This is a genomic window from Cylindrospermum sp. FACHB-282 (assembly GCF_014697195.1).
In the GTDB taxonomy this organism is placed as follows: domain Bacteria; phylum Cyanobacteriota; class Cyanobacteriia; order Cyanobacteriales; family Nostocaceae; genus Cylindrospermum.
The window spans coordinates 1-57,671 of the sequence record NZ_JACJRJ010000040.1 but is presented as its reverse complement, the minus strand read 5'-3'; the positions used below and the strand labels follow the sequence as shown (position 1 = coordinate 57,671).

46 protein-coding genes and 2 pseudogenes are annotated in these 57,671 nt (G+C 42.6%); 23 read left to right on the top strand and 25 right to left on the bottom strand.

From position 1 onward, the window contains the following. Positions 1–350: 350 nt before the first annotated feature. A complete protein-coding gene (locus tag H6G32_RS19385) occupies positions 351–1,133 on the bottom strand; it encodes an ABC transporter permease (protein ID WP_190461177.1) in 783 nt (260 codons plus the stop codon). Between the two features lie 305 nt (positions 1,134–1,438). Here H6G32_RS19385 and H6G32_RS19380 point away from each other — a divergent pair, with 305 nt between their 5' ends. The 4 genes and pseudogenes from H6G32_RS19380 to H6G32_RS26845 form a co-directional block, all read left to right on the top strand. Then, positions 1,439–1,975: a hypothetical protein gene (locus tag H6G32_RS19380; protein ID WP_190461175.1), complete on the top strand. Its 537-nt coding sequence runs from the start codon at positions 1,439–1,441 to the stop codon at positions 1,973–1,975. A 67-nt stretch (positions 1,976–2,042) separates the two neighbouring features. After that, on the top strand, positions 2,043–3,767 hold the full coding sequence (locus tag H6G32_RS19375; protein WP_190461172.1) for an ABC transporter ATP-binding protein: 1,725 nt from the start codon (positions 2,043–2,045) through the stop codon (positions 3,765–3,767). A 256-nt stretch (positions 3,768–4,023) separates the two neighbouring features. Further along, a complete protein-coding gene (locus H6G32_RS19370) occupies positions 4,024–5,001 on the top strand; it encodes an alpha/beta fold hydrolase (RefSeq protein WP_190461169.1) in 978 nt (325 codons plus the stop codon). Between the two features lie 189 nt (positions 5,002–5,190). After that, positions 5,191–5,324, top strand: a pseudogene (locus tag H6G32_RS26845) (RNA-guided endonuclease TnpB family protein); the annotation flags it as partial. Here the strand turns inward: H6G32_RS26845 and H6G32_RS19365 are convergent. The 5 genes from H6G32_RS19365 to H6G32_RS19345 form a co-directional block, all read right to left on the bottom strand. Next, on the bottom strand, positions 5,296–6,363 hold the full coding sequence (locus tag H6G32_RS19365) for a D-alanine--D-alanine ligase family protein (protein WP_190461168.1): 1,068 nt from the start codon (positions 6,361–6,363) through the stop codon (positions 5,296–5,298). The pseudogene H6G32_RS26845 and the gene H6G32_RS19365 overlap by 29 nt on opposite strands. Positions 6,364–6,452: 89 nt before the next feature. Continuing rightward, positions 6,453–7,850 (bottom strand): ATP-grasp domain-containing protein, encoded by a 1,398-nt coding sequence (locus tag H6G32_RS19360; RefSeq protein ID WP_190461166.1) that lies wholly within the window; start codon positions 7,848–7,850, stop codon positions 6,453–6,455. Positions 7,851–7,989: 139 nt separating this feature from the next. Beyond that, entirely contained in the window at positions 7,990–8,823 is an 834-nt protein-coding gene (locus tag H6G32_RS19355) for an O-methyltransferase (RefSeq protein ID WP_190461163.1), read from the bottom strand. A gap of 4 nt (positions 8,824–8,827) precedes the next feature. Then, positions 8,828–10,057: a sedoheptulose 7-phosphate cyclase gene (locus tag H6G32_RS19350; protein ID WP_190461161.1), complete on the bottom strand. Its 1,230-nt coding sequence runs from the start codon at positions 10,055–10,057 to the stop codon at positions 8,828–8,830. Positions 10,058–11,554: 1,497 nt separating this feature from the next. After that, complete coding sequence (locus tag H6G32_RS19345; protein ID WP_190461159.1) at positions 11,555–11,929, bottom strand: c-type cytochrome; 375 nt, start codon at positions 11,927–11,929, stop codon at positions 11,555–11,557. Positions 11,930–12,139: 210 nt separating this feature from the next. Here H6G32_RS19345 and petG point away from each other — a divergent pair, with 210 nt between their 5' ends. Then, positions 12,140–12,253: a cytochrome b6-f complex subunit V gene (gene petG, locus H6G32_RS19340; protein ID WP_011320710.1), complete on the top strand. Its 114-nt coding sequence runs from the start codon at positions 12,140–12,142 to the stop codon at positions 12,251–12,253. A gap of 106 nt (positions 12,254–12,359) precedes the next feature. Here petG and rsmD read toward each other — a convergent pair whose 3' ends face one another. Together rsmD and hisH are read right to left on the bottom strand one after the other, a co-directional pair. Continuing rightward, entirely contained in the window at positions 12,360–12,920 is a 561-nt protein-coding gene (gene rsmD, locus H6G32_RS19335; RefSeq protein ID WP_190461157.1) for a 16S rRNA (guanine(966)-N(2))-methyltransferase RsmD, read from the bottom strand. A gap of 131 nt (positions 12,921–13,051) precedes the next feature. Then, the gene (gene hisH, locus H6G32_RS19330) at positions 13,052–13,687 is read right to left on the bottom strand and encodes an imidazole glycerol phosphate synthase subunit HisH (protein ID WP_190461156.1); all 636 of its coding nucleotides are present in this window, start codon (positions 13,685–13,687) and stop codon (positions 13,052–13,054) included. Between the two features lie 66 nt (positions 13,688–13,753). Here hisH and H6G32_RS19325 point away from each other — a divergent pair, with 66 nt between their 5' ends. Together H6G32_RS19325 and H6G32_RS19320 are read left to right on the top strand one after the other, a co-directional pair. Further along, entirely contained in the window at positions 13,754–14,314 is a 561-nt protein-coding gene (locus tag H6G32_RS19325; RefSeq protein WP_190461154.1) for a pyroglutamyl-peptidase I family protein, read from the top strand. 38 nt (positions 14,315–14,352) lie between these two features. Next, entirely contained in the window at positions 14,353–15,720 is a 1,368-nt protein-coding gene (locus tag H6G32_RS19320; protein WP_190461152.1) for a DUF3370 domain-containing protein, read from the top strand. 1,125 nt (positions 15,721–16,845) lie between these two features. Here H6G32_RS19320 and H6G32_RS19315 read toward each other — a convergent pair. Beyond that, positions 16,846–18,168: a hypothetical protein gene (locus tag H6G32_RS19315; protein ID WP_190461150.1), complete on the bottom strand. Its 1,323-nt coding sequence runs from the start codon at positions 18,166–18,168 to the stop codon at positions 16,846–16,848. Positions 18,169–18,544: 376 nt separating this feature from the next. On the opposite strand from H6G32_RS19315, the gene cruF reads away from it, so the two are divergent. Together cruF and cruG are read left to right on the top strand one after the other, a co-directional pair. After that, positions 18,545–19,450 (top strand): gamma-carotene 1'-hydroxylase CruF, encoded by a 906-nt coding sequence (gene cruF / locus H6G32_RS19310; protein ID WP_190461148.1) that lies wholly within the window; start codon positions 18,545–18,547, stop codon positions 19,448–19,450. Positions 19,451–19,534: 84 nt separating this feature from the next. After that, entirely contained in the window at positions 19,535–20,731 is a 1,197-nt protein-coding gene (gene cruG, locus H6G32_RS19305; RefSeq protein WP_242046655.1) for a 2'-O-glycosyltransferase CruG, read from the top strand. A 112-nt stretch (positions 20,732–20,843) separates the two neighbouring features. Here cruG and rnhA read toward each other — a convergent pair whose 3' ends face one another. Both rnhA and ilvA read right to left on the bottom strand, forming a co-directional pair. Further along, entirely contained in the window at positions 20,844–21,749 is a 906-nt protein-coding gene (rnhA, locus tag H6G32_RS19300) for a ribonuclease HI (protein ID WP_190461146.1), read from the bottom strand. A 215-nt stretch (positions 21,750–21,964) separates the two neighbouring features. Further along, positions 21,965–23,476, bottom strand: a complete 1,512-nt coding sequence (gene ilvA / locus H6G32_RS19295; RefSeq protein ID WP_190461144.1) for a threonine ammonia-lyase, biosynthetic — start codon at positions 23,474–23,476, stop codon at positions 21,965–21,967. Between the two features lie 24 nt (positions 23,477–23,500). Here ilvA and H6G32_RS27145 point away from each other — a divergent pair, with 24 nt between their 5' ends. From H6G32_RS27145 to H6G32_RS19285, 3 genes are read left to right on the top strand one after another with little or no spacing between them, the layout of a single operon-like run. After that, positions 23,501–23,623 (top strand): hypothetical protein, encoded by a 123-nt coding sequence (locus tag H6G32_RS27145; RefSeq protein ID WP_255502555.1) that lies wholly within the window; start codon positions 23,501–23,503, stop codon positions 23,621–23,623. 16 nt (positions 23,624–23,639) lie between these two features. Continuing rightward, on the top strand, positions 23,640–24,746 hold the full coding sequence (locus H6G32_RS19290; protein ID WP_190461142.1) for an AAA family ATPase: 1,107 nt from the start codon (positions 23,640–23,642) through the stop codon (positions 24,744–24,746). Continuing rightward, a complete protein-coding gene (locus H6G32_RS19285; protein ID WP_190461140.1) occupies positions 24,737–25,573 on the top strand; it encodes a DUF4435 domain-containing protein in 837 nt (278 codons plus the stop codon). Before H6G32_RS19290 ends, H6G32_RS19285 begins: the two co-directional genes overlap by 10 nt. A 58-nt stretch (positions 25,574–25,631) precedes the next feature. Here H6G32_RS19285 and speB read toward each other — a convergent pair whose 3' ends face one another. Continuing rightward, positions 25,632–26,672, bottom strand: a complete 1,041-nt coding sequence (speB, locus tag H6G32_RS19280) for an agmatinase SpeB (protein WP_190461138.1) — start codon at positions 26,670–26,672, stop codon at positions 25,632–25,634. Positions 26,673–26,761: 89 nt separating this feature from the next. After that, on the bottom strand, positions 26,762–27,952 hold the full coding sequence (locus H6G32_RS19275; RefSeq protein ID WP_190461183.1) for an RNA-guided endonuclease InsQ/TnpB family protein: 1,191 nt from the start codon (positions 27,950–27,952) through the stop codon (positions 26,762–26,764). 565 nt (positions 27,953–28,517) lie between these two features. Here H6G32_RS19275 and H6G32_RS19270 point away from each other — a divergent pair. Continuing rightward, positions 28,518–29,318, top strand: a pseudogene (locus H6G32_RS19270) (diguanylate cyclase domain-containing protein); the annotation flags it as partial. A gap of 92 nt (positions 29,319–29,410) precedes the next feature. Here the strand turns inward: H6G32_RS19270 and H6G32_RS19265 are convergent. Beyond that, positions 29,411–31,063 (bottom strand): RluA family pseudouridine synthase, encoded by a 1,653-nt coding sequence (locus H6G32_RS19265; RefSeq protein WP_190461136.1) that lies wholly within the window; start codon positions 31,061–31,063, stop codon positions 29,411–29,413. 141 nt (positions 31,064–31,204) lie between these two features. Between H6G32_RS19265 and H6G32_RS19260 the strand changes: the two genes are divergently transcribed. Then, positions 31,205–31,600 (top strand): DUF1499 domain-containing protein, encoded by a 396-nt coding sequence (locus H6G32_RS19260; protein ID WP_190461135.1) that lies wholly within the window; start codon positions 31,205–31,207, stop codon positions 31,598–31,600. A gap of 5 nt (positions 31,601–31,605) precedes the next feature. On the opposite strand, the gene H6G32_RS19255 is transcribed toward H6G32_RS19260, so the two are convergent. After that, entirely contained in the window at positions 31,606–32,691 is a 1,086-nt protein-coding gene (locus tag H6G32_RS19255) for a glycosyltransferase family 4 protein (protein WP_190461133.1), read from the bottom strand. Between the two features lie 559 nt (positions 32,692–33,250). Here H6G32_RS19255 and H6G32_RS19250 point away from each other — a divergent pair. Continuing rightward, positions 33,251–33,985 (top strand): ABC transporter permease, encoded by a 735-nt coding sequence (locus H6G32_RS19250; RefSeq protein WP_242046654.1) that lies wholly within the window; start codon positions 33,251–33,253, stop codon positions 33,983–33,985. A gap of 597 nt (positions 33,986–34,582) precedes the next feature. Next, entirely contained in the window at positions 34,583–36,442 is a 1,860-nt protein-coding gene (locus H6G32_RS19245) for a bifunctional serine/threonine-protein kinase/formylglycine-generating enzyme family protein (RefSeq protein WP_190461128.1), read from the top strand. Between the two features lie 221 nt (positions 36,443–36,663). On the opposite strand, the gene H6G32_RS19240 is transcribed toward H6G32_RS19245, so the two are convergent. Then, positions 36,664–37,638: a DUF1517 domain-containing protein gene (locus H6G32_RS19240; RefSeq protein WP_190461126.1), complete on the bottom strand. Its 975-nt coding sequence runs from the start codon at positions 37,636–37,638 to the stop codon at positions 36,664–36,666. Between the two features lie 2,086 nt (positions 37,639–39,724). Here H6G32_RS19240 and H6G32_RS19225 point away from each other — a divergent pair. Next, positions 39,725–40,960: a glycosyltransferase family 4 protein gene (locus tag H6G32_RS19225; protein ID WP_190461121.1), complete on the top strand. Its 1,236-nt coding sequence runs from the start codon at positions 39,725–39,727 to the stop codon at positions 40,958–40,960. On the opposite strand, the gene thiS is transcribed toward H6G32_RS19225, so the two are convergent. The 3 genes from thiS to H6G32_RS19210 all read right to left on the bottom strand — a co-directional run bounded on the left by thiS (position 40,957) and on the right by H6G32_RS19210 (position 42,536). Continuing rightward, positions 40,957–41,169, bottom strand: coding sequence for a sulfur carrier protein ThiS (gene thiS, locus H6G32_RS19220; protein WP_190461119.1), 213 nt, complete (start codon positions 41,167–41,169; stop codon positions 40,957–40,959). The two genes, H6G32_RS19225 and thiS, sit on opposite strands and share 4 nt — an antisense overlap. Positions 41,170–41,197: 28 nt before the next feature. Further along, the gene (locus tag H6G32_RS19215) at positions 41,198–42,268 is read right to left on the bottom strand and encodes a thiamine phosphate synthase (RefSeq protein WP_190461117.1); all 1,071 of its coding nucleotides are present in this window, start codon (positions 42,266–42,268) and stop codon (positions 41,198–41,200) included. A gap of 79 nt (positions 42,269–42,347) precedes the next feature. Next, positions 42,348–42,536 (bottom strand): hypothetical protein, encoded by a 189-nt coding sequence (locus H6G32_RS19210; protein WP_242046653.1) that lies wholly within the window; start codon positions 42,534–42,536, stop codon positions 42,348–42,350. 203 nt (positions 42,537–42,739) lie between these two features. Between H6G32_RS19210 and H6G32_RS19205 the strand changes: the two genes are divergently transcribed. Further along, positions 42,740–44,443, top strand: coding sequence for a DUF1565 domain-containing protein (locus H6G32_RS19205; protein WP_242046652.1), 1,704 nt, complete (start codon positions 42,740–42,742; stop codon positions 44,441–44,443). Positions 44,444–44,535: 92 nt separating this feature from the next. On the opposite strand, the gene H6G32_RS26840 is transcribed toward H6G32_RS19205, so the two are convergent. The 3 genes from H6G32_RS26840 to H6G32_RS19190 form a co-directional block, all read right to left on the bottom strand. After that, on the bottom strand, positions 44,536–45,573 hold the full coding sequence (locus H6G32_RS26840) for a hypothetical protein (protein WP_242046657.1): 1,038 nt from the start codon (positions 45,571–45,573) through the stop codon (positions 44,536–44,538). 126 nt (positions 45,574–45,699) lie between these two features. After that, complete coding sequence (locus H6G32_RS19195; protein ID WP_190461113.1) at positions 45,700–47,793, bottom strand: S-layer homology domain-containing protein; 2,094 nt, start codon at positions 47,791–47,793, stop codon at positions 45,700–45,702. A gap of 216 nt (positions 47,794–48,009) precedes the next feature. Then, positions 48,010–48,582, bottom strand: a complete 573-nt coding sequence (locus tag H6G32_RS19190; RefSeq protein ID WP_190461111.1) for a Uma2 family endonuclease — start codon at positions 48,580–48,582, stop codon at positions 48,010–48,012. A 431-nt stretch (positions 48,583–49,013) separates the two neighbouring features. Between H6G32_RS19190 and H6G32_RS19185 the strand changes: the two genes are divergently transcribed. The 5 genes from H6G32_RS19185 to purU all read left to right on the top strand — a co-directional run bounded on the left by H6G32_RS19185 (position 49,014) and on the right by purU (position 54,369). Further along, positions 49,014–50,021 (top strand): ABC transporter ATP-binding protein, encoded by a 1,008-nt coding sequence (locus H6G32_RS19185; protein WP_190461109.1) that lies wholly within the window; start codon positions 49,014–49,016, stop codon positions 50,019–50,021. After that, the gene (locus H6G32_RS19180; RefSeq protein WP_190461108.1) at positions 50,022–50,834 is read left to right on the top strand and encodes an ABC transporter permease; all 813 of its coding nucleotides are present in this window, start codon (positions 50,022–50,024) and stop codon (positions 50,832–50,834) included. A gap of 169 nt (positions 50,835–51,003) precedes the next feature. Then, positions 51,004–52,845: a GldG family protein gene (locus tag H6G32_RS19175; protein WP_190461105.1), complete on the top strand. Its 1,842-nt coding sequence runs from the start codon at positions 51,004–51,006 to the stop codon at positions 52,843–52,845. Positions 52,846–52,872: 27 nt separating this feature from the next. Further along, complete coding sequence (locus tag H6G32_RS19170; protein WP_190461103.1) at positions 52,873–53,487, top strand: DUF4340 domain-containing protein; 615 nt, start codon at positions 52,873–52,875, stop codon at positions 53,485–53,487. A 27-nt stretch (positions 53,488–53,514) separates the two neighbouring features. After that, complete coding sequence (gene purU / locus H6G32_RS19165; protein ID WP_190461101.1) at positions 53,515–54,369, top strand: formyltetrahydrofolate deformylase; 855 nt, start codon at positions 53,515–53,517, stop codon at positions 54,367–54,369. Between the two features lie 108 nt (positions 54,370–54,477). On the opposite strand, the gene H6G32_RS19160 is transcribed toward purU, so the two are convergent. The 3 genes from H6G32_RS19160 to H6G32_RS19150 form a co-directional block, all read right to left on the bottom strand. Next, positions 54,478–55,728, bottom strand: a complete 1,251-nt coding sequence (locus tag H6G32_RS19160) for a hypothetical protein (RefSeq protein ID WP_190461098.1) — start codon at positions 55,726–55,728, stop codon at positions 54,478–54,480. A gap of 3 nt (positions 55,729–55,731) precedes the next feature. After that, on the bottom strand, positions 55,732–56,427 hold the full coding sequence (locus H6G32_RS19155; RefSeq protein ID WP_190461097.1) for a hypothetical protein: 696 nt from the start codon (positions 56,425–56,427) through the stop codon (positions 55,732–55,734). 110 nt (positions 56,428–56,537) lie between these two features. Continuing rightward, on the bottom strand, positions 56,538–57,671 hold a 1,134-nt coding region (locus H6G32_RS19150), incomplete at its 5' end, for a tetratricopeptide repeat protein (protein WP_190461095.1).

Here is a 57,671-nt window from a genome sequence, read left to right as displayed (position 1 = left end):
TCTTTGTGTTCACAAATGATTTAGGACTGCTATATAGCGTTTCCTAGTCTGCTGAGGTACAAATCTCTGCGTACCTCTGCGCTTTACTTTGCGTCCCTTTGCGTTTCAAAATATTATCTGTACCTCACGTAACTCTTAATCGCTATAATGCATCTTGGGAATATTTTGTATTTCCCTCTTTTTGATCAAGGTCTGCTGCTTTCTTAAAATTCTTAATTGCTAACTGATTATCACTTGAAGAACGGATAAGACCCCGATTGTAATAAGCAGCATAGTTGGGATCAAAGAATGTAGAAACGTTCTGTGGAAAGTCTCTACAATGCTTTTTGATAAATGTTTTTACCGCACAACTAACTCGAAGCGCTAGTATAAAACCGCAGCGCAAACCGCCAAAACCAAGTGGAAACGAAAAACAGAATTACAGCTAACAATCCTGCACCTAGTAACCAGGTAATTTGAACTCTACCTAGCATCGCTTCTGCTGGAATAGTGGTTAAAAAAGCCACTGGCACGACAAAGGTGAAGAAAAAGCGGTAAGCGGCAGGATAAGCCACAATTGGATATCTTCCAGCTTCTAATAAACCCCGTAAAACTTCGGTAACGTTTTGGATTTTGACGAACCAAATGCTAGTTGACCCCAGCATAAACCACAGGCTGTAGAGAATGACTAAGCCACAAAATAATGGTATTATACCTAATAAGTAGTCACCGATTTTTAAGCCAAGGCTGTTACCGGCATAGCCAATGATGATGCTACCAAAGACTAAATCTGGCAGTCCCCAAGGTGAAAGGGTATGGGTGGAAAGCCAAAATTGACTGCGGATGGGTTTGAGGAGGACAAAATCTAAAGTGCCTTCCTGGACATGGCGGACGATGCGGTTTAGATTGGGAGCGAGGAAAGTGGCAGAAAAACCTTGCAGTAAGGTAAATATCCCCAAGACTACTAAAGCTGCTGGCCATGACCAGCCGGCAAAAGTGTAACCTGTGCGGTAAAACAGAAATAGTCCAAAGAGGCTGCCCGCTAGATTTCCCACGCTGCTGAGGGTAGCTAAGAGAAAGTTTAACCGATACTCTAACTCAGATGCGATCGCCGCACTCCAAAAGAGACCTAGTATTTTCCAATATTTTTGCATTTTGCGCCCTTAATCCAATACTCACCGCAGATAACGGAACTTTACCTAAAATTAATCTTATTTTTCATTCAGAAAAATTGCTGAACGTTAAGATGTTGGATGCTACTTCTTGACAATGAGAGATTTTATGCATTTTATAGGCTTAATTATAGTTGTTTCTTTACTGCCATCGATTATTCATCTAATTCAAGAAAATAGAGCAAAAAAATGATGCAATTCCCTACATACCTCCTAGGCAGGACTCTGGAACTAGGAGAAAGTGCCAAAATTAATCTTCCAAACCAAAGCGTCAAGGCACGGTGATCATGTCCCTTAACACCAACCTCTACTTGTTCCTAGAAAACTTTTTGTTTTTTGCCCTGGCTACATCTTTGATTGTAGTTTTGGGTTGGGCTTGGAGAGACGCTAAACCATTTAGCCTTCCTGAAGCGTTACCAGGGTGGTTTAAAATCTGGTTGGGTTCGGTGCAAGTCTTAGGACTCCTGCTACCACTGCTGGTAATGCTGTTGTGGGGCGTCTGGTGGGGCTACACTTCTGTGTTAACTGTCCTTGGCTGGTACTTTGTGATGTTAGGTTTGCAAATCTTATCAGAGATTGTGACCCTAAGGCAGTATCACACTGTAGTCTGGGTAATGGTGCCTTATTTATATCTGCCTTATCGCTTCTGGCAGTTGTATGAGGGTTGGACGTTGTTGGGTTCAGAAACTAATTTATTGTGGGTAAGAAATTTATTAATTTTGGAATTGGTAGTGTGGATTGTCAACTATGCCTTAGATGTGTCGCAATTGCCTAGGCTGTTGCGTTGGGAATTAAAATCAAACTCCGATATCAGCAGCACTTAACGTTTCAGAAACTCTGCAAAAGCTGATAACGTCAAACAAAGGAAAATATTTTTGTGGATGTTATAGATTGAAAACGCGTTCTAATTATTGGCAACTGTTACCTTATGTACGACCCCAATGGACAACTATCATCAAGGGATTAGTTGGCATTTTTGGGTACGTGCTGGCGACTTTAACATTAATCAATCTTGCGGGTAAATTGGCAATTCCCTTTGGACAAGGTAATGTAGTGGCGATCGCCCAATTGACGGGAGTTTGTGCTTTGGTCTTTCTGGTGCGCGGCTTTTTTCAGTCTGTGCAAGATTTATACATGGCGAGGGCTGCTTTAAGAATTGCCTTTAATCTCCGTCAGCAGGTCTACGCGCACCTGCAAAAGCTGAATCTTAGCTATTTTGAAACCGCTAAAGCAGGTGATCTATCTTACCGCCTCACGGAAGATGTTGACCGTGTGGGGGAAGTAGTAAATAAACTCTTTCACGATTTTACCCCCTGCGTTTTACAGTTGGTGGCAATTCCCATCTACATGGTTTACCTGAATTGGCAACTCACCTTAGCTACGGTGATTGTGGCGCCGCTGATGGGGATTTTAATTGGCTGGTTTGGTGAACGGTTACAAAAGTATTCCCGTCGCAGTCAAAATCGGGTGTCGGATTTATCGGCTATCCTCACGGAAGTTTTCAATGGTATCCGTTTGGTACAAGCTTTTGCTGCGGAAAATTACGAAATCGCCAGGTTTGGAAGAGAAGCAGAACGCAGTCTCAATGCGAAATACTCGGCGGAACGACTCAAGGCGATTCAAATTCCCATAGTGGGATTTTTGGAGGCTTTGAGTGCATTATCGTTGCTGATGGTGGGAACCTGGCAAATTTCTCAAGGTAATTTGACAGTGGCGCAGTTTTTCAGCTACCTGACGGCGGCGGCGTTGTTAATTGATCCGATTGGCCACACTACTAACAACTACAACGAGTTTAAGCAGGGTGAAGCATCGGTTGATCGTGTTTTTGAGTTGATGGCAATTCAACCGACAGTGGCAGAAAAACAAAATGCGATCGCACTTCCCCCAGTCAGCGGTAAGGTAGAATATCGCCAGGTCAGCTTTGCCTACAAACCCGGTGAGCCTGTAATTCAAGATATCAGCTTATTGGTCATGCCTGGGGAAGCGATCGCACTTGTGGGGGCTTCTGGTGCTGGTAAAACTACCTTTGTCAATCTTTTACCCCGTTTTTATGATCCTGAAGTTGGGGAAATCTTCATTGATGGCGTTAATATTCGGGATGTCACTTTGTATAGTTTGCGGCGTCAAATTGGCATAGTTCCCCAAGAAACTATTATGTTTTCGGGGACGATTGCCCAAAATATCGCTTTTGGACAAGATGATTTTGATCTATCAGCGGTTAAGGAAGCGGCAAAAATTGCTAATGCCCATCAATTTATTATGCAGCTACCAGAAGGTTATCATACCTGGGTGGGTGAGCGTGGGGTGAATTTATCTGGTGGACAACGCCAAAGAATTGCGATCGCTCGTGCTGTGTTACTCAACCCGCAGATATTGATTTTGGATGAAGCCACATCTGCGTTAGATTCTGAGTCGGAGGCTTTGGTGCAGGAAGCTTTGGAAAGATTGATGCAAAACCGCACTGTGTTAATTATAGCCCATCGGTTATCGACGGTGAGAAAGTGCGATCGGATTTTGGTTTTAGAACAAGGGCAAATTGTGGAATCAGGAACTCATGAGGAATTATTAGCCCTTGAGCGCCGCTATGCCAGATTTTACGCCCAGCAATTTAGTTAACAGGACTTCGGCCAAATCTTGAAGAAACAAACCGCAAATAACGCCCGCGCGCAGCGATGCCCAAAGGGCTGTAGAGCGCAAAGGAAGAAAAGTTTGAGAGAGTTTTTGCGTAAGTCCTAGTTAGAATTTATCAGGTCTAAGGATATTTAGAAACTTGTCCTCATCCTGTAAATTGTTGGCTTTGGTTATTTCTTGTTCTAGGGTTCAATCTAGAATTCTAAAGCTGCATCTACCCTAAAAAACGAATTGAGGAAATATGACTTCGGTAACTCACCGTTTTATCGAAACCAACAGCATCAAGATGCACATTGCCGAACAGGGGCAAGGTAAACTGGTCATCTTATGTCACGGCTTTCCAGAAAGTTGGTACTCTTGGCGACATCAGTTATCTGCATTAGCTGAGGCGGGATTTCATGCAGTGGCACCCGACCAACGCGGCTACGGACAGACCGACCGACCAGAAGCAATTGAGGCTTACCATGTTTTTCAGTTGGTGGGCGATATCGTTGGTCTGGTTAATGCTTTAGGCGAAGAACAAGCATTTATCGTCGGGCACGATTGGGGTGCACTCGTGGCATGGTATTGCGCCCTGCTCCGTCCAGATATGTTCCGTGCTCTTACCTTGCTCAGTGTGCCCTATCTACCCCGCACCTGGGATGACATACGACCGACAGAAGCGATGAAGCTGATGGCAGGCGAGCAGGAGTTCTATCAGCTGTACTTCCAAGAACCGGGCAAAGCGGAAGCAGAACTAGAGTCAGATGTCCGCACAAGTATACGTGCATTCCTTTACTCTGCTTCAGGAGATCCACCACCTTCAAAGCGTTGGCGCTTCCTGTTCAGCAAGTCGGAGAAGTTACTGGATACCTGTTCTGTACCAGATAAGCTTCCCACCTGGTTAACAGAGCAGGATATCGACTTTTTTACCTCTGAGTTTGAGCGGACTGGTTTCCGGGGAGGGTTGAACTGGTATCGAAATATGGACAGAATCTGGGAACTAAACCCGTTCCTCAGTGGGGCAAAGATTCGCCAGCCGACGCTGTTTGTGGCAGGAGAAGCGGATGCGGTAATCACGATGTACCGTGAAGCGTTCGACACTTTAGAGCAGAACGTCCCCAACTTGAGGCAGAAGGTATTGCTACCGGGGGCTGGTCACTGGGTTCAGCAAGAACGCCCAGTTGAAGTCAACAAACTGCTCATCGAGTTTCTGGCAGACCACCAAATTGACAAGTAGGTTACTTAGTACAGGATTACATCATTACTTTGGACTAAAGCTCTTGTGTGGTAAGGGTTACATCTTTTCATCTGGGGAAAGTGACAGAAGAGGGATACAGCAGATTGCATTTGAGATACACTGATATTCAGTACATTGCATCAATTCTGCAACGCCTTTTTATAAGGAAAATGCTGAAAACCCCTGAGAAACAGCTTGAAACTAGGACTGAGTACGGTAGGGATACGGTCATTTACGCTACAGGAGATTTGCCCTCTTGGGCGATTGGCGCAAGCCTGTTGTCTAACGGCGAGTCTATGAATGTAGAATCCCCGTCGCTTTAGCGCGGGGAGTGTCAATATTGCCTAATGTTTCATTGATAACCGTCATTAATAACTCATTTAGAGAAATTCCCGCTGCTTTCGCCATACAGGAAATCACACTTTTGGGGGCAAAAGAACAATACAACCCGGCTTCTAAAAACCAAGGTTGTCCCTTTGGATCGATGCGGAAGTCAAATAAACTGTAGTGGCGGCAACCCAAAGCCTGATGGCACTTATAAGCCACTTGCTGAACCTTTTCGGTGATCGGGTCGTTAGGATCTACCATCCAAGCTTTGATATTATCTTTAGCGGCACAATCCAAGTTGCCATCGTCCGTTTGTTTGAGTTTATCAGCATAGTTGCGGATGGGTTTCTCGTGGGGGTCTACCAGATATTCTTCAAGGGGTAAACCCACTAGTTGCCCATCTTTGACAATGATGCCGCATCTGACTTCTCGACCAAGTTCGATGAATTCTTCTACAATGACCTCCGAAGCATGTTCAAATGCTTGCTTCAGAGCCGCGTCATAATCACTAGCCTCTTTGACTAAGGACACCCCTAGAGAGTTGTCGGAACTTACAGGTTTGACGACTGCTGGAGGTGTAATTGTCGGAACCTCTCCTTGGCGGAGCAGTTCGCCACGAGGCACTTTCACCCCTGCTGCTTCGACAATTGCTTTGGCTCTGGCTTTGTGGGCCGTTATTGCCATGATATCCGGAGTATTGCCTATGTAAGGGATTTTGAGCAGGTCGAATAGGGCGCGGTAGTGAGTCATTCCCGGAATACAAAACATTTGTGGTAACACAAGGTCAATGTTTTGTGCTGTTATAAACTCTATGGCATCAAACAGAGGCATCGGTTTGGTCAGAGCAATATCTTCTCGACTGAGTCCGTGAGGAAATCTCCACTGGCGATCAGGTGTGATGTATGCAATCTGAAAGTCATAGCGCGATTGCTCTGCCGTTGCGGCTAGAGAGTCTTGGGCGTAAAGGCGTGACAAATCACAGTAAAAATCATTGTGTGCAGACCCAACTAAATGAAGGATACGAAGTACTGGCATGATTTTATTTCTTAAGTATGTATATTTTTTTATTTTTGCCTTTGTATTTAACCACTAAGGCACAAAGACAGAAAGATGAAAATAGTCTTTTAATCGCCACCTAATTCCACCAGTTTACCAATGTTGAAGTCTATTTTTACCCATCCTTTGAGTTGTTGCAGATTTTTTAGTAAAAGTAAGGGAATCTGCCAGTGATACAAAGTCAAAAATGGTACAGGATCATCAAAGCGGTAAATGGCATCGGTGCCTCGCACTATGGTCTTAACCGATGTTTGTAGTTGTTTCCAGGAACGAATACCAGTTAGCCGCCAGATTTCGTGATATATCCAGTAGGTGGGCTTGCTACTAGCTAGGGGTTCTAAAGGTTCGGCTAGGGGAGTTTTACCAAGATAGGCGTCTGCAACACCAGGATGATTGTAGAACATTGTGATTGCCGAATGGATACGGGGATTGCATTCAATGGCGTAAACTGTACCGTCTTCAGCTTGGATAAAGTCGAAAGAAACTTGCCCAGTCAGTGCCAAACTCTTGACAAAGTGTTGCACCCATGCACGGATTTGGGGATTTTCGACGTTTTCATAGTTGATTTGAAAGGCAGAAGAGTTGGAACAGCAATGCAATCTTAATTCCCCGTCCCGCACTGTACTATGTGTGCATAACTCTTTACCAGGAATAAACTCTTGCATAATCCAAGGTTTTTCTGGACTGATGGGTAAACTGTTGACAAAGGCTGCTGTCTCTTCTGGGGTGTCGCAGGGAAGTTTGGTTAAATTTAAGCGGCGAACGGAGTCGTAATCAATACTTTTAAGAATATATTTGCGGCTTTCTTGACTAAAATCGAAGTTGATAACTTGTTGAGGGTCTGTGATTTTAAAAGACTTGGGGACAGATAAACCAAGCGATCGCGCTTTATCAGTGAAGGCAAATTTATCATCTAGCATCTTGGTTATATCGGCATCGAAGTGAAAAACTTCGCAGTATTCTGATAATGCAGGCTTTGCTAAAGAGTCGTAGTAACTAGCTACAGGACTGCATACAGGTATATAAACGTCAACCTTTTCCTTTTTAACGATTTCTACTAGCGCCTGGATATAGGCTTCTGGCTCTTCTTGCGGTGCTGGAACTGTATAAAAACGACTGACAGCCTTTGAAAATCTATGCCCAGACAACCAGTATTTGTGCCCTTCAATCAGAATAACTCTGTGTCCTGCTCCATGGAAGCAACGAACAAGTTGCAATGCTTTGGTCATCTTGGCTCCACTCACCAAGATGGTCTGAGGATGAGCAGCTACGACAGCTTTTTTCGTAAAAGGCGATTGCACAATGCCCCACAGCAAAGATATCAATACTATCAAAGCATTGAACGGCAAGGCTATTAGTAATAATGTCAGAGTACCGAGAGTTTTGAATAGAGCCATTACCTTTACTCTGACACCCGTTGAGGGCGTTGTAGATTTCGGCAGAGATAAAGGGATTGATTGTGTCATAAGTCTTTGAAAGTAGGGGGAGCAGGGGAGGCAGGGGAGATGAGGGAGCAATTCTAGAGATGAGGAAGCAAGGGAAAAATTATTCCTTCTTATCTTCTTCATCCCTCAGATTTCTCTCCTCATCTCCTTTATTCCTTGATTACACCACGCGTCTAATCAGGGTAACACCATCTCGTATGGGTAGCAGAACTTGCTCTACACGAGGATCGGCGGCGACAACACGGTTGAACTGAGCGATCGCTTCACCATTGGCGGTGCGTTGTTCTGGTGGTAGGTAAACTTGTCCCTGCAACAAAGTGTTATCTACACAGATTAACCCGTCGGGAGTCAGTAAGTTACTATCCAAGATGATCTCGAAGTACTCTACATACTCTTTTTTATCTGCATCGATGAAGATCAGATCAAATACTTCTTTTCTCGCAGCCAGCTTGTGGAGTGTCTCTAGGGCAGGTGCTACTTCTACGACGATTTTCTGGCCGTGGGGAGACTCACTAAAGCAACGAAGAGCAAATTGGGCAACATAAGGATCTACTTCGCAACCTATGAGTTGCCCATCCCTTGGTAATGCTTCTGCCATTGCCAAGGCTGAATACCCTGTGAACATTCCTACTTCTAGAACGCGCTTGGCCTTGGTGATATGAACAAACATTTTCAATGTCTGTCCTTCAAGATGTCCTGAGAGCATCTCCTGCTCTAGTTGACGCACTGTTTCACCATCACTGAAGCGTTTGCTCCAGTCTTCAATGCTAGTTTTTTGCGCCAATGCTGTTAATGCGCTTGATTCCGGGGTGGTGTAATCATCCAAGTAAGGATCTAAACCCACCGCTAATTGAACTCCCTGCCGCAGAGAATCTAATATCTCTACGGGAATGTTGTTCTCTTGTGCTAATTTGAGGGTTTGCTGTAGCTGGGCTACTAAGATGCTGTGTGGTGTTATCGGTCTAGCTGTTTGGAGTTCTACAACACTCGTCATATCTTTATACTCCCAATAGCTGGGCTTCTTGAGTTTCAATGTATGCGTCAACGCCTTCTCCACCACGAGGGTATTTAGCACAAAGACGTTTGTGTTCAGCTAAGGCAGCATCAAGTTCTTCACGAGTCAGATCATTGACAAAGAAGCACTCACCAATAGGACAAGGCATGGCTGCCCGTTGTTTGCCATCTCGTGTCAGGCTAATAGACTGAGTAGCAACAGCCAGTAAATCTCCATCTAGTAGAGGATGATCGAGTGATAAACCTATACGACTCATCAAGTCTAGGATGCGATCGCGCTCTCCAGTTGGAATATAGCCCCGTTGTGCTGCAATGGTTGCAGACAAAGCCATATCTATATTGACCGCGTGACCATGATAAAGGGGTATGTGAGGTGCTAATTCTAGGGTAGGACTCCAAGTGTGACCATAGGCAATGACGCGATCAAGGTCTATTTCATGCAAGTTAGGAGTCTCTAACTCCAGCATGGTTTTGATTGCCTCATAGTTGACTTTATGGGCAATATCTTTAAGTTCCGGTGTACCATTCACGTTCCCAAAGTGAGTTGCAAGCAGTTCTTCGCCATATTCGTATAGCAGTTTAAACACTTCAGAGTTAGCAACCACAGCAATTTTCACTAACTCTGCCATACCATTACGAACTTGAGCTGTTGGCAAGGTTTTCAAAAATGAAAAATCTAGGATCACTTTCAAAGGTGCATGATATGCTCCCAAACGATTTTTCAACTTGCGATGATTAACTGCTACCTTAATCGCTACACCTGCATCGATTAAACCAATCAACGTGGTAGGAATGCGAATGTAGTTACTCTTGCGACGGTAAGCAGCGCAAGCAAACCCAGCCACATCAGTAATTAGACCACCACCGACGACTAAGACTGGTTCCTTACGAACTAAGCCAAAGTCTGAAAAAGCATCAACAATTTTTTCAAAACTTGCAAGGCTTTTATCTGGCTCAGTAATGATAATGGGAAATACTGTGAGTTCAATGTCATAGTGCCTAAAATATGACTTTATCTGCTCCCGATAAAGTTCATAGACATTAGCATCAATTACTGTCAGACAGCGACCAAATTTCGCATAACTATCTGCGATTTCTCGGTTTTTAATATCAAATACACCGTTCACATAGACAAGACTAAAATCGATTTTTTCGTAACCTTGCACGTGAAATGCAGTTTCTGTAGCTTCAAAGGATGCTTGAACTTTATTCATGTCTGTTGACCTTATTGCCATTAAAAAAATTGTGAGATTTCGGTAATAACTGCGATTGATCCTAATATATGCCACCAAGAAGTAATGCTCTTTATCGTTTGAGATTAAAAGCACTATAAAAAGAGCTTTCAATAAAAAAGCTTACTTTTCTGACTGACTGGCAATATTATTAAACAACATCATTCATTTGAACACATTATGTAGGTGGGTTAACCTCCCATTCATGATAAACTCTAAACTAGTCAAATAGTCCCACTAGTAATATCTTGCCATAACACTTACACTCCTTCTTTCGGGATTTTTGACTTAAATGAGGGAAAATTTATCTTGATTCAGCTTTATTCCACTATGTTTAACCTTAGTGGCTTTCCGATTGTTCGATTTCTTAAAACTTCTGTCCTGGATAAATGTTCATATCGTTTATCTCCAAGCTTTAATTTGAGATTAGAACCCTGATTAACCCTTATGTCGCTGTTTTTTAGCATTACTATCAAACCTTATATCGTTAAACTCGCTACATTCTATTTGGCTCAAAATGACCGTGAACTTTTAGTTTGTTTACCTAAATTTTGATTAACTCTCCTATGTTTGTCTCTAGCAAGTTTCCGATTTGCAAAACTCTTATCTTAGTAAACTACTCATATTTTCTATCTCCAGGCTGACATTTGAGATTACAGCCATGATTAATGCTCAGAGCGCTGTTTTTTAGCATTAGTTTCAAACCATAAAATGAAATGGCTAAAAAAGAACATGAATCACTACACTCTACTCTATTCAGTCACAATATCAGTACAAGGTCTTTAATTTAGTTAAATTTATGCCCAGCAAAAAGCATACCTCAGTAATTTCTGAAAACTCAGATATGTTTAAATCCTGAGTTACTCGTTACAAAAGTTTAACTTTATTAAGGAACAGTTGTGTGTTAAAAAATTTTCAAATTTGCTTTAATTGGCTTTTTAGTTCCAAATTAGGCTATTTTAGCTTAAACCAGCAAATTATTTATTGGTTAGTAACTTAGAAGCCAATACAAAACACAACGTTATAACTACACAAATCATAACATATGTAAATCCATTTAAGTCAATCCACCATGGGAAATGTACTGTGTAACAAGCAATTGTGAACAAAGTATGTCTAAAGATAGATATTTTATACAGCAGCCATATCTAAGAAAGCCTCCGCGGATTTCTAATAAAATCACTAAACAGCAACGATAATCATTGTTGCCTAAGTATAAACTCTTAAATAGGAGTTACTCATTGACAAAAAATATTATTCATGCTTACTAGACAGCACAAGTATTAAGTAATCATGCAAAATAAATTGCATATTATTAATAAGGAAAAACAGAAAGCAATTACCGAATTAAAACGACAAGAATAACCTAGGGAAGTGGTAAATTCAGTGCGATCGCCATAATGTCGCACACAGCATACACCAAGCAGTTGCTATCGGTTAGCAACCTTTTTAGTCTGATGGTTGATTTAAAATCACATATCAAAGACTTTCCAAATAACTCAAAAGGTCTGCCATTTCTTGGGAGCTCGGTTGGAATTTTGGCATGGGTGGGGTTTCACCACTAATAACTTGGTGAATCAGTCCATACTGAGATTTGTGCTTAGAGACGCCTTGCAAACTAGGCCCTACTAGCCCAGCGGCTTCTAAGCCATGACACCCAGCACAGTTGATTTGAAAGATCGCGTGTCCTTGCACTGGGTCTCCTGTCCGCGATAGAACACTCTTGATGTATGGATCGGAGGCTCGAACTATCTGAACACCAAAAAGGCCGAAAGAGACTGCTAGCAGTATCGCTAGAGCCAATAAAGCGATCCGCTGAATCAGAGTTTCAGGTTTGATAATCTGGTTATCCAAGAGGTGTGCTGTTACAGACTAAGTGTGCAAAAAATATTTTATTTCCTACACATAGCTTAAAAGTTAGCGATCGCATCTGCAAGCACAGAAGATAATTTTTCTTTGTGCGATCGCTATCTAAAAACTAGATATGGCGAGGGATTCACGCCAGATTTGGTAAAATCAAAAACAGGAAACAAATATTGAATAATTACACAAAGGAGCTTTACAGTGGTTGAACCCCTGCTATCAGGCATCGTCCTTGGTCTAATCGTCGTCACCCTCAGCGGACTTTTTTACGCTGCCTATAAGCAATATAAGCGCCCCAACGAGTTGGGCGGTTGAATTTAGTCCTAAGTGCTGAGTTCTGAGTGGGGAGTTGGGGAAGATATCAATTCTTCCTCCTCCCTCTTACCTCCTCCCTCTTGCCTCTTGCCTCTTGCCTTCCCCATCAATCCATTTCTCCCGATTCCACAGTTGTGTAGAAAGTTAGGGCTGTGTTGCCATAAACTTTCTGACGGCAAATCTCCCAAGTAGGTATTTCTGGCGGTGTCCATCCTTGAGGGGAGTGTTCAACTGCTATTTCACCTCTAGGCTCTAAAAGCTGAACTTGAGCGATCGCTTCTAAAACTGGCTCATACACACCACTGGCATAAGGTGGATCAAGGTAAATTCTGTCAAATTGCCTACCTGATAAATTTTTTAACTGCTGGATCACATCTCCCCGCAGTACCTGAAATTTTTGCTCAGTACCAGCTACCTGCTGCCAATTTTGCTGAATAATGGCACAGGCTCGGCTCGATTGTTCAATTCCCACTACTAAGCTGGCACCTCTACACAAAGCCTCAGCACCCATTGAACCACTACCCGCACACAAATCCAACCATCGACACCGATCAATAGTTCCCTGCCAAATATTAAAGACTGCCTCCCGTACCCGCCCACTGGTAGGTCTAGTTTCTTTCCCTGGTAAAGTTTTTAGCTGGCGATTCCCGTAAATTCTTAGAGTCATTAGTCATTGGTCATTGGTCATTAGTCATTGGTTATTAGTCAAACAGGTCATTAGTCATTAGTCATTAGTCATGGGAAAAGAGTTAGCAACCGACAACCGACAACCGACAACTGACAATTGACAACATAACCTTAAGCCGGGACTTTTTCACGGACTTGAGCAACGAAATTAGACAGGATTTGCAATCCGATATTCGAGGATTTTTCTGGGTGAAATTGAACTGCCATCAAGTTATCACGAGCGATGGCCGCTGTGACAGTTTGATTCCCATGAGTAACAGTTGCCGCGCGGATTTGTGGTTCAGTTGGATCAACATAGTAAGAATGGACAAAATAGACCCAAGGTTCCGAGGGTAAATGCTCCCATAAAGTACTTTTTGGCTGAGTGACTTCCAGTTGATTCCAACCCATGTGGGGAATAGCGATGCAAGCTTCTGAAGCAAACCGGCGCACTTTTCCGCGCACAATTCCTAGTCCTGGTTGAGTACCTTCTGCACTTGATTCAAAGAGAATTTGCAGTCCCAGACAAATGCCCAAGAAAGGTTTACCAGATGCGATCACCTCTTTAATAGGTTCTTCCAAACCACGCGATCGCAGGTTTTGCATTGCTGGATCAAATGATCCCACTCCAGGCAAGACTATGGCATCTGCTTCTGCCAATTCCTTAGGAGAATAAGTAACTTTAGGAGTTGCTCCAGCTTTCTCCAAGCCTTTGCAGACTGAGTGCAAGTTCCCCATATCGTAGTCTACGACCGCAATAACTGGCATTTACCTACTCCCTGTAAAATTATTATGGAGGGCTTTTTCTTATTCTAATAGTAAATAATATTTATTATGCAGAAAACAATACTATTAACTTCTTTTGACACTTGGCTAGCGGAGCAACAGTCAAATTCTTCTGATGATTTATTACTAGAACTAGCCAAACTGGCCTCGGTTCCTCATGATTTAACTTTTTTGCGCCTGCTACCCGTAGATGTGCAACTTGCCAGTTCTCTCGTCATTGCCAAAATCAATGAACTCCAACCTGATTACATCATCTGTTGTGGCATGGCTGCCAGCCGCAGCCAATTGAACATCGAAGTAGTGGCTCGTAATACAAACATCTTACCTGTAGAATCTACAGACATCTACCTTCTAGATTCTGGGGAAAGTATTTTGCAAACAACCATTGATTTACAGCAGTTAGTAGCAGAGACGACAGCAGTTGAGATTAGCTATGACTGTGGTAAGTTTGTCTGCAACGGACTTTATTATTCGGTGTTGGACTATCTACGCCAATCTCAACTCCCCGTTAGTTGCGTCTTTGTTCATGTTCCAGTATTGAACGAAGAAAATTTAAGCGGCATTCTCACCAATTTCGTTTTAATTCTTAATAAACTGGCACTTTTATAAATTTGTGGGCGTCTGTTTAAGGAAAATATCTAAGTATTATGTTGCCGTTTTTGCTAAATTTGATCATCGCTCAATCGCCTCCAGTGACGCCACCACCGCCAGAAGAAGTGGTACAACCACAACAAGTACGCCCTTTAACAGGCCAGCTAGATACAGTCCCAGTATTTAACAGCAATAGCCCAGAATTGGTATTGCAAGAAGGAATTTTACTTTCTACCTTTCCCGCAAATGGTAAAAAAGTACCCACGGCGCATTTAAATTTTCCCTTTCGGGGAAGATTTGATATTTTTGCCCACCACATCGCTAAGGCTGAACCAGCAGATAATTTAAAATCTCTATATTTGGGGATAATTCTCCATAACCCTGGTTCTCAACCTGTAAAGGTGAATATCTTGCAAGGGGCGAGTTATTTAAGTCAACCAGATGCGCCTTTTATTCAGTTACCTTCATTTAGCGAAAATGGTTTAGGTGCAGTTTTTTCTGGCCCAGGCGATCGCGCTATGCTAGATGTACTCAGAGGAAGGCGACAAAATATTTTCCCATCCCAAATAGTCATTCCACCGGGACAAAGTCAGATGTTACTAAATCTGCCAATTCCCGTACAAGGACTAACACCACCTCTCAATGGCCGTTCTACTTTAATCCGACTGCGGAGTAATGGCATCGTCTATGCAGCTAGTTTAGCGATGTTTGCTCCCACCAATGCCGATGGTAGTGAACGCGCCCCTAATCTGGAAGAATGGCAAAATTTACTAGATAATGGTGACCTATCTACTCCACGAGATAAAGTACCCACACCCCTAGCAGAAACAGGTAAACCAAGAATTTATGGGCGTGTAGCCGGAGTAGCTGGTGGTTCTCAGTGGCGAGCATTTTTGGTGGATAGTCCCAAAGCTAAGTTTTTGACAATTCCCCAACCAGGCCAAGCTTTTTCCTACGCCTTAAACACACTGCATGGCGGCACATTTGGGACTGGACAAATTCAAAGTGCATCGATGTTGGTGCGTTATCCTGACACAGCTTATCGTGCTCACGGTAACTATGGAATTCAATATAGTCTCAAGTTGCCGTTATTGAATAATACTCAAAGTCCCCAGACTGTCAGTATATCTGTGCAAACACCACTGAAGGAAGATCAGTTAACGAAATCAGGACTACGCTTTTTTACCACACCAGCCCGTCAAGTCTTTTTCCGGGGTTCCGTGCGACTGCGTTATCAAGACGAACAAGGAAAAAAGCAAACCAAGTTTGTGCATTTAGTCCAAAAAAGGGGTCAGCCTGGGGAACCCTTGGTACTATTAAATATGAAAGCAGGCGATCGCTCTTTAGTCGAAGTAGATTTTCTCTATCCCCCAGACGCCTCACCCCCCCAAGTCTTAACAGTCTCCACCCAACCACCTCAATAAACAATTCCGGGAACACACAAAAGTAGGGTGCGTTCCCTAACGCACCATCTCTAGTATTTTCAATAAAACCAAAAATCATATTTACCATTTTTTGTCAATAGGTAAGCCTATTTAAATGGTGCAACTACTTGCAGTGTTTACTTTTGCTGGGCATAGTATCTATTAAACAGGTACTATTTAAGAACCACTCAAAATTATAAACGCCTATTGCAGTGGCAATAATAGATATTACGACTACTAAGCTAGTAGTCCAAGGCTTAATTTCACGCATAGATTCTTTTTTGATTGTCGATTGTGGAAGACATACCCTAGTTAAATTGCCTACATCTAGTTATAGTAAGTACTGTTTTTTATTATACGCTCCATATTACCCGATCCCATATTGCAGGATAAATGCTACTTTCCGCTGCTAAATACTAGGGACACAGCACTGCTGTTTCCCTACGATAAATTTGGTTTAAATAAAGGAAAACTTCAGTAAATCAAATTGACAAAAATAGTAATACCTTATAAGCTTTTATACAGTGTATCGAATTCAATCGACGCATCTCCTCCGAACCTTGAAAACCGCATAATTCCGTTGAGATGCGTCGATGCCTTGTGTAGTAAGGCTTTCAGGCTGCACAATTGGCAGATTTTTGAAAATGTTTTCCTATTTTTAAAACATGCGTCGATTTAGGGGTCTGAAACCCGCTCCTAGTAAGCCTTCCAAAGGTGAACTCTTTACAAACCAACTTCCCCTAACGGGGATGAAAACCTTTCATCATCCAACTTTCTGTAGCCTGTTGAATGAGGACTTTACAAACCAACTTCCCCTAACGGGGATGGAAACCCTTCCACAGTGACTTTGCCGTTGCCCGTAGCTGTGCTTTACAAACCAACTTCCCCTAACGGGGATGGAAACACGCAGACAACTGTCATCGCGTCCGCATAATGAGATGAGACTTTACAAACCAAATTCCCCTAACGGGGATGGAAAAGCAGAATTTTGAATTAGGGGATAGGGAAAAGTTAATGCAGCAATATCTCGGAGACGGTGCGTTAGGAACGCACCCTACTAGCTTTTGTGGGGTGGGCGTCTCGCCCGCCCAAAACGCCCTGAACGGTTAAGGGTTTAGGTTGGATTTAGCGAAAACCCTTGGCTGGCTTTTTCTGTGCCTTAGCTTTAGACTGAGATTTGTTAACCTCGGCGATAGCTTCTTGAAATAAATTGTGCAGATGTTCCGGGACACTGGCAATTTCTGGTAACTCTGGTTCAATGGGTTTATGATATTCTTGTAGTAGTGCGTCTAATTCTTCGGCAAGGCGAAAATCTGGACGTTGGAGAAAAGTTTGTAAGACTTTTTCCAGCTGCGTTGGGTATTTTTCGGCTAAACGATGCCAGATGAAAGCATTAATACTTTTGTCTTCGAGGTAATAGCGAATCAGTTTTTCCCTGCCTTCAACGCTTTCACCGTCTTGGGCTGATAAAATGGTTTGTAATTTACTGTATGTTGGTAAAAACATTTGTCCCCAGCGAGGATGAGAAAGGGCTGTTAGTTGTTCCGCTTTCTTGAGTTCTGGGGGTAAGTCAACTTTTGGCATTACCATTTTATTCTTGCTGCTGGCAAATACCTGAGAAACTGTCTTAGAATCAGCACCAAGCTCTTTGGCTGCGGCTGTGATTTCTTCTTCTCCCACTCCTGCTTCTGCGGCGATTTCGGCTAGGGATTTAGAAGGATCAATTCCGGCTGCTGCTAAATTTTGCTCAGTTATTATTTGTTGAAATTCGCCGATTTTTTTATTTAGTTGATATCCAGGTAGTGTGATTTCGTCGCTACCAAAAAATTCGACAAATTGCTGATGATAGTAGATTACAGATTGCCAAGCTAATTCTAGCAAGTCTGGTGCATCACTGTAAAGATGGTTTTTATAGTTTTCTTTGAAGTTGCCAATTGCTACCGCCAGTTTTGGTTTCCCCAATTTACCCATCTGTGTGTAGGGGCCGGAAAATATCCAATAGTTTTCTGTGAGGGGAGAAATGCGGGTTAAGAGGATTTCTCCAGCTTTTAGCCGGGATAATTCTTGTAGTGTTTGGGGATTGTTTGGCTTGACAATATAGTGTTTGTCTGTTAGCCAGTTCATCAACTCAAAGCCATCGGCTAGGGGATTAACGATCGCAAATAAGCCGATAAAACTATGATGCCAGCTGTTGATCAGATGGCGATCGCTCTGGGATAACTCTGGATGGCTGTGAATAAACAACTCTAGGGGTGAAGAGTCAGCGATTTTTCCTTCGGTAATAAAGCTGTCAATGATTAAATTTTGCTGTGTGCTGTCCCCAGAATTACGGCGAAACTGTTTTGCTGCATAGGTTTCTAGTGCTTGTGCTCCTTCACCTTCTGCTTCCAAGACAAAATCGACTAAGGCTTGTTTGAGTTCATGCGATCGCTTTAATATGGTATCCACTGGATCTAGTTCTCGTTGCAACAGTCGTCAGATTAGAGCTTTTGGCAGAACTTAGCATCTAGCAATAGCTAGATTTGTGAGGAAGAGTTAACAAAATGAAATATTGGCAATGGCAGCGAAGCCTAGATTTTATTGTTAATAAGTAATATGGTAGAAGGTTTAAATTATAAATCCTACTATCAGGTATTTGGCGATTCCTCCGCCCCCCGTCATATCCCTGACAGAATGGAAAGTCATGGCTTAAACTATAAATCCTCCAGAAAAGCCCGACAAGTTGGCAAACAATTAGAGTGGAAATTGGTTAAATTTGTTCATAAACATTTGTAAACTGTTAGCAGCAGAGTAGCCGCGTGTCACATCTTGTTAGGGAATTATCATGAGACAACTTGTTATTGCTGAACGCGTATGTCTGATAGGTCATATCGTGTCAATGGTGTTTGGCTTAGTAGGCATACTACTGGTCGTACCTAATGCCGAAGTAATTTTGAACTTATCAGAGGTTGGACAGACCGCCATGCAGTGGAGTATGGCTGGTGGCGGTGTAGCTTATATGATTTTGGGTGCAGTAGGTGTATTTCTGTATGCCTACCGGACTTTGGGCTTAGGTCGCACTTTGGGGTTTATGCTGCCTTCGGTGTTTATTTCTTTAGGCAGTGAATTACTAGGAACCAGTACAGGCTTTCCTTTTGGGCACTACAGCTACCTCAGCGGCTTGGGTTATAAAATTGCGGGTTTAGTGCCGTTTACAATTCCCTTGTCGTGGTTTTATGTAGGATGTGTTTCTTACCTGTTGGCCCGTGCAGGTTTAGAAGTAGACAAAAAACCCAGCTTATTACGTCACTTCGGTGCGATCATCTTGGGAGCTTTGCTGCTCACTTCTTGGGATTTTGTGCTAGATCCCGCCATGAGTCAAACTTCTCTTCCCTTCTGGTATTGGCAACAACCGGGGGCTTTCTTTGGCATGCCTTACCAAAACTTTGCTGGTTGGATGGGGACTGGTGCGTTGTTTATGACTGTGTCGGCCCTATTGTGGAAAAACAACCCAATTAAATTAGAGCGATCGCAACTTAACGTTCCTTTGGTAGTTTATTTAGCTAACTTTGGTTTCGCTACAGTTATGAGCTTGGCTGCTGGATTCACCATTCCAGTATTGCTAGGGTTTGTTCTAGGTGTAGCTCCCGCTGTATTGTTGTGGTTGAAAGGTTCTAATGCACCCGCGACTGTTGTGGAGTCAGCAACCAATGAAGTCTCTGTTGCTAGCGTCAAGGTTGCTTTCAAGTAAACCGACAGCTTGGATATAGCATCTGGAGGTGTGAGGTGCGGCATACTCCGCACCCTCCCATCCCTGAGTTAAAATTTTTGATCTTTGCCAACTATTTTGATCATATTAAGCGTTATTTCTCTCCTATTACTACTTTTCCAATTACCAGCAACAGCGATTTTGCTTTCACGACTGTTGCAAGGGCCAAGACGCCAACCCGCTATCAAACCCCAACAGCCAACTCAAGACCTTTTGGGTAGCGTTAGTATCGTTGTTCCCACACTCAACGAGGCCCAGCGGATTAGTCCCCTGTTAGCTGGCTTAAGTCGCCAAAGCTACGAAGTCCGGGAAATTATCGTAGTAGATAGTAAGTCCCAAGATGGTACCCCTGATTTAGTAAAAGCCGCGCAGCAGCAAGATCCCCGCTTTCGCCTGATGACAGATGACCCCTTACCAAATGGTTGGGTGGGGCGTCCTTGGGCATTACATAACGGCTTTTTGCACAGTTCAGAAGCCAGTCAGTGGTTTTTAGGGATGGATGCTGATACTCAGCCAGATCCCGGTTTGGTTGCAGGGTTGCTCAAAACTGCGACAGCACAAAACTATGATTTGGTTTCCCTTTCTCCCCAGTTCATTCTTAAGTATCCAGGGGAATGCTGGCTACAACCAGCTTTGTTGATGACTCTGCTTTACCGATTTGACCCAGTTGGGATTAATACCCAGCAACCAGAACGGGTCATGGCTAACGGACAGTGTTTTTTATGTCGGCGCTCTGTTTTAGCGGCTGTAAATGGTTATAGCAGTGCTAAGGGTTCTTTTTGTGATGATGTGACATTGGCACGGAATATTGCAGCCCTTGGCTTTAAAGTGGGCTTTTTAGATGGCGCGAAAGTGCTGAAGGTGCGGATGTATGAAGGAGCAATGGATACATGGAAGGAATGGGGACGGAGCCTCGATCTTAAAGATGCTGCTTCCCGCGCTCAAATTTGGGGGGATTTATGGCTACTTACAGCAGTTCAGGGTTTACCCCTGTTGCTTGTCCCTGCTTATCTCTTGATTTCTGGGCCGCTAGTGCTGTCTCTCTCCCCCCCTGCTTTAGTCCTGGGACTGAATATATTTTTGCTGGTAATTCGTTTTGCTTTGCTATTGGCGATCGCACCATCATACAATCGTCAAAATGCCAAAGGTGGTTGGCTATTCTGGCTTTCCCCCTTGGCTGACCCTTTAGCGGTGCTGCGAATCTTCTTGTCTGCTTTCCACAAGCCGCGAGAATGGCGAGGAAGAAAGTATAGTGATGGGTAATTGGTAATTGGTAATTGGTAATTGGTAATTGGTAATTGGTAATTGGTAATTGGTAATTGGTAATTGGTAATTGGTAATTGGTAATTGGTAATTGGTAAGTCCCTATTGCCGATTATTCACCACTCTCTAATTGATCCCCTCGTTCTAATTCCCAGAGAATTTGATTACCTTCACGTCTTACCCGCGAAACTATCCAATTTCGCCAACGCCATTGGTCTCCCCGACTCGTAACGGCGCTAGCGTGGACATCCATTAAATCTGCTAGTTCGGAACTGGTGATTAGGTAGCCTTTATCAGCAATTTCGTCAGCAATATGTAGAGTTTCCACTAGATTGCGGAGTTGTGAAACTCTCATTTCCGAAGGTTGGGCTTCAACTGTAGTCCCAGCGGGTGCGGTCGATGGTTCCATAAAGGTTATATCTGGTGCAAAAGTACTGCTTTCCTGTGGTTGTTTATGAGTTATTGAAGAGTGTAAGTCAGAACTAGCTACTTTTGCTACATTTATTTCTGTTGCTGGGGTTAAGGTTTGGTGGGCATTACGGGAGGGTAATTGTTGTAAGGATGGGATTTTGCCGCTGGCATAGGCACGAGCAATCACATCACAACGTTCGTTACCTATGTTACCAGAATGTCCCCGGACGTGTTGCCATTTTACTAGGCGGCTATTGAGTTCGTCGAGAGTTTCTAAAAGGTCTTGGTTTTGGACGGGGTTCCCGTCTGATTTTTTCCAACCTTTCTTTTTCCAGCCGTGTACCCACTTGGTAACGCAGTTAATCAGGTATTCGCTATCGGTGTAGAGGGTGATGGGTTCGGTTTGTCCAGATGTTTCTAGAAATTGCAGAGCTGCGATCGCCGCTTGCATCTCCATTTTATTATTGGTGGTATGGGAAGAGCCGTCACCCATTTCGTGAACTGAGCCATCATTAAAGTAGATGACAACAGCCCAACCACCAGGGCCAGGGTTGCCGGTGCAAGCGCCATCGGTGTATATGCTTTGAATTGTGGGTTGGGTAGACATGGGGGGAAATTCAAAATTCAAAATGGGATGGAGAGTTATGGGCGGCAAGGTTTGGTTAGTAATATCCAGGCTATTATAGTGGTAAGCAATCCGGTCAGAATGCTGCCATAGAAGGCTGGTGTGAAGATAAATGGCGTTTCTGCCTCTGGTAGAAATTGAGAAACCAAGACAGAGGAGGCGGTTTGGCTGGTTGCTAGTCCGATACCTGCCCTGGCTTATCCCAAAAATAGCTTATATGCGGGATTCTGGCTTTCATCCCAATAGCGATAGCCGAGTGTATCGAGAAATGCCTGCCACTCTTCCATCTCGTGGGGCGGAACTTGCATTCCTACCACGATTCGCCCGTAGTCTGAGCCGTTGTTACGGTAGTGAAATAGGCTGATATTCCAATCAGGACACATAGAAGCGACAAACTTCATCAATGCACCGGGACGTTCGGGAAATTCAAATCGGTAGAGTAATTCATTGTGGGCTAGGGGAGAATGTCCACCTACCATGTGCCGTAGGTGTAATTTTGTCAGTTCGTCGTCTGTTAAGTCAAGGGTTTTTAAGCCGACGTTTTCAAAGTTTGTTACCATTTTGGCAGCGTCAGCCCGGTTTTGAATTTGCACGCCGACAAAAATATGTGCTTCTTGTTGGTCGGCTATGCGATAGTTAAATTCTGTTAAATTGCGATCGCCTATACATTCACAAAACAAGCGCAGACTTCCCTGTTCTTCGGGAATTGTCACGGCAAATATCGCTTCCCGGCGTTCACCAAATTCTGCCCGTTCTGCCACAAAGCGGAGGCGGTCAAAGTTCATGTTAGCACCGCAGGCGACAGCAATTAAGGTTTGTCCTTGGATTTGTTCGCGTTCGGCGTAGACTTTTGCAGCTGCGATCGCTAATGCCCCCGCAGGTTCTAAAATTGAGCGTGTATCCTCAAACACATCTTTAATCGCGGCACAGGTAGCATCTGTATCCACCAAAATGATTTCATCTACATACTGCTGACACAAGCGGAAGGTTTCTTCCCCCACTTCCCGCACTGCTACACCATCAGCAAATAACCCCACCTGAGATAAGCGCACCCGATGACCAGCTTTGAGAGATTTCGACATCGCATCAGCATCAACTGGTTCAACGCCGATAATCTTGATATCGGGACGCAACCGTTTAACATAAGCCCCAATTCCCGAAATTAAGCCGCCCCCACCAATAGCGACAAAGATTGCATGGATGGGTTGCTGATGTTGGCGGAGAATTTCCATACCGATGGTTCCCTGTCCGGCAATTACATAGGGGTCATCAAAGGGATGTATAAAGGTTAGCCCTTTTTCTACCTCCATCTGTCGGGCGTGGGCGTAGGCATCATCATAGGTATTGCCATGTAATACCACCTCTCCCCCCCGTGCTTTAACTGCATTTATCTTTACCTGGGGTGTGGTGACTGGCATCACGATAATTGCTCGCGTTCCTAGCCGACTAGCACCGAGGGCAACTCCTTGGGCATGGTTACCAGCAGAGGCAGTGATTACACCTAGAGACAGCAATTCTGGTGATAGTTGCGCCATTTTGTTATAAGCCCCCCGCAGCTTGAAGGAGAAGACTGATTGCATATCTTCCCGTTTTAGCAGGATTTGATTATTCAGCCGTGCGGAGAGGTTAGGAGCATAATCCAGTGGTGTTTCCTGGGCAACATCATACACGCGGGCAGTCAGAATTTGTACCAGGTAATCGCAATACATGGGATAAAGGGTTGGGCATTTGGGATGGATGTTAATTTTACTCTAGTTGGGTTGCTGTTTTGCGGGTTGTTGGGCAACAGCACCTGCGTAGCGATCGCTCGCCATATTTGCCAATATAAAGATATGATTGGTTTAATCCACTATTAAGGGGAGCAACTAACAAATGAAAATAGAATCTATCTATATTGAAAATTTCAAAAGATTTGAAAACTTAAGGGTTTCTTTTAAAAATAAAACCCTTAATGAAGTTAGCGATCGTTTCTTAGTTCTAGGGGACAATGGTTCTGGCAAAACAACATTATTACAGGCAATTGCTCTGCCGCTATCACTGGCAACCGGGCGGATTCACAAAATTTCTGATTTTGATTGGATTGGGTTTCTCCCTGGACGCTACTGGCGATGGGGAACACCACGAATCGAGTTAGAAGTATCTTTTGAAGAAGAAGAACTAGAAGCAACTCGTGAGATTGCCAGAAGATGGTATGATGCCCAGCCACCAGAATTTCGGTCTGAGCGAGCATTTGTAAAACCAGGTGACAGTCGTATAGTTAAAGTTATTTTGAGTGGAGATTTCTGGAAAGCTGGTAATACGCCTGAAGAACGTTCTCAATTTCGCGGACGCTATTATGCACAGTGGTTTATCAATCGTGGTGATCAATCTGTTCGCCATTACTTCTCTAAACTTCCAGGAATTTTTTGGTTCGATCAGTTTCGTAATTTAGGAGCTAATCCAAATCACGAAGCAGGAGAAGGTAAAAAAGAGCTTAGAAGTGAAACTTCTTTTGAGTTAGGCGTTGGTAGTTTACGTCAATATCTGATTCGTTGGAAACGTAGACAAAACCCTGATATTAGTTTTGAAAATGATTACCTTAAACAGTTAGAAAGATTATATAAGAAAGTATTTACTGACCGTTATTTTGCAGAAAATCTAGAGGAACTTCCAAGTATAGATTCTCCAACAGAAGAAACTACATACTTCTTACTCAGTGATGGACATCGAACTTATGACGTTGCTGAAATGTCTGCTGGTGAACAATCAATTTTTCCTATCCTCTACGAGTTTGTTAGGCAGCAAATTGCATATTCAGTTGTCTTAATTGATGAAATAGGCTTAAATTTACATCCCTCAGCATCTCAATTTTTTACTGCTCAGTTAATGAAAATTGCCCCAACTTGTCAATTCATTATCACAACTCATTCGGAAGCTGTAAGCAATGTAATTAGTCAAAGTGACATATATCGGCTACCAGGAGGGGTTTTGTGTCTGTAGGTGTTCTTTACTGTGAAGGAAACTCTGGCAGTTATGATATAAGACTTCTTCGTCAACTTTTGCCTAAATGCGAAATTAAACCCCTTGGGGGAAAAAGTTTTATGGAAAAAATTATTCCTGATAGAGTAGTCATATCAAATCTAGCTGGAATAGTTGATCGTGATTTTGATAACTATGAGTTTATCCCAACAGACTCACCACTTCCATACAACTATGAAGGAGTACAAGTAGGTTGGAAGTGGCAAAGAAAAGAGATAGAAAATTATTTGATTGATCCAGTAGTTGTTCAACGTACTGTAAGGAATAAACTTCCATCTATGGATTCATACCGTGAAGCTTTAGATGCATCTGTAAAACAAATTGCAGTGTATACAGCCGCTCGTTTTGCTCTAAATTACTTTGGGTTCCCTAATTCTTGGGGTGAAGCAATTAAAAACGTATTTGGTTCACAACATCCCTTTCCTAGGGGTAAAAATAAGGAAGCCTGTCAAATAAAAATAAGGGAAATAGTTCAAAGTAAGAAAGGAGAACGTATAGTTACAGCAGATGCTGTTTTAGAAAAATTTGAAGAGTTACTTCCATCTTTTAGCCCTGGTGGATTTCATTTTGAAAATTACCTAACTTTTTTTGCAGGTAAAGATTTATTGTGTAGCATGGAAAATAAATTAAGAGAATTTGGATTTGAGTCAAAAGCTTCAGGGGTTAATAGTCCAATTCCAGTTTTTTTAGACCAAGTTGTTAAGAAAATAGAGCGAGAGGAAGATGTTTGGAAATGGCTGCCAGAATGGGAAGTATTAAGGGAAGAATTTATCAATGCTAGTTTTTAATTTTGGCATTTTAAACATAACCATGCTTAAAATTTTGATTCTCTTTGTTCATGATGTTCTATTTTATCTGAGATAAATCTAGCAAGTTCGCCAGTTTATAAACAATCCGCGCACCTACATTTCCATCCCACTCAGCATCACCGACTTCGCAGAGATCAAAACCTATAATCTTTCTGCCGCTATTTACTAATTCCCGAAATAAGCAAAAAGTTTGCTCTAATTCTAATCCACCAGGCACAGGTGTACCTGTACTTGGGCAAAGTTTGGGATCTAAACCATCAACATCAAAGCTGATGTAAACGGACTCAGGTAAATGGCTGATAATTTCTCGGCAGATATCAATCCAAGTCGTGCCAGAATAAAGCTTTTGTTTAATTGCTGCGTCGTAATAAGCGACAATTCGATTATTCGATTGGTTAATTATTTGCACTTCATCATGGCAAATATCCCGCACTCCTACTTGCACTAATTTGGAAATTTGCGGGATTTTTAACCCATTAAACATGATGGATGCATGGGAAAACTCAAATCCTTCATAGGCATCGCGTAAGTCTGCGTGGGCGTCTATGTGCAAAATGCCAAAATTTGAATATTTAGCGGCTAATGCTTGGAAATAGCCTAAGGGTGAACTGTGATCACCACCAATGACTGCAACTCGCTTACCATTGTTAATTGCTGCTTGTGACTGGGTAAATAGCCATTGATTTACCTGTTGACAAGCTTGATTAATTTCTGTCAGCACAGGTATTAAATCTGGTGTATCTGTCAGTTGTTTACCTTCTACCAGCCGTTCAATAATTTTTGCGGCTTCGGCGCGATAATATTTGTTTTTGTCTAACATATCTTGGGGAATTTGTATCATGAAAATTCCCTGTTTCCAGCCATCAGGATGATCAAAATCAAATAAATCGAGTTGAGTTGAAGCATCTAGAATCTGCTGCGGCCCGTTGGCTGTACCAGCACCGTAGGAAACTGTAACTTCCCAAGGTACTGGGATAACAATCAGGTTTGCAGATTCGTAATCAAAGGGTAAACCAAGGAGATTACCATTTTTTTCACCGACGCTGCTGGGGTTGTAGTCTTGAATTTGATTACTCATCTTTTTCTGGATGTGGGCAGACAAAACGCTGCTTGCTAGACATCTGCATTTTGACACTCCCCGGCGTGAACGCACGGGGATTCTTGAATCTAAGACATAACTTGCTCAAACAGGTTTTCACCAATTTGAGTAGAGGTTTCATCTCCCCAAGCGTTGCTTGCGTCTAGCGCAAAGGTTCCGGTATGTCCTACCGTACCCAATCCTCGACTCAGGATATTTCTAGCTGCGTTTTCATCTCTATCCATCACACAACCACATTTACAAACATGGGTTCGAGTGGATAGTGTTTTCTTAACAATGACACCACAACTAGAGCATTCAAGGCTAGTATACTGCGGGTTAACCGCAACCGTGACGCGCTTAAATACTTTGGCAAAGTATTCAACCCAGACACGGAACTGATACCAAGATGCGTCATTAATAGACTTAGCTAAACAATGATTTTTCACCAAATTTTTAATCCTCAAATCTTCATAGGCTATCAAGTCGTTAGACTGAACTACGCACCGTGCTAATTTCACAGCATGGTCTTTACGTTGCCTACTTATTTTGAGGTGGCGCTTTCCTAAAATCTGTCTAGCCTTGCCTCTATTTTTTGACCCTTTTACTTTTCTGGAAACACGACGTTGTGAACGCTTGAGAACTTTTTCACCAATACGAAGAAACTTAGGATTTTCAACCATTGTTCCATCAGAGTCGGTGTAGTACTCTTTTAGTCCGACATCTAGTCCAACTGTATTTCCTGTCGGTTCTATGTTCTCAAAACGGTTAACATCAATACAGAATTGAACATAAACGCCGTCCGCACGCTTTACCAATCTTACCCGTTTTATTTGGTTGATTTGGTATTCGTGCAAATCACGAGTACCTTTGAGTTTTAATCGCCCAATCCCTTTTTTGTCAGTGAATGTTATGGATTTACGATTATCCGCAAGCTTCCATCCTGATGTTTTGTATTCTACAGAACGACAATCTTTCTGGAATTGAGGATACCCCTTTTTTCCAGAAATTCCCGAATTGCAGTTGTCATAAAACCTAGAGATAGAAGACCAAGCTCTTTCAGCAGAAGCTTGTCTAGCCATTGAATTGAGTTCATTAGCAAAGGGAAAGTTAGCCGCAAGCACTGCACAATATTTCTGCAAATCGTTTTTACCTATATCTTTAACGTCCATCCATAGCCGAATACAGCTATTTCGGATGAACTTTGCAGTGCGAATTGCATCATCTACTGCTGTTAGTTGGGCTGCCAACCCATAAGCTTTAAACTCAAAAACAAGCATCATTTTTACCTCCTGTCTTATACTATCACATTTGGTATAATATTAATCAAATACAATAAAAAGCCGTCCTAGAAGGACGGGGCTTTAGACCCAGTTTTTCGGTAACAGTGCAGGTTATGCTCTGATGGTTCGTCTTCGCTGAATGGTTATGGCTTTACTCAATTTTATATCACCAGTAAGCACAAAAAAAGCGATCGCGGAGGAAAGCCGCTTTGTGTCTAAGCTCAATAGTATGTTCGCCTAGGTTGGGCGTTTCACCATCGGCTTCACTCACTGAAACTTATTTAATCATAAATTCACCTTTAATTCATCCAAACTTTTTATTTAAAATAACCGCTTGAAGATCAGCAATTTTAATTGTGAAGTAAATTTTATCGAAAACTAACAGAATAAATATAAATAAATCTATTAGTGTACAGCCGGATTGGGAAGCATAAAAATATCACCTTATATTGGGCTACTGCCATTGAGATTTATTCGCCTAAATCGTGAATGAAAGTGATAATTTTGCCAAAATACGCCGCAATTAATTAATTTACCAACTCTCAACCCCCGCTCAGAAATGATGAAGCTCAATCACACACTTAATCTGTACTCATCTCTGGCTAATTTCGGATTGCTCAATAAAAGTTACATCGCCAAAATCATGTTGGTAGCATTTTTAGGTACTCACGTACCACTTCTAGCTTTAGTCTTCAGTTTCATCACTTCAAACTCCTATTCCTGGGAGATGACGGTGCGAGTTCTGGTGATTGCTCTGTTGGCTACCTTAGCAGGTACGGCAGCTACTCTTTATGCGCTACGCCTCCTCCTCGCCCCAGTGATTTTGACATCTGTTGCATTACAAGACTATCTAAATACCAATAGATTACCTGAATTGCCCACAGAATTTACTGATGAAGCGGGTACGCTAATGGCAAATACCTCACAAACTCTTCACAAATTAGATGAGTTAATTCACTACATTACTAACTACGATGACTTGACTGGATTGCCTAATCGGGATTTATTTTGTGATCGCCTCCTCCGGGGTGTTGCCCAACCGGAGAAAGACCAGGGGCTAGTAGCTATCCTGTTGCTGGGTATTGATGATTTCACTGGATTGAGTCATGGGTTGGAGCATGAGACATCAAATTTGCTGTTAAGAGCAGTTGCCCAGCGGCTAACAACCTGTATGGCCCCAACAGATTTCCTTGGCCATTTAAGTGGAGATGAATTTGCGATCGCGCGGATGGAAATTCCCACCTTTGAGTCTGTAATCAAGCTATCCCAATTGTTACTGTATACTCTAGCAAAGCCTTTTTCTATCCAAGGTAGCCTGATTCGGATCACAGCCAGCATCGGGATTACAATTAATCAATATGATTTTTACATGAGACCAGAAGTTTCGGGACACAGCATTGCTGTGTCCCTAGGATCAGAAAGTGGTTTATTTACCTGAAAATTGCTGTTATGTCGTCAAAACGGTGTCTCTATTTGCAAATGGAGATTTTCCCCCGATTGGGGATGGTGAAAGCTAAGTTCCCGCGCGTGCAGATATAAGCGATTAGCCACGGCATTGCAACCATAAAGGCGATCGCCTAAAATTGTCACCCCCAATCCTCGTTGATCAGCAGCATGAACTCGCAGTTGATGGGTGCGTCCTGTAATCGGTGTCAACTCCACACGGCTATACTCACCTTCTGGCCTCATTACCCGGAAATGAGTCAAGCTAGGTTTACCCCTTTCCTCATCTACTTGTTGATAGGGGCGATTTTCAGGATTTCCCCATAATGGTAATTCAATCACACCTTTGTCCGTTGCCACAGCACCAGCAAGTATGGCTTCATAAACTTTGTGAATCTGCCGTTGCTGAAACTGCAAACTTAGTTGATGATGGGTTAAGTTATCCCGTGCCAGCAGCAAAATACCGGATGTTTCTTGATCCAAACGATGGACAGATGTAATCGCCATCCCATGGGGTAACAGATGACGCAAGCGACTGAGAATACTATCCTGATTATGGCGATAACGACCAGGTACTGAAAGCAATCCTGGGGGTTTATTTACAGCAATCAGCCATTCATCTTCATAAATTATCGGCACCTCTCCCCAAAGCCCTTCCCAAGTAGGGGGGTGAGGTTTCAATCCTGACAGCAAAAACCCCATTAATGGCTGACAGCGTTCTACACAAGCCCCATAAAATTCCCCCTGAATTTTGTCTCGATTCAGTGAGGATGCACCCCACCAAAATTCCGCCATTGCCAAGGGTTTTAGGTTATATGTTGCCCCATAGTGCAGCAGCTTTGGCGCACAACAATCTCCTGTCCCCGTTGGCAAACCTCCTGGCATCAATTGCTGTAATGATAAGGATTGCCCGGAAAAATTAGTCAGGCTGTAGGCAGCATGCATCTCTGCTTGCAGTCGCCGGGATAGTGCTTGACGCTGTTGCTTGAGTTCTCTAATTTGCTTATCTGCCGCTGTTATTTGCTGCTGGAGTGGCTGCAAAATACAATTTTGTTGGCTTTTAAGGTGTCGGCGCTCAATTCCCTGCTGACGGCTTTCGGCGTCGAGTTGTTCTAGGGCAATTGTCAGGGCTTCTCCTGTGAGAGTTTGGCAAAGTTGCTGGCGTTTTGAGTGTCGTTGCTGTTTGCAGTCTCGATGGCGATCGCACATTGATTGTAACTGCTGCTTAAATTCACTAGCCAGGATTTGATATTCCAGGCGTTCTGGCAGATTTTTTAGGGTAATCAGTTTTTGCTTAATCGTCTCTAACTCAGTTAAAGTCCGGGCTTCTTCTAGGACAACTTGATCCCGTCCGGGAATCGGGGGCACCCAACCTTCAACTACACTGCAACCATGCAATAAACCAGAAAAGGCTTTAATTACCCTTTGTTCACCTGTGGGTAGTTCCACTAGCAAAACGCCGTACATCTTGCCTTCACGGGAATACAGGGGATTTTCCCTCAGGTGTTCCATTAAATTATAGGCGATCGCTTCTACCAAAGCTGTGCGGGGTAGTCTCAGCATCTCCCCACCCTTGGCACTCCCTTCATAGTAATAGCTAGGGGGTGAAACAGGAATTTTCGAGTTGGCGTCGAGAAAATCTGAAAGCTGGTGGAGAACGACCATATTTAAACGAATATTTCAGAATCAGATAGGTTACTTATCTGAAAATACATGAGAAAATGACAAAATACCCTTGATATATGTATATCCTGGTAAATTATAATGTGTGACAGTTGAATTATTCATTTACCAGCATCGAATATTATGATTTTTTCAGGTCAAAGACCAAATAATTTAGGCGTTCGCAATGGTAGATTAGCACCCTGCCCTAACAGCCCTAACTGCGTTTCCAGTCAAAGCTCAGATCCAACACACCAAATTGCACCGCTGACTTTCACAACTACCCCAGAAAAAGCTATCGCCTTTCTCAAAAGAATCATTCAGTCATTACCTAGAACTAAGATAATTACTGAAAGCGAGGATTATTTATATGCAGAATTCAAAAGTGCATTGATGGGTTATGTAGACGATGTGGAATTCTCTCTAGACCCTAAAACTAAAGTGATCCATGTTCGTTCAGCCTCCCGGTTGGGCGAAAGCGACTTAGGGGTAAATCGCCAACGCATAGAAACAATTAGAGCTAAATTCATCTCAGTTTAGATTGCCTAAATACGGCTTTTAGCTAAATCTGCAAAACTGCGGGAATATCCATTCTGAGAAAATTTCTCTGCTAAAATTTGTTGATAAACCGCCTCATATCCATCGGTCATCTGCTGCACACTAAAATGGTTTTCCACATACTCCCGACAGTCATAGCGGTCTAACTCAGGTATTTTATCAATTGCACTGATAAACTCTTGTATGTTATTGCAGAGAAAACCTACCTTTCCATGGGCAATAACTTCTTCCGCAGACCCCAATTTCATCGCAATCACTGGCGTACCTGAAGCCATTGATTCCACCATGACTAACCCGAAAGGTTCCCGCCAGGTGATGGGGAACAAAGTTGCTACAGCACCTCCCATCAAGGCATTTTTTTGAGCATGGTTGGCTTCACCTAAATACTGAATTTGTTCCCCGTCAATGTGGGGTTTAATTTCTTGCTCAAAATATTCTTTATCGACTAAATCTATCTTACCTGCTATTTTCAATTGCCAACCCGTTTCTTTCGCAACGGCAATTGCCAGGTGTGTCCCTTTTTCTGGAGAAATTCGACCCAAAAAAGCCAAGTAAGGTGGATCTTCTGGTTGGGCATGAAACTCATAACTATTAACATCAATACCATTGTAAACAGTAGCTACATAGTTCAGTCCTAACTTTGGTTCCCTTTGTGCCTGGGAAATATTGATATAGGGTTGTTTCTTAGCAAATTTAAACATCTTTTCGTTGTCAGGTGTAAAAATACCATGCAACGTGTGAACTGTAGGGGTACTGACAAGATTGGTATAGGACAGCGCCCCATGTCCCATATGGGAGTGAATAAGATCAAACTCTTCTGCTTGTTCGTAAACTGTAGCCAGTTGTAACGATTCATAGATACCGCAATCTTTGACAGTAGGATCAAGTCGGAGCGCACGGGGATGAACTGACACTAACTTTGCCAAAGTGAGAGAATCTCCTGATGCAAATAGGGTAACTTCGTGTCCCCGTCTGACTAATTCATCAGTTAGCAACCCTACAACCAACTCTATGCCGCCATAAGCTGGAGGTGGTACTCTCTCCCACAATGGGGCAATTTGAGCAATTCTCATTATCAAACTCCTAAGCTATCAGACTGAAATTCCCGGTGTTGGTTTTCTGTTTAAGTAGTGCTTTACAGGAATTATTCATGCACCATAAACTTACTTAGAACACCAATTATATAAAGAAGTACTTCAACATATTATGGGTTTAGTTCTAGATTAATCGTCTACCCTAGGTAGGGAAATTATCCTCAACTAAAGAGGTAGAATGTTATCTCAAAAATAAAGTATGAACTAGGAAATTAAAATATCTAAAATTTACTATGACTGATGCCACAGCCAAAGTTTTCTTTGTATTGATCCCTTGAGAGTTCCTAAAAAACTATCAATAAATTCGCCTTGTGAGAGCTTTAATTTGTGTCGTGTTTGATTTCAAATCACTCCATCAGGCAGGTTCGTACAAGTTGGGAAACAAGATGATGGGGACTGATTGACTTTTGATTTTAAATGTGGTAGTTTTAATTTTGACAAGGAAGAACTATAATAAAAAAATATGAATATCTATCAACAACCAAAAAAACCGCGTGTCTCATGGCAGGCGGTTTTCTCACTAATGATATTTGTGTTCATGTACCTGCCTATAGTGGTACTGACCTTTTATAGCTTCAACCAGTCACCCTACAGTGCAACTTGGCAAGGATTCACCCTTGATTGGTATCGCAAATTGTTCAACGACGAGCGGATTTTATCGGCTTTGAACAACAGCTTAATAGTTGCTGTTTGTGCAGTATTGGTTTCCTCAGTACTGGGAACCTTGATGGCGGTGGGGTTGGCGCGTTATCAATTTCCTCTTAAAAGTTTATATCGGGGTATGTCTTACCTACCCTTAATGATTCCCGATATTGCGATCGCCGTTGCTACTCTAGTCTGTCTAGCAGCATTTGCCATTCCCCTGAGTGTGTGGACAATTGCGGCGGCGCATATAGTCTTCTGTCTCTCCTACGTTAGCTTAGTAGTTTCTTCTCGACTCACCAACTTAGATCCCCACCTAGAAGAAGCCGCACTAGATTTAGGCGCCACACCATTACAAGCCTTTATCCAAGTCTTACTACCTCAATTAATGCCGGCAATTATATCTGGTTGCTTACTAGCCTTTGTCCTCAGTTTAGATGATTTTCTCATCGCCAGTTTTACCGCTGGTAGCGGTTCTAACACCTTACCAATGGAAATTTTTAGTCGCATCAGATCAGGAGTCAAACCTGATATTAATGCCCTCAGTGTGATGTTAATTTCGGTCTCCGCTATTGTCGCTGGTATAGCTGAATTGATTCGCGTCAATGGCGACAATCAAAGCTCAAGATAATATAAGAGTTTCTTAACCCGCGCAGGTGGACTTCCTGGAGAGAAGCCGCTTTGCGTCTTGCCTGTGTAGCTGTGACTTCTAGTCGCCAAGATACTTGATAAATAATCTCTAATAAAGATATTTTAAATACATCATAAATCGAAAATTTCTGTAGCCAGATATCAACTAGAAATCGCGAAACCTATTCTCTTAAAAAAAATATTTTTTGTATGTAGTGATACTATAGCAATCCTATTTGATTTGTGAACATAAAGTGAGTCAGATACCCGACTTCTCTAAGAAGTCGGGTATCTTTGTGTTCACAAATGATTTAGGACTGCTATATATTAATTGCTGAGTAATCAACTATTCTCACTATAAAATTATAGGAAATTAACTATCTATCTACTTGACATAATCACCCGATTATTCTAATATCATTTATATGATCGAAATCCGTGCGCTCATATATATATGCAGATTTAATACTTAAGCTCAGATAAGTCTCACTCCTGATACACAAATAAAGATAGTTCCTTCATCTTTCGTCTTTATTTTTGTTTTCAAGTAGATAATATTGGGGCTAAGTTTGGAAAAGATGCTATTTCCCCCTCATTTATGCAAATCTGCCAAAATCCCAATTGCTCAAATCCATTCAACCCAGACAGCAATAAATTTTGTCAAAGTTGCGGACAAAACAAATTTAGCAACCTTCTAAGAAACCGCTACCGTGTATTGAGGTTATTAGGTGAAGGTGGGTTTAGCAGAACTTATGCCGCAGAAGATGCAGATAGACTAAATGCACCTTGCGTCATCAAGCAATTTTTCCCCCAAGTTCAGGGAACAAGACAACGCAACAAAGCAGCAGAATTTTTCAAAGAAGAAGCCTTTAGGTTATATGAACTAGGAGAAAATCATACCCAAATTCCCAGATTACTAGCTTATTTTGAGCAAGCTGCTAGCTTGTACCTTGTACAAGAATTTATTTTAGGGCCAACTCTCTTAAAAGAAGTTCAACAACAAGCTTATAGCGAAGCAGAAATTCGCCAACTCTTAAGTGATTTATTACCAGTTCTCGAATTTATTCACCAACATAATGTTATTCATCGGGATATCAAACCAGAAAACATTATCCGCCGTGAAGCTGATGGTAAACCTGTATTAATTGACTTTGGCGGTGCAAAGCAAGTAACACAAACCAGTTTAGTTAGACAAGCTACAGTAATTTATACTCTAGGTTATGCCCCAACTGAACAAATGGCGGGGTTTGCTTGTCATGCTAGTGATTTATATGCTTTGGGGGTAACTTGTATCAGACTTTTAACCCAAGATTTACCTTCACAAAATGGTTATGGTCAAATTAATGATCCTCTTTATGATGCGATGAACGCTAAGTGGTTATGGCATGAAAGATTACAGAAAAAAGGCATCACTATTAGCAATGATTTAGAAATAATTTTAGATAAATTGCTGAAACATTTTCCTAGCGATAGATATCAATCAGCAACAGAAGTTATCAACGACTTAAGTTTTACAACATCCCCCGTTGCACTAAAATTTGCGGTAATTCCCCAACCACCATTACCGCCACCACCGCCACCACCACCAGCAAAAGTTAAGTTACCGTTACCGCCTTTACAAACTTTTGATTTTCATGTAGTCACAGTAGACACAGCCGGTAGAGAAGTTAGCCGAGATCAACGCCAGTCGAAATTTTTAGTAGAAGAATTGAGTAAAGCCGTCACTCTAGAAATGGTATTAATTCCTGACGGTATCTATATGATGGGTTCGCCAGAGTTGGAAGGAGATGCAGATGAACGTCCCCAACATCAAGTAATAGTTGAACCTTTTTTTATGGGGAAATTTCCTGTTACTCAAGCACAATGGCGGGCTGTTGCGGCTTTACCTAAAGTCCAACAAACCTTAAATCCTCATCCTGCTAAATTTAAAGGGTTAAATCTACCAGTGGAAAATGTATCTTGGCACGAAGCTATAGAATTTTGTGCTAGGATATCGGCAAAAACTGGACGCGATTACCGTTTACCAAGTGAAGCTGAATGGGAATATGCTTGTCGCGCTGGAACTACGACATCTTTTCACTTTGGCGAAACCATTACTGCTGACTTAGTTAACTGTAGTGGTGGTGATACTTCTGCTGTGGAACCAAAAAGCAAATCTCGTAAAGAAACGACACCTGTCGGCAGTTTTGAGGTGGCAAACAGCTTTGGATTGTATGATATGCATGGGCTAGTTTGGGAATGGTGTGCTGACCCCTGGCATAACAATTACAACGGTGCACCAGCTGATGGTAAGGTTTGGGATGTTGGCGGTGATCAGCATCGCCGAGTGTTGCGCGGTGGTTCTTGGAGTTTCAGTGCAGAACTTTGTCGCAGTGCTAGCCGTAGCTGGAATGAGTCTGATGGTGGGTTGAGGATATGCGGCTTTCGGGTGGTGTTTTCTCTTGAGGAGATGATTTAGGCAGTTTCTCCCACCAAAGGTACTCAGATTAAATAATTAAAAAATAAATTGGCGTTTTTATGGTTTATTGGTGTTGACTTTGCCTTCTAGATTTGTTATGCTAATCTTGATAAGGAAGAACTATCAGTAAATAATCAAAATAATTGCACCCGAAAAAAACCGCTTGCCATCAGACACGCGGTTTTCTAGTTTGTAGTCAGCGCTTCAGTGCTCCTACTCGATCAAACCAGTTTCAAATCAGGATACTCGGCAAACAAATCATCAGATGTCAGGGTATCGCCTTCTGCTTGGGGAGTCCAAAGAACTTCCATGGCTAAAAGTTGTTCGCTAGGAAGGCTACCAATTATCCGCAAAGCTTGACGTAAGTCGTCGGCGCTGTTAATTGGGGGAATTCCTAATTTACCGAGAGTCGCTGCTAGTAAGGTGACGATGAGATATTCTCCAGGCCCTTCGCTAATTAGGCGGGTGGGGTTGTCGAGTTCAGCTGGGGGTAAGGCTTCTTTGGCTAGGGCGGCTTTTAGCTGGTTGTTGACGTTGGAAAGAGTTTCTTCGCTGAATTTGCTGCGTTCGGCTAATGACAAGCGGTTGAATTGAGATTCAGCTGCGTTTAATTTGGCTTGTTGAGTCCCACCACCTGCATATACCCAGTATTCGGGATGGCGCAGTAATGCTAGGCTGGCTTCTTGTAAGATTTCTGCTCTCCCCTCTGGAGTGTTGGTGTCAGCAGTTTCGGCTATGTGGTTGAGTTCGGTTTGCAAACCACGCGCTTGAGCTAATAAACCAACTTGCAAACGGGTGATGGCAACTGTGGAGTTGCTGTTGTAGTCTGCTTCTTCTGTGCTGTTACCGGTGTTGCGGCGGAAGGATTGCACTAAGAAGTTAGCGATCGCCAAAAAGATTAAGATGCTAAACACACTGCCAAATCCGCCCCCAATTCCCCAAAAGGGAATCAAGAAAGGAAAGCCAAAACCACCGCCGCCATAGGGAGCGTAGTATCCCCCGCCACCGGGAGGTGCGTAAGTGCGCGGTGTGTAACTCCGGCTAGAAGGTGCTCTGAAGGAACCACCACCGATGCGGCCACCACTGCGGGCAGCTAATGCGCCATCGGCATGACCAAGGGCTAAACCTAGCACCAGGCTCAGGAGAAAGAAGGTTTTTAACAGGGGTTTGATGGTTTGTTGTAATTTTTTACGCATAGCATAGTCACTGGAAAAACGGTATTTAGTTATGATTGCTTGCAGTACTCGATTAAGTGTTGCGGTGTGTGGCTGACGCCAGTCCTTAACAAGCAAGCAAGTTTTTGATTGTCAGCTACATATTCAATCTACCGCGTCTGCTCTTGGGTTGGGTGCGATCGCATGGGGGATTTCTCACATTGATAACCGTACTACACAGCATCCCCGTAATCGTTAAACTTTGGCATTAATTAATGATTCGCCCTTCTCCGTATCGCAGGATGATTGATCGGCTTTGGGGAAATTGTAGAGCCATTAGATGCAATTTCTCTACAGTCTTCAGGAAAGGAATTGACATCAGGTTTTTGTCATGTATTCCATTTAACTAAAAACCGCTACAATCGTTACTACTATCTGCTGTTATCAAGCTTGGAAATAAAGTTTTCGATTATACATATATTTCTAATTGCCAATTCTTCTTTTGACTGATTGTTTGAGGAGATGAAAACAATCTTAAATAGAGATTGGGGGATAGTTTTAATGGTAATTGCTTTGATAATCTTCTTTTTGCTCAATAATTTGGCTGAAACACTTATCAAGATGAGTGGCAATTAGTTAGGTAATATAATTTTCCTTGTTCTTTGTTTATTAGAAAAAATAGTCATAAAAGTTACATATTCTTGTAAAACATACTAAGGGTAATAACTTCCTCAGGAATATTTGCTATGTAGTTATAATACACGGCTTTCTGTAAAAACCTCTTTTTGAAATGTATCTAGTTAATTGTAAATTTGTATATCAGGCATTGCTTTACAGCGCTAGAGCTATATAATATTTTGTTAAATATGACACTTAAAAGTATGATTAACAAATCCTCTAGTAAATTTAGCTTTAATTGAGAAAATACCTATCATCGCTGTATGGATACGATGCTTGCTATCGTATCTCCTCCATACAAGTTGAAGGATCAAAGAAATAAAAATTAAGCAGTCGAAAATCATTATCAGGGTGTAAAGTCTATTACATAGGCTACAAAATCACCACAATTTTTTTGGCAATTTGGCACTATTATTGGTGGTGTTCAGTATAATCTATTGGTAACAGCTAGATTTAGTAATATCCACAGCAGTCTCTGAAAAATTACTTTGGATATTAACGGTAAGTTCTAGTAAGGGTTCATCATGCAGAAAAATTCTCCAGTGGTGATAAATTGGCAGTCAAAAATAAAATTAAACAAATTAAAAAATAAATCTCCCTAGTTCATGCACTAAAATATTGCTGAAGTTTGTGTGTAGCTTGGGATGAAAGTGGATTTGGAGATTGTGGTTTTGCCAACCATCTATTCCAAAGCGATAATCAGGACAATCAATATCTCCCTTTGCTATGCCTAAGTTAGGTAATGTGAATAGCAATGACACAAAAATGATGTAGGCTCCTGGTTTGTTTTTGCTGCTAGATTGTTAGCTAGAATCAAGGAGAAAGGATGCAAAAAAAAGGTAACTTCGATACAGTATCAGCAACTGCCCCACTGGAATCACAAGGGTTTTGGAGCAAAACTTGGTACAATGCATTTCCCATTTTTGAGAAACATACAGACCTCTTGCCTGTCAGCATCTCTGCGGCTGATAAAGAATACCTGTTGTCAGCCCCTAGATTGATTTGTGGAATGTATTTCTAATTTCATAGTTTAGATTTCATCGTTGACAATTCATCCTTCAATTGACTTGTTGTTCAGTAGCTCTAAGTCATGTAAATACTGATGAACTGATGGAAATTTTCTCTTCTCAAAAAATACCAAAGCTATGGTTGCAACAAGTTATACAATTTTCGATTTTAGACTTTCCTGGGTCATGCTACGCGTTGGCGTATAGCCTGCGCTTTGTGCTTACGTCGTGAGCGCTCAGTCGAATGATTGTGGATTGTGTAGTGCTGACGCACAGCTAACTCCTAGGTGTAGCCTCTCCCAAAAAAGATGGCGACAGATACAAGCCCGGAAACTCTATCAAATCAATCTTTCTTAATTTTGAATTTTGTTAGCGGAGCTCCTCTGAAAGAGGCATTTTGAATTCTTAATTTTGAATATGCACAAACTCAAACAAAATAATTTATGGAAAATATTTCACGGATAGGGACACAAATCAGGGACGAAACTGCATACCCAGATATCTTAGTCATATCTCGGATCTTCCGTCCGCTAGATGCTGTAATTGGGGAGTATGTCTATAGTCGCTGTCTGCAAGACCCAGACCGGGTAATTGTACTAGCTGCTGGTTGTTCAGGAGATAAAGTATTTGACCAAGGGCAGCAGTTTCCGGTTTTTCGCTGGCCATACTTTAGGTTCTGGACTGGTGGGTTTCTGGGAAATATCCTCAAGTCTCTGTTCAATATTATCTGGACATTGCTGCTAGCTTGTAAACTCTATTTTCGCTATCATTACCGCTACATTGAGTGGTGTCATGGCTATGACTTTCCGGCTATGTTGCTACTCAGCTATATCTTACCTATTCGCTTTTTTATCTATCTGCATGGTAACGATATTCGTTGTGCTTCAGGTAACCCTTTATGGCGATCGCTATTTAAATTAACACTCTCACGGGCTGAAGGGATTGTTTGTAATAGTTCCCATACACGAGATTACCTAAGAAGTGCTTTCCGCGTAGATTCCCCTACCCACGTAATTAACCCAGTAGTTAGACCAGAAAAATTTGGGACTGCAACTAGTCCTAGTCATCTTGATGATTTAAATCTACGGTTGCGTCAGGCTTACAATATTCCAGAAACAGCAATTGTCATTCTCTCGGTAGGACAGCTGGTAAAGCACAAAAGCTTTGATCTTGTGATTGATAACTTACCACTATTGTTAACTATTGGGCTAGATGTCCATTATATAATCTGCGGACAAGGGCCTTTTGAGTCCCACCTGAAGTCTTTATCCCAGCGGTTGCGAGTAGACAAGCGGGTACATTTTGCTGGATATGTACCCGAACGAGAATTAGCTAGCTACTATGCAGCCTGTGATATATTCGCCATGCTGACTTTGTTGAATCACAAAACTCAAAATCTCGAAGATTTTGCCATGGTTTACTTAGAAGCCAGCTATTTTGGTAAACCTGTAATTGCTTCTCGCTCAGGTAGTGTTCTCGATGCAGTTCACCACGAAGAAAATGGCCTCCTGGTGAATGCCAAATCTGGCTATGAGGTTTTCCAAGCTTTTAAGCTTTTGTGTCAAGACAAACCGCTACGGGAAAAACTCGGACGTCAAGGACAAGAATTAGCTAAACGAAAAAACCTGCACCGCTGGCTGTACAAACCTGAGTCTGGCTATTCCTGTTTATTAAATTAGCCACCACCGACGATGGTCACAACTTCTAAGCGATCGCCTGGTTGTACTTGAGTTTGCTGCCAAAACTGACGGTGTAAGATTTCGCCATTGTACTCTACCGCCACCAAGCGGGGATTAAAGCCTAACTCTTGGAGTAAGTCGGGTAATGGCGTTTGGGATGAACAACTGCGAGTTTCTCCATTTACCTGGAGTGCTATTTGAATAGGCATAAGTTATTACAAATATAGAAAACCATTTTTAATTGTTGCTAGATTCCGGTTTGAGTTTCACTCGATTTAGTTGGGAGAGAAAATACTGTGTCACCAAGGTAGGTTGTTCCGCTTGCATCAGCGATCGCACCACAGCCACCCGTTCTGCACCGGCATCAATCACATCATTAATATTATTCGCATCTATTCCCCCAATGGTAAACCAGGGAATAGTACAGTTTTTGGCTGCATATCTCACATATTCTAAGCCTGCCGCTGCCTTACCTGCTTTCGTCGGCGTTTCATAAACTGGGCCCACGCCGATATAATCTGCACCTTCGGCAATTGCTCCTCGCATTTCTTCGGGATTTGTGGTAGAACGTCCGATCAATCGCTGGGTTCCGAGTAATTGCCGAGCCACCGCAATCGGTAGATCCTGCTGTCCCAAATGTACCCCATCGGCATCTAATGCTAAAGCCAAATCCACTCGGTCATTGATGATAAATAGAGCGCCGTAAGTGTGGCATAGCTGCCGCAGTTTGATTCCTCGTTCTAAACGCAAAACATCATCAGCAGTTTTTTCGCGATACTGTAGCAGGGTTAAACCACCTTTGAGCGCCGCTTCCACCGTAGGAAATAAAGTATCTACGGGGGAAGTTACAAGATATAAGTGCGATCGCCACAGCAGTTGATGGCGCTGATAACCCATTAAGTTACTTTCTAGGGTATACACCCGATAGCGCATCTGCTTAAAAGCTGCCCCCATATTTGGATGGTAAAGCTTGCCGTATTCTTCCAGCACCCGCATTGCTTCTTGGACACGGCAAAAGTTAGCTTGCAACAATGATTCAATACTAGTGCGTAATTCTTCCTGGGGATGGGTTAAATCAGTCCCCAGATCACCAGGGGTATCTCGTGCCGTCCTGAGTTCAGCCGTATGCCAGTTACCCACCTCTTGCCGCAGGTGCTTACATTCCCCAGCCAACTGGGCGTTATTCAATCCAAAGCGACACCATTCTTCAATAATTCGCAAGCCCTCACGAGCGCGATCTAAATTGGCGTCTAAAATCCGGTACACAACTTGCTGCATTTGTTGTCTTTGGCTTGGGGCTTCGACCATTAGAATAACCCCATTGGTTTTTTCATATCTTTGGTACGGTTGCAGATTTATTAAATAAATTGTAATGAACTACCCACCCCTACTTCGTTGAGGGATGGGTTTCTACAACCACCCCAGTAGGATTGGATTTTTGACGCTTCCTTTGCCCTAGTTGCCTCATACTAACAGTTTGCTTACGCTCACTGGTGTATGCGGTAGAGCTAGTGACATCAGCGTCTACGAGGTTAGTTCCTAACCCCGGTAGAATACCTTTTGCCCAATAAAGCATTACTTCGGCAGCAGCAATATCCCTATCTTGAACATATCCACAAACACCACACTCATGAACCCTTCAAAATAGCCGATTGGGCAATATGTCAATATGTGGGTAACATTATCGACATACTCCCATCGTCAGAGTATAAGAATTTATTGTACTTTCTTAGGAGTTGGATTAAATTGATGCTCCCTCTCAAGTTGCTTCAGTACCGGATGGCCAAGCAGATTCTGCGAGAATTAGCCATAGTATTGCGTTTTAGCTTTGGTCTGGGAGTAGCCAGTATGGCACTCTTGGGCACAAGCTTGGGCCAAGGCTTTGCTCAGATTCCCACAGCATCAGAACAAACGCCTCATGGTGAAAAAACAATCTCTCAGGTTAACGTTCTGTTTGTCAACCCAAGTATCGGAGATGACAAAGCAGGCAATGGTGGTGAACGCGCTCCTTGGAAGACGATTACTCAAGCCTTGCAAGTAGCCCAGCCAAATACTGTAATTATGCTCTCTTCTGGGACATACAGCGCTGAGACAGGTGAGGTATTTCCCTTAATTCTCAAACAGGGTGTTTCTATTCAAGGGGACACAGGCAACAAAGGCAGGAATATTAAGATCGTCGGCGGTGGTGGATACCTGAGCCGCAGCTTTGGTGGTCAAAATGTCACCATTGTTGGCGCCAACCAAGCGGGGTTAAGTGGGGTGAGTGTCACCAACACTAACCCCCGTGGTTACGGTTTATGGATTGAATCCAGCAATCCCATAATTCAGGAAAATACTTTTACTGAGAACACTCAGGATGGAATTTCTGTTACTGGTAACGCTGCCCCCACTATTAGCAAAAATTATTTTTATCGCAATGGCGCTAATGGGTTGACAGTTAGCGGTTATTCCCAGCCCCAAGTGCGGGAAAATATCTTTCAACAAACTGGCTTTGGCATCAATGTCGCCCAAAATGCTCATCCCATGGTGGTGGGTAATCAAATTCAGAACAATAGATCGGGTGTGATAGTGCAAGCTAATGCCCGCCCAATTTTGCGGAATAATTTAATTCAAGGCAGTAAAGAAGATGGTTTGGTAGTCATTGCCCAAGCAATACCAGATTTGGGTAGTGCCTCGGAACCAGGAGGTAATGAATTTCGGAATAATGGCCGCTATGACGTTAATGCCAGTGCTGCCAAGCAGCTAATTTCTGCCCCTGGCAATAACCTGGCTAACAATCGCATTGCTGGTAGGGTAGATATTAACGGGGTAACAGCTTCTATAGGCCAAAATTCTCCCACTGAACCTTTGCCTAATGGTAGCTTGCAGGAGGTACCCACTACTGGAGAAATCGTTTTCTCTGCTCCTACAGTTCCTCAAATTTCCCCTAAGTACACGGCACCATTGCCCAGCAATAGAATTACACCGACTAAACCCGTTTCTGGGAATAGCTCTCGACCATTGAAAAATCAGTTGCCACTATTGCCAGCCAATATCCGAGTTTCTGCCTCTGACACTGAGCTGCCTAATAGTAGTGTTGCTGAATCTCCGACTCCCAGCCGCTTACCAACATTGCAGCCGGGTATGCCGCAATTGAATTATGTCCAAATTGAGACCAATACTATCGAGTTTGCTGCACCTCCGGCACCATCATCTAGTAGGGCGATAAATCAAGGGCAATCATTGCCAGTAGGCAAAAGTTTTGTCACTGGGGCCTATGGTGGAGATTCTTTGGTGAATGCCCGTTATCGTGTGGTGGTGCAAGTTGCAACTGATAAGGATAGGCAATTGGTGCGATCGCTTGCTCCTGGTGCTTTTTCTACTGTTCGGCAAGGTCGCAAAGTTATGCAAGCAGGTGTTTTTAGCAGTCAATCTAACGCCACGGGAATGCTCAAAATATTCAATAGTAAAGGTTTAAGAGCCATTGTTGAACGTTTGAATTAGTGCTGAGTGTTGATTACTAATTGGCTAACAACTATTAAACTAAGCATAATTCCAGTACTTTGACAATCCCTTGGCGAACAGCCAGGGGATTTTTACTCAGCACTTTCAATAGACATTGCTTTAAGTTTGGATGTAAATGACTCAGTGCGATCGCTTTTTTGAGGGGTAAATTGCCCAATTGGCGGATTATTAGGCGTTGTTGGCAAGGGTTCTACGCTCATTTGGGGGGTAAATTGTCCAATGGGCGAATTATTAGGTTTTGCTGGCAAGGCTCCTAGTAGTTTCTGGGGGAGGCGTTCGCTCATTTGGGGGGTAAATTGTCCAATGGGCGAATTATTAGGTTTTGCTGGCAAGGCTTCTAGTAGTTTCTGGGGGAGGCGTTCGCTCATTTGGGGGGTAAATTGTCCAATGGGCGGATTATTCGCCTTTGTTGGCAACTGTTCTGGTAGTTTCTGGGGGAGGCGATCGCTCATTTGGGGGGTAAATTGTCCAATGGGCGGATTATTCGCCTTTGTTGGCAACTGTTCTAGTAGTTGTGTTGGCATTGGTGATGGGGTTTTTAGGGGCAGTCTCTCTTGGACAACCACCTTTTGGCTAACAGCAGCAGCCAGTTGCCGGGGTGCTGGTTCTGGGGCCACCTTAAAAGAGGGAGATGTTAAGACGTTGCCCCCGTCCCGACTTCCCCCCTTCCCCACTTCTTTGCTACTCGCTAGCTGTTGGGGTGTAGTCTTGCTTTGTCGGTAACTATTCTCAACCTTAGCAGGTGATAAGTGAGAATTTGTCAGCTGCTCAATGGTCGTGTGTTTTTGCCCAGGCGATAGGACTGGTGCCGCCGTTGCGGTTAAGGTTTCGGGGAATTTGCTGCAAATCAGGCGTTCAAATTCCATGTTGAAATGGTAGATTACCTGTCCTCGTCGCTGCCAAAAGTTTAAGAGTTGTTGTACTGATACTGCTTTGTAACGACCTAGATACAACGCCTCAATTACTGCTAAATGTAGCCAATCGATTGGGTGTTCTACTCGCCATTTGTCAATTAACTCACTGGGGCTATAACCATTGAGGTCAAAACTATAGTGAGCTAATAAGGTTGCTGCTAAGTCGGCAGAGGTGTTTGGGGCTGTTGTTAACATAGGGCTGTTAGTTCCAGGCAATAGGTATAAATTTTCGACCCATCGCATATAGCCTAGCGTTCTTTTGGCTACATGAGTTTTCTCACGAGTTTCTAAGTTGATAGGCAGTGTTTTTCATTCTACTTGTCAATTGGTAATATGCAACACCACTATGTAGGGCGAATTTATAGCTTTGATGCGCCCGATCGCAACTAATGCCTGATAAACCATTGCCGCAACTTCAGCCCGTGTAGCCTCCCGCGTTGGCTCTAGCAGCTTGAGGTCTGGATAATTAACAATAATTTTTTGTTTTGTGGCAGTGGCTATGGCTGACCGGGCATATTCGGGAATAGTATGGCGATCGCTATAGGCAAGTAAGGCTTGGTCATCAGTGGCAGATAGTCCTAATCCGTTGACTAAGGAAACTATTACCTGTAGCCTTTGCACGTTTTGATGGGGGCGGAAGGTGCGATCGCTAAATCCGCTCACAAATCCACCGCTAGCTGCAATCTGGATGGCAATAGCAGCCCAAAAATCTTTGGGTACGTCGGTAAATTCTGTTGCTGGTCGTTTGGGCGCAGGGTTAAAGGCAGCCGTTACTAAAGCTGTGTATTGGGCCCGTGTCATGGGTTTATCTGGTTGGTAAGTCCCATCAGCAAACCCTTGAGTTAATTCCATACTCACTAAGCCGCGGATAAAGGCTTCGGCCCAATGTCCCACTAGGTCGCTAAAGGAGGGGATATCAGCTTCAGGACTGACAATGTAGGGGGAATTTATGGCGCTTTCTTTACCACCCGCAACTAATGCCTGATAAATTAATGCGGCTACCTCTGCGCGGGTGATTTCTTCCATTGGTTCTAGTTGGTCTATTCGCGGGTAGTTCACTACTAGCAGTTTTTGGGTGGCAACGGCGATCGCATTGGTGGCATAACTGGGAATTTGGGCACGGTCAGTGTAAACACTTAATACGTTCGGATTGCCGCCGCTGTATTTTAACCCATTGACAATTGATACTAGGGCCTGAGCCTTAGTCAAATTTTGTCCTGGTCGATAAGTTCCATCGGGGAAACCACTGACAAAGCCCAGATCGGCCGCACTCAATATCGCTGAAGCTGCCCAAAAGTCTGGTTTAATATCCGTAAATCTGCTGAGTTGATTACTGGCAGGCAACTGAAAAGTTTTAGTAATCAAAGCAGCATATTGGGCACGGGTAATTGGCGTTTCTGGCTGAAAAGTGCCATCTCCAAAGCCACTAATTAAGCCTTTGTTCGCCAAGGCTGATACAAAAGCCGCCGCCCAATGTCCATCTAAATCAGAAAAGCCAGAACTGACTGCTACTTGACTGGATGTGTCTGCGGTAGCGGCGATAAATTCTACCAAACCCTTAACCTGGGTAGGATTCAACTGATTACCTACAGAAATCAGCTTTTGTGATGATAAATTTTGTAAATCAAATTCTCCCTGGTCACGAAAAATGTTGTCAGCAGGATCTTGGGCGTTACCTAAGTCAGGAACTGCATTCCCATTCACTAACAAACCACCTTGGGTATTTTTGGCAATCACATTTCGCCTTAATACGGGTCTAGCATCGCGGGATAGTGCGATCGCCGTCCGGTTGGCTGATAGTTTGTTATTTGCTACCAAAGGAGCCGCAAAATCGCTAATTGCAATGCCTAAAGGGTTATTTTGAAAAATGTTCCGCAGCACTTCCCCTTTGCTATTACGTGCCATAAATAACCCACTGGCAAGATTTTGCTGAAACAGATTATCTACAATGGCAGGTTTGGCTGTGCCGGTCGTAAATATCCCTTCTCTTCCACAGTTGCTCAAGGTATTGTTAGCCAAGGTGGGTGCTGTCGATTCAATCCAGATACCAGTGCCTTTGGGTGTGGGATTCGTGACAGTTACACCTAAGAGGCTGGCATCACCTAGCAGCAGTAGTGTGATATTTTGCACCCCAAAACTAGGGCTTTGATACTCGCCACTCCCGGAAATCACAATCCCCTGACCTTTGTTTGCTTCGTTACCCACCACCAGCAATCCCGTAGGAATGACTATGGGAAAAACCTCACCACTGGTAGCGCTGTAAGTTCCCGATGCCAACTGAATAATTCCTGGTGATTTGGCAGCTTTGAGGGCACGGCTAAGGCTTCTAAAGGGACTCAACCGGGAACCAGCATTGGTATCATTCCCTGTCGCAGGATTGACATAGAGTGTGGCAACGAGGGTAGAGTTCACCATTGATTCTTGAGAGTTAATTGTTTAACATACTTGTAACCGATTTTTTCCCAGTAGTATCTTTTTAGTAGAAAATATATCCACGCCACCCCTCACTGTCGAGGCTAGTACTTAGACATATATTATACAAATTTGATAATTCTTCACCATCCATAGATAGTACCATCATCCAAAATATCGGCTTTGGTATCTAAGGTTGTTTTGGTGTAAACTGGAACTTCAATCAACAATTAGAACATCTTCATATATATCTGCCATTTTTAGAGTTAAACCAACTGAATATAAGTTTAATTGAGCATCTTTACCTAATATTTGTATTGTCCAATTTCCTTGAGCATCTTGACGATAAATTTCTATTTTTATTTCATCTGGACAAATTAATACATACTCTCGCAATTTTTCTAAGGTCAGATAATTGACAAGTTTCTCTCGTCTCTTTGTTATTTCTGTATTTGGTGATAGCACTTCTATAATTAAGCAGGGATAATTTAAGAAATAGCGGTCTTGGTCTTGGGGATCACAAGAGACTATGACATCAGGATAGTAAAATGTGGGTTTATTCTCAATGGCTGATTTTATCTTCACTTTCATCTCTGACATAAAGGTGTTACAGGAACTACCCCGCAAGTGAGAACGTAACCGTGAGTAAATATTATCAGCTATTATATTGTGTTCTTTGCTATCTTCAGACAGGGCAAAAATTTGACCCCTAAGATATTCATGTCGAATTTGACTAGATTTTTCTAATTCGATATATTCTTCTACAGTGAAAAATTTTACAGGATATTGCATAGTTTTTTGGTTGGGCGATGATTATAGAATTCTTGTGGCTTGGGGTCAGTACTTTACACGTGTAGAGACTTTCTACAGGCTAAACAAATTATCAACTGAAGATTGGCAACGGTTTAAATTAATATCACTTTAAATAAAAGTTAGGCTATGTTAAAATGTATCTCTAATTTCAGTTTTAAGCATATTTTTAAACTTTAAATTTTTAGTTTTTAATTGTATTAATCGTTTCTGCACTCAGTTAAAAATATAAATATCTGTAAAAATTATCTACAGTAAAATTATTGAAGCATAATATTTTTTAGATACATCAGTTTTACTGGATGGATAAATTATCGTTTGCCATCTCAAAGCAGGTACATATAATAAACTGAGTATTTAGCCAGTACTCTTGATTAGGCAAAGGCTAAAAGTATTGATTTTATGTTAATTCTATGATTGAAGTTGAACATTTAAGTAAAATATACGGTTCTACCCCAGCGATAAATGATGTCACTTTTAGGGTTGAACAAGGGGAAATTTTGGGGTTTTTGGGGCCGAATGGCGCCGGCAAAACTACAACCATGCGAATTTTAGCCGGTTATTTACCAGCGTCTAGCGGTACAGCCCGAATTGCTGGTTATGATGTCCATGACAATTCCCTCTCTGTGCGCCAGCGGATTGGCTATTTACCGGAAACACCGCCGTTATACCCCGAAATGACAGTTGAGGGATTTTTGGACTTTGTCGCCCGGATTAAGGGAGTACCGGCAGGCGATCGCCCCAACAAGGTCAAAGCAGCAATGGAACGCTGCAATTTACTAGACTTGCGCCGGGTAATTATTCGCAAACTTTCTAAAGGATATCGTCAAAGAGTTGGCATTGCCCAAGCTATCGTCCATGATCCACCAGCGATCATTTTAGATGAACCTACCGTTGGACTTGATCCCCGGCAAATCATTGAAGTGCGAAATTTAATTAAAAGCCTCGCCGGGACGCACACCATTATTCTGTCTACCCACATTCTGCCAGAAGTGAGCATGACTTGCAGCCGCGTTGCCATTATTAATCGTGGTCAAATAGTAGCGACTAATAGCCCAGAAAACCTGATGGCCCAGTTGTCAGCAGGTGGAGGATATGAGTTAGAGATCGTGGGAGAAGCAGCCCTAGCCAAACAGGTATTGCAAAATATCTCTGGTGTGAGTCTGGTAGAATCAATGCCGACAGCGGGAACACAAAATCCCCCCCAGGATAACCGCGCCTATCTGCGGGTAATATCGCAACCAGGAAAAGAACCAGGACGGGATATTGCTACAGCCTTAATGCGTGCAGGATTTAGTTTAAATGAAATGCGGCGAGTCAGCGCTACTCTGGAAGATGTGTTTTTACAACTGACCACAGAAGAAAAAAACTTGCAGACTGAAGTAGACTCAGCACCAGCCACAGAAGGAGATGCCCCATAAATGGGTATAGTACTGGGTAATATTATTGCCATTTATCGCCGAGAGTTACAGAGTTATTTTGTCTCACCATTGGCTTATGCGATCGCCGGGGTGTTTTGGTTCATCTCTGGGTTATTCTTAGTCATGATTTTGCTAGGCCCAGATGGAATTTTGCCAGCAGTCGCCGGCATAGATTTACAAGGGCAACAATTAGGAATACCAATACCGCCCATAGATGTGCCTTACGAATTTGTCCGGGCATTTTTAGACCGCATGGGGTGGCTGTTGTTGTTTGTGCTGCCGATTCTTTCCATGGGACTTTACGCCGAAGAACGCAAACGGGGCACTTTAGAACTTTTAGCCACGTCACCAATCACCAATTGGGCAGTAGCGGTAGGTAAGTTATTAGGGGTGTTAACGTTTTTTATCACAATGGTTTTGCCCATGCTAGCCCTAGAAGCGATCGCTATCAGCGGCTCAAATCCACCAATGTCGCTCACAATTCCCCTACTGGGTCATTTGGGATTAATCTTGCTAGCAGCGGCAATATTATCCTTGGGAATGTTTATTTCCTCATTAACAGACAGCACAATTTTGTCGGCTGTCCTCACATTTGCAGTAATTTTATTACTGTTATTCGTTGATTTAATCGCCAAAACTATCCCCGGCCCCGTAGGTGAAGCCTTGAGTCATTTATCGTTACTCAAACATTACAACACCTTAGTTCAAGGGATTTTCGATACCAGCACTTTGATTTTATTTGCCAGTTACATTCTTTTGGGCATCTTTCTCACAGCCCAATCAATAGATGCACTGCGCTTTCAACGTAATTAGTCATTAGTTAATAGTCATTAGCAAAGACAATTGACCAATGACCCTTCGGGTTCGCCAGTTGCTCATGGGGGAAACCCCCAAGACCGCACTGGCTCACCAATGACCAACGACCAATGACCAATGACTAATGACCAATGACCAACGACCAATGACCAATGACTAATGACCAATGACTAATTTCGCAAAAAAGCAACTTTGGAAATTTCTATTTTGGCTGGGGCCCTTCTTCGTTGCTGTCGGCTTAACATCTGCATTAATCTCGGAAACTTGGGGACGAATCCCCTTAGCATTTTTGATTACGGGCATTGTCATCTGTGGGTTGTGGGTAATCTGGCAAGCCCAGCAGAGTAAATGGTGGGGACGTCGTTCTACTCAAGCTAGTACTAATGCCCTGATAGCAACTTTCGCCGTCTTAGTGATTTTGGGATTAATTAACTTTTTAGGTATTCGCTACCACCTGCGAACAGATTTAACAGAAACCCAGTTGTTTACCCTTGCCCCCCAATCACGGGAATTGGTAAGTACTTTACCTCAGTCAGTTAAAGCGTGGATATTTGATGTGAATCAAAATCCCCAAGACCGAGAATTACTAGAAAACTATCAGCGCCAAAGTTCAAAGTTTACATTTGAGTACATCAATCCCCAAGCCAAACCAGGACTAGCAGAAAAATTTGGCGTCAAAGAACCTGGTGAAGTTTACTTAGAATATGGAGATAAACGGCAATTAGTAGATGTCGTAAATGACAATGTACGTCTCACAGAAATTAGGTTAACTAATCGTCTGCAACAAATCATTAGTTCAAGTACAGCTAAAGTTTACTTTCTCCAAGGTCACGGCGAACACCAATTATCAGCCGGCAAGGGGGCAATTTCACAGGCGAGTCAGGCATTAGCTGACAAAAACTTCACAACATCAGCGCTGAATTTAGCAGACAATGCCAAAATTCCTGAAGATGCCACTGTATTGATAGTAGCTGGCCCCAAGCGATCGCTATTTGAGGGCGAAGTTAAAGCCTTGCAAGACTATCTCAATCGTGGCGGTAATTTACTGCTGATGATCGATCCCAATACCGACCCTAAAATTGATAGCCTGCTAAAAGAGTGGGGTGTAATACTAGATAATCGTTTGGCTGTTGATATCTCTGGGGAAAGTCTAGGACTTGGCCCGGCTGCTCCCTTAGTGACAGAATATGGACAACATCCCATCACCAAAGATTTTGGTAATGGCATTTCTTTTTATCCCGTTGCCAGACATCTAGAAATTACCCCAGTTGCTGATGTTGAGTCAACTCCCCTACTGCGAACCAAACCTTATCCCAACAGCTGGGCAGAAAGCGACCAAAAAAGCGAAAAGTTAGAGTTTAATGAGGGTAAAGACCTCAAAGGGCCTCTGACCTTGGGTATGGCGTTTAAGAAAAAACTAATAGCCAAATCTAGTCCGACGCCAACAGCATCACCAACTCGTCCTAGCCCTACGCCAACAATATCGCCAACAGCCCAAAGTCAAGCTAGTCCGACACCAACAATATCGCCAACACCTCAAAGTCAAGCTAGCCCGACGCCAACAGCATCGCCAACAGCCCAAACCCCAGCTAGTCCGACGCCAACAGCATCGCCAACAGCCCAAACCCCAGCTAGTCCGACGCCAACAGCCCAAACCCCAGCTAGCCCTACACCAATAGCATCGCCAACAACTCAAGGCGAAACCCTACCGCGCGAAGGCAAATCTGCACCCACTCCCACCGAATCAAGATTAGTAGTGTTAGGAAATTCGGATTTTGCTACCGATGGCTTATTTCAGCAGCAACTAAATGGAGATGTATTCCTCAACTCCGTTACTTGGCTGAGTCAGCAAGATCAACAACCTCTTTCGATTCGCCCTAAAGAACCAAAAAACCGTCGCATTACCCTGTCAATCAACCAAGGCAATTTTTTAATCTTGTCTTCTCTGTTGGTTTTACCCCTAATTGGTTTAGTCACCGCAGCTATTATTTGGTGGCGACGACGTTAATTATTAGCTGTTGATAACTGACAAAAAATGAAATTGCCAAAAACAACTTTAATTTTGATACTGCTAGCCCTGGGCTTAGGTGGGTTTGTTTACTTCCATGAAATTCAAGGTGCGACTCAGCAAGCAGGAATTCAGAATAAAAAGCAGCAAATTTTTGCTTTTACCGCCGACGATGTCCAATCTTTGGCAGTCAAGACTCAAAATATCACCTTGAATCTAGAACGCAACGGTCAATCTGATAATCCCAAGTGGTTGATTAAATCTCCGATATCAGCACCAGGGAATGATCCTATTGTTTCTTATTTACTGAATTTGTTGGTCAAAGCTGAAAACAATAGCACTTTATCAACTCCAGCTAACCAACTGGGAGAATTCGGGTTAGATCAACCCCAGGCAACTATCAACATCAAACTCAAAAATCAGCAAAGTCATCAGTTAATTTTGGGTAAACCTGATTATAACAAGGGTTTTTTGTATGCCCAAGTTGACCCTGGTACTAACTCCAATGGAAATATCAATTTGCTGTTGGTTTCTCCAGATTTTGGTAATGCAGTCAATCGGGAACTATCAGAGTGGAAACAGCCAGAAAATATTATTAATGCACCCAGCACTCCTCAACCAACGCCGACAACCAGCAAATAAGTAATTATTAATTATTTCACTATTCCCATGACAAATCCCAAAGCAACATTGCTAATTTCCTGTCCAGATCAACGGGGATTAGTGGCTAAAATTGCCAACTTCATCTATTCTAATGGTGGTAATATCATCCATGCAGATCAGCATACAGATTTTGCCGCTGGGTTATTTCTCACCCGGATAGAATGGCAGTTAGATGGGTTTAATTTGCCCAGAGATTTGATTAATCCAGCGTTTAATTCTATTGGTCAACCTTTAGGCGCTAAGTGGGAACTACATTTTTCTGATACTGTGCCCCGCATTGCTATTTGGGTTAGTCGGCAAGACCATTGTCTATTTGATTTGATTTGGCGACAACGGGCTAAGGAGTTTGCTGCTGAAATTCCCTTAATTATTAGCAATCATCCTGATTTAAAGGTGGTAGCAGACCAATTTGGAATTGATTTTCAATATATTCCTATTACTAAGGATAATAAACAAGAACAAGAAGCAAAACAAATAGAATTACTGCGTCAATACAAAATTGATTTAGTTGTTTTGGCAAAATATATGCAAATTGTCAGTGCAGATTTTATTAACCAATTTCCGCAAATTATCAATATTCATCACTCATTTTTACCAGCTTTTGTCGGTGCAAATCCCTACCACCGAGCTTTTGAACGGGGTGTAAAAATTATTGGGGCGACGGCTCATTATGCTACTGCTGATTTAGATGCGGGGCCGATTATTGAGCAGGATGTGGTGCGGGTAAGTCATCGTGATGAAGTGGATGATTTGGTGAGAAAAGGCAAAGATTTGGAAAGAGTGGTGTTAGCTAGGGCGGTGCGATCGCATCTACAAAATCGCGTGTTAGTCTATGGAAACAGGACTGTAGTATTTGAGTGAACATCTAAAAAATCTGTAGTTGGTACACCGCATTTAAATGAAACTCTTGTGGGACGGGAAGATGCTCGTCCAATTTGTTTTACAAGAATTGGTTTTTAGATTAACATTTCAAGGTTTTGAGTTCGATTTTGAGGCGTTATCAATTACAAAAGATAACAGATAGGTAATTGTCGCAGCGCCAAAAGAGAACAAAGCAATAATTGCATCGCGGGGTAAAATGCCATCTAACCAACTTCCTTGAATACTGGAAACCGGGAAATCTTTATCAAGACCAATTTTAATATTTTTAGTTCTACCGGCAAAGCGAACCTCTAAACCCTTTTCAGGAACAATTTGCAGATTACGGATTAATTCTATATTTAAGGGAATATCAGGGTTTTCTCCCATCAGAAACTGATTATCTTTAATTTCACGTTCTTGCTCCACCATGCGAACTTTGCCTTCCCTAATGGTGGAAGTAGCCAAATCATCTCTAATATCACCACTTCTATCTAAACGCTGAAACTGTACATCTTTCGTGGCTATTTTGGCGCGAAACCATTGCTGTAAATTCGTTTTAGAAATTTGAGAGGTAGCCAGATAAATACTATGATTTTTACTCAATTCTAATTGAACTTCTCTATTTTCAGGAATTAAAATAAATTCTAGTGGTGTATCTAAATTATTTACTAAATTTATATCTGGTAAGCTGTAACGTTCTAAACTAACTTTGAGTGGTTGGTCGCCTAAATATAATTGTAAAATATTTGGTTTATTTATTGTATTTGCAATAGATTGATTTTCTAGCCCAAATGCGAGTCTTTTGTTATAAAAATCATAGTTTAATCCAGTGATTCTAGTATTTGGCTGTAGACGCATTTCAGTTAGGTCTATTTCACTGGTTAATCTAGGATTAATTGGAGCAATAATTAATTTACTTTTGCTATCTATTAGTTGAATATTAAGTGTTTTTAATTGGTTGATTTGCGGCAAAGATGCACTTTGAAATTTACCTGTAAAATTTACGCTTTCCATCCCGCTGGTCTCTAAGTTACTGAGATGGCGAATAGAAGAAAGAAAAAGTTTTGGTCGCTGTCCATTGTAGGTAAAACTCATTTCTTCGACTATGAGATTACCTTCAAATATATGAGTACCAGGAAGTATGGCAGCAAGGCTGATAAACACAACAGCTAATGATAACAAGAGCACAAATATCAATAACTTTTTGCCAGCTAAATACTTGATTAACTGGATTGCATAATTGTAAATGTAATTTACAAAACGCCCAATTATTAGGATAACATAATAGATTTTTGCTAAGGCGGGCTGACAATTTCTAATTCTTCGCTGTAACCAGCTATATTTTCGCCTGCGTGCCATAATTTATTTCAGCCAATTGGGGTTATGTTCAAAGAAAAAACGCCGATCATATTTCTCAGGGCGTCCACCAATTTGTTCTTGTTCGGCAATATAATGAACTTCATAACGACCGGCGGGGGCGTTGCGTCCATCCCAGGTAAAAACTACTTCACCACTTTGGGCATTATTCCGAGGACTTTTGTAAACAACTTTGTTGTTGCGGAGGATTTCAAAGGTAGGGAATTTAGCCCGACTGGAAGTGAAAAAAACAAATTCATACTGTCCAGAAGGTTGCCCAATGGTGACGGGTAAATAAATCGAGTTAACAGAAGCTAAAGCGCGGAGAGTATTGGGTGCAACCTTAGCTTTGTTTAAAATATCGGGTTTTAAGGAAAAGCTGAAGCGCGACTGATTTTTTAATAATAGTAATTCATCTAAAACATAATTTTTGTCTAGGGATTGTAGTTTTACTTCTGGGGTACTATTGCCAAGGCTGGGAATTAGCAGGTTGAGGAGGTTAGGATAACTGCTAATGCCACGAGTAGCAAAGGAAATTAGGCGAAAACCACGAAAAACCTCTGTTGGTTGAATGCCTTCGCAGCGGTTGTTATCCCGGCGGATATAGGCGGTTGATTGGGGGTTGCCAGAGGAACAGGCTTGGGTGGGAATGTTGCTCAGGCTAAAAAGGAATAGGGTGGTGAGTAAAAGTTGAGATTTCATAATTTACAGATAAATAAACTAGGTGCAGACCTCACCCTGTCCTGACGGACATCCCTCTCCTTGGGAAGGAGAGGGACAGGTTTTGCGTAGCACAACCAGGGTGAGGTATTTCATGGTGTGGTAACTCCCCAAGTGCGAAGTTTTTCGATGACTACATCCATGGGATAAGCAAAACCAAAGCCGGCTGTGGCTGGGGGTGAGGATTGAGTTGATTTAGCGGCATCTTCTCGCTGTTGTCTGGGGTCGGAAATCTGCACCATTAGTCCAATAACTTGCTTTTTATCTTTATCAATGACTGGCCCCCCAGAATTGCCTTGGGCAAGGGTGGCTGTGATTTGAAGTTTATTTTCTTGAGAAAGAACGTTGCTAATTTCTCCAGAGACAGCAGACCAGTTGCCGCCATTACTGGGATGACCAATGATAGTAACTGGGGTGGTGCGACCAACTTTGCCTGGATACATTGGTAAGGGCTGAATATCTTCGGGAATTCCTGTAACTTTTAGTAAGGCTAAATCTAGGGGGTCATTGGCTGGGGTAATTTGCAGAATTTTGGCGGTGTAGCGGGGTGGATATTGACCGGGGGGAGGTTCGCTGAAAAATTCCAAGGCGATTTTTTCGCTAATGCGTCCTGTGCGTTCGGGGTCTGTGACTACATGACGATTGGTAAGAATCCAAGCTGTGTCACCTTCACGTTTGACTACCCAGCCAGCACCAATATTACTGCCGGTGGGAATTTCGGCAATTATCCGCACTACAGACCGCAATACACCAACTAATGGTTCATTTTGGGAACTTGGTAACCATTTGCGATCGCCTATCACGGGTAAGGAGGGATTTTCCCTTAATCCTAATAGCCGTCTTGCTTCTTGGAGATTGTTTTGGGAAAATACATAATTTGGGTCTATGGCAATAGACTTTTTAAACTCCTCAATAGCCTCTTTTAGCTTCCCTTGGTACTGCAAAACTAAACCTAAACCGTTGTGAGCTAAGGTGTGGGCGGTTGTGAGAGTTCCAGATGTATCATCTGGTAAACTCAAAGCTTTTTGGAAGGCAACTACAGCTTGATCTAGTTTCTTCTGCTGACTCAGGGCCACCCCCAGATTGTTGTAAGCAAGACCATAATTGGGGTTAAGTTGGATGGCTTTTTGGAAGGCAACTACAGCTTCATCTAGTTTCTTCTGGTTACCCAGTGCAATGCCCAGATTGTTGTAAGCATCAGCATAATTGGGGTTGAGTTGGATGGC

Bases quoted from the DNA above. Each gene is read 5' to 3' on its own strand.
- H6G32_RS19385 (WP_190461177.1), bottom strand. From the start codon at position 1,133: ATGCAAAAATATTGGAAAATACTAGGTCTCTTTTGGAGTGCGGCGATC.
- H6G32_RS19380 (WP_190461175.1), top strand. From the start codon at position 1,439: ATGTCCCTTAACACCAACCTCTACTTGTTCCTAGAAAACTTTTTGTTT.
- H6G32_RS19370 (WP_190461169.1), top strand. From the start codon at position 4,024: ATGACTTCGGTAACTCACCGTTTTATCGAAACCAACAGCATCAAGATG.
- H6G32_RS19365 (WP_190461168.1), bottom strand. From the start codon at position 6,363: ATGCCAGTACTTCGTATCCTTCATTTAGTTGGGTCTGCACACAATGAT.
- H6G32_RS19360 (WP_190461166.1), bottom strand. From the start codon at position 7,850: ATGACACAATCAATCCCTTTATCTCTGCCGAAATCTACAACGCCCTCA.
- H6G32_RS19355 (WP_190461163.1), bottom strand. From the start codon at position 8,823: ATGACGAGTGTTGTAGAACTCCAAACAGCTAGACCGATAACACCACAC.
- H6G32_RS19350 (WP_190461161.1), bottom strand. From the start codon at position 10,057: ATGAATAAAGTTCAAGCATCCTTTGAAGCTACAGAAACTGCATTTCAC.
- rsmD (WP_190461157.1), bottom strand. From the start codon at position 12,920: ATGACTCTAAGAATTTACGGGAATCGCCAGCTAAAAACTTTACCAGGG.
- hisH (WP_190461156.1), bottom strand. From the start codon at position 13,687: ATGCCAGTTATTGCGGTCGTAGACTACGATATGGGGAACTTGCACTCA.
- H6G32_RS19325 (WP_190461154.1), top strand. From the start codon at position 13,754: ATGCAGAAAACAATACTATTAACTTCTTTTGACACTTGGCTAGCGGAG.
- H6G32_RS19320 (WP_190461152.1), top strand. From the start codon at position 14,353: ATGTTGCCGTTTTTGCTAAATTTGATCATCGCTCAATCGCCTCCAGTG.
- cruF (WP_190461148.1), top strand. From the start codon at position 18,545: ATGAGACAACTTGTTATTGCTGAACGCGTATGTCTGATAGGTCATATC.
- rnhA (WP_190461146.1), bottom strand. From the start codon at position 21,749: ATGTCTACCCAACCCACAATTCAAAGCATATACACCGATGGCGCTTGC.
- ilvA (WP_190461144.1), bottom strand. From the start codon at position 23,476: ATGTATTGCGATTACCTGGTACAAATTCTGACTGCCCGCGTGTATGAT.
- H6G32_RS27145 (WP_255502555.1), top strand. From the start codon at position 23,501: ATGGATGTTAATTTTACTCTAGTTGGGTTGCTGTTTTGCGGGTTGTTG.
- H6G32_RS19290 (WP_190461142.1), top strand. From the start codon at position 23,640: ATGAAAATAGAATCTATCTATATTGAAAATTTCAAAAGATTTGAAAAC.
- speB (WP_190461138.1), bottom strand. From the start codon at position 26,672: ATGAGTAATCAAATTCAAGACTACAACCCCAGCAGCGTCGGTGAAAAA.
- H6G32_RS19275 (WP_190461183.1), bottom strand. From the start codon at position 27,952: ATGCTTGTTTTTGAGTTTAAAGCTTATGGGTTGGCAGCCCAACTAACA.
- H6G32_RS19265 (WP_190461136.1), bottom strand. From the start codon at position 31,063: ATGGTCGTTCTCCACCAGCTTTCAGATTTTCTCGACGCCAACTCGAAA.
- H6G32_RS19260 (WP_190461135.1), top strand. From the start codon at position 31,205: ATGATTTTTTCAGGTCAAAGACCAAATAATTTAGGCGTTCGCAATGGT.
- H6G32_RS19255 (WP_190461133.1), bottom strand. From the start codon at position 32,691: ATGAGAATTGCTCAAATTGCCCCATTGTGGGAGAGAGTACCACCTCCA.
- H6G32_RS19250 (WP_242046654.1), top strand. From the start codon at position 33,251: ATGTACCTGCCTATAGTGGTACTGACCTTTTATAGCTTCAACCAGTCA.
- H6G32_RS19245 (WP_190461128.1), top strand. From the start codon at position 34,583: ATGCAAATCTGCCAAAATCCCAATTGCTCAAATCCATTCAACCCAGAC.
- H6G32_RS19240 (WP_190461126.1), bottom strand. From the start codon at position 37,638: ATGCGTAAAAAATTACAACAAACCATCAAACCCCTGTTAAAAACCTTC.
- H6G32_RS19225 (WP_190461121.1), top strand. From the start codon at position 39,725: ATGGAAAATATTTCACGGATAGGGACACAAATCAGGGACGAAACTGCA.
- thiS (WP_190461119.1), bottom strand. From the start codon at position 41,169: ATGCCTATTCAAATAGCACTCCAGGTAAATGGAGAAACTCGCAGTTGT.
- H6G32_RS19215 (WP_190461117.1), bottom strand. From the start codon at position 42,268: ATGGTCGAAGCCCCAAGCCAAAGACAACAAATGCAGCAAGTTGTGTAC.
- H6G32_RS19210 (WP_242046653.1), bottom strand. From the start codon at position 42,536: ATGCTTTATTGGGCAAAAGGTATTCTACCGGGGTTAGGAACTAACCTC.
- H6G32_RS19205 (WP_242046652.1), top strand. From the start codon at position 42,740: ATGGCCAAGCAGATTCTGCGAGAATTAGCCATAGTATTGCGTTTTAGC.
- H6G32_RS26840 (WP_242046657.1), bottom strand. From the start codon at position 45,573: ATGTTAACAACAGCCCCAAACACCTCTGCCGACTTAGCAGCAACCTTA.
- H6G32_RS19195 (WP_190461113.1), bottom strand. From the start codon at position 47,793: ATGGTGAACTCTACCCTCGTTGCCACACTCTATGTCAATCCTGCGACA.
- H6G32_RS19190 (WP_190461111.1), bottom strand. From the start codon at position 48,582: ATGCAATATCCTGTAAAATTTTTCACTGTAGAAGAATATATCGAATTA.
- H6G32_RS19185 (WP_190461109.1), top strand. From the start codon at position 49,014: ATGATTGAAGTTGAACATTTAAGTAAAATATACGGTTCTACCCCAGCG.
- H6G32_RS19180 (WP_190461108.1), top strand. From the start codon at position 50,022: ATGGGTATAGTACTGGGTAATATTATTGCCATTTATCGCCGAGAGTTA.
- H6G32_RS19175 (WP_190461105.1), top strand. From the start codon at position 51,004: ATGACTAATTTCGCAAAAAAGCAACTTTGGAAATTTCTATTTTGGCTG.
- H6G32_RS19170 (WP_190461103.1), top strand. From the start codon at position 52,873: ATGAAATTGCCAAAAACAACTTTAATTTTGATACTGCTAGCCCTGGGC.
- purU (WP_190461101.1), top strand. From the start codon at position 53,515: ATGACAAATCCCAAAGCAACATTGCTAATTTCCTGTCCAGATCAACGG.
- H6G32_RS19160 (WP_190461098.1), bottom strand. From the start codon at position 55,728: ATGGCACGCAGGCGAAAATATAGCTGGTTACAGCGAAGAATTAGAAAT.
- H6G32_RS19155 (WP_190461097.1), bottom strand. From the start codon at position 56,427: ATGAAATCTCAACTTTTACTCACCACCCTATTCCTTTTTAGCCTGAGC.